48 protein-coding genes (2 of these 48 cut by a window edge) are annotated in these 57,671 nt (G+C 62.7%); 23 read left to right on the forward strand and 25 right to left on the reverse strand.

The window, feature by feature from the left end:
- Nucleotides 1-89 carry the 5' end (the start) of a DUF2252 domain-containing protein gene (locus DUGA2_RS25300; RefSeq protein ID WP_070272189.1) on the reverse strand. The gene continues 1,117 nt to the left of window position 1, outside the view, so only the first 89 of its 1,206 coding nucleotides appear in the window; it begins with the start codon at nt 87-89; its stop codon lies beyond the left edge, outside the window.
- A 9-nt stretch (nt 90-98) separates the two neighbouring features.
- Entirely contained in the window at nt 99-830 is a 732-nt protein-coding gene (locus DUGA2_RS25305) for an ABC transporter substrate-binding protein (RefSeq protein ID WP_070272190.1), read from the reverse strand.
- 355 nt (nt 831-1,185) lie between these two features.
- On the opposite strand from DUGA2_RS25305, the gene DUGA2_RS25310 reads away from it, so the two are divergent.
- On the forward strand, nt 1,186-3,090 hold the full coding sequence (locus DUGA2_RS25310; protein ID WP_229214768.1) for an SPFH domain-containing protein: 1,905 nt from the start codon (nt 1,186-1,188) through the stop codon (nt 3,088-3,090).
- 3 nt (nt 3,091-3,093) lie between these two features.
- On the opposite strand, the gene DUGA2_RS25315 is transcribed toward DUGA2_RS25310, so the two are convergent.
- The gene (locus DUGA2_RS25315; RefSeq protein ID WP_141753383.1) at nt 3,094-3,558 is read right to left on the reverse strand and encodes a hypothetical protein; all 465 of its coding nucleotides are present in this window, start codon (nt 3,556-3,558) and stop codon (nt 3,094-3,096) included.
- A 124-nt stretch (nt 3,559-3,682) separates the two neighbouring features.
- On the opposite strand from DUGA2_RS25315, the gene DUGA2_RS25320 reads away from it, so the two are divergent.
- From DUGA2_RS25320 to DUGA2_RS25355, 9 genes are all read left to right on the forward strand, one after another.
- Entirely contained in the window at nt 3,683-4,243 is a 561-nt protein-coding gene (locus DUGA2_RS25320; protein ID WP_070272193.1) for a type 1 glutamine amidotransferase domain-containing protein, read from the forward strand.
- A gap of 96 nt (nt 4,244-4,339) precedes the next feature.
- Nucleotides 4,340-5,239: a hypothetical protein gene (locus DUGA2_RS25325; protein WP_070272194.1), complete on the forward strand. Its 900-nt coding sequence runs from the start codon at nt 4,340-4,342 to the stop codon at nt 5,237-5,239.
- A 107-nt stretch (nt 5,240-5,346) separates the two neighbouring features.
- Complete coding sequence (gene tssF, locus DUGA2_RS25330) at nt 5,347-7,185, forward strand: type VI secretion system baseplate subunit TssF (RefSeq protein ID WP_070272195.1); 1,839 nt, start codon at nt 5,347-5,349, stop codon at nt 7,183-7,185.
- Nucleotides 7,149-8,105, forward strand: a complete 957-nt coding sequence (tssG, locus tag DUGA2_RS25335; protein ID WP_070272196.1) for a type VI secretion system baseplate subunit TssG — start codon at nt 7,149-7,151, stop codon at nt 8,103-8,105. The genes tssF and tssG overlap by 37 nt, the downstream gene beginning before the upstream one ends.
- A 9-nt stretch (nt 8,106-8,114) precedes the next feature.
- On the forward strand, nt 8,115-11,084 hold the full coding sequence (locus DUGA2_RS25340) for a type VI secretion system Vgr family protein (protein ID WP_229214769.1): 2,970 nt from the start codon (nt 8,115-8,117) through the stop codon (nt 11,082-11,084).
- 39 nt (nt 11,085-11,123) lie between these two features.
- Entirely contained in the window at nt 11,124-13,058 is a 1,935-nt protein-coding gene (locus tag DUGA2_RS25345; RefSeq protein WP_229214770.1) for a phosphatidylserine/phosphatidylglycerophosphate/cardiolipin synthase family protein, read from the forward strand.
- 26 nt (nt 13,059-13,084) lie between these two features.
- A complete protein-coding gene (locus DUGA2_RS25350) occupies nt 13,085-14,089 on the forward strand; it encodes a tetratricopeptide repeat protein (RefSeq protein WP_070272197.1) in 1,005 nt (334 codons plus the stop codon).
- Nucleotides 14,090-14,109: 20 nt separating this feature from the next.
- Nucleotides 14,110-14,388: a PAAR domain-containing protein gene (locus tag DUGA2_RS32925; RefSeq protein WP_071658975.1), complete on the forward strand. Its 279-nt coding sequence runs from the start codon at nt 14,110-14,112 to the stop codon at nt 14,386-14,388.
- A 51-nt stretch (nt 14,389-14,439) separates the two neighbouring features.
- Nucleotides 14,440-15,339 (forward strand): hypothetical protein, encoded by a 900-nt coding sequence (locus DUGA2_RS25355; protein ID WP_168167826.1) that lies wholly within the window; start codon nt 14,440-14,442, stop codon nt 15,337-15,339.
- A 456-nt stretch (nt 15,340-15,795) separates the two neighbouring features.
- Here the strand turns inward: DUGA2_RS25355 and DUGA2_RS32930 are convergent, their stop codons facing one another.
- The 6 genes from DUGA2_RS32930 to dnaA all read right to left on the reverse strand — a co-directional run bounded on the left by DUGA2_RS32930 (nt 15,796) and on the right by dnaA (nt 23,636).
- Nucleotides 15,796-16,536: a hypothetical protein gene (locus tag DUGA2_RS32930; RefSeq protein ID WP_071658976.1), complete on the reverse strand. Its 741-nt coding sequence runs from the start codon at nt 16,534-16,536 to the stop codon at nt 15,796-15,798.
- On the reverse strand, nt 16,536-17,669 hold the full coding sequence (locus tag DUGA2_RS32935) for a DNA cytosine methyltransferase (protein WP_071658977.1): 1,134 nt from the start codon (nt 17,667-17,669) through the stop codon (nt 16,536-16,538). Before DUGA2_RS32935 ends, DUGA2_RS32930 begins: the two co-directional genes overlap by 1 nt.
- Nucleotides 17,670-17,874: 205 nt before the next feature.
- Nucleotides 17,875-18,333 (reverse strand): very short patch repair endonuclease, encoded by a 459-nt coding sequence (locus DUGA2_RS32940; RefSeq protein ID WP_071658978.1) that lies wholly within the window; start codon nt 18,331-18,333, stop codon nt 17,875-17,877.
- Nucleotides 18,334-18,468: 135 nt separating this feature from the next.
- Nucleotides 18,469-20,973 carry a DNA topoisomerase (ATP-hydrolyzing) subunit B gene (gyrB, locus tag DUGA2_RS25360; protein ID WP_070272199.1) on the reverse strand — a complete coding sequence of 835 codons (2,505 nt, stop codon included), beginning with the start codon at nt 20,971-20,973 and terminating at the stop codon, nt 18,469-18,471.
- A gap of 53 nt (nt 20,974-21,026) precedes the next feature.
- Complete coding sequence (gene dnaN, locus DUGA2_RS25365) at nt 21,027-22,133, reverse strand: DNA polymerase III subunit beta (protein WP_008453129.1); 1,107 nt, start codon at nt 22,131-22,133, stop codon at nt 21,027-21,029.
- 105 nt (nt 22,134-22,238) lie between these two features.
- Entirely contained in the window at nt 22,239-23,636 is a 1,398-nt protein-coding gene (dnaA, locus tag DUGA2_RS25370) for a chromosomal replication initiator protein DnaA (protein ID WP_008453127.1), read from the reverse strand.
- 386 nt (nt 23,637-24,022) lie between these two features.
- Here dnaA and rpmH point away from each other — a divergent pair, with 386 nt between their 5' ends.
- From rpmH to DUGA2_RS25400, 7 genes are all read left to right on the forward strand, one after another.
- Nucleotides 24,023-24,157: a 50S ribosomal protein L34 gene (gene rpmH / locus DUGA2_RS32945; protein WP_040378179.1), complete on the forward strand. Its 135-nt coding sequence runs from the start codon at nt 24,023-24,025 to the stop codon at nt 24,155-24,157.
- Nucleotides 24,158-24,193: 36 nt separating this feature from the next.
- Complete coding sequence (rnpA, locus tag DUGA2_RS25375) at nt 24,194-24,634, forward strand: ribonuclease P protein component (RefSeq protein ID WP_071658981.1); 441 nt, start codon at nt 24,194-24,196, stop codon at nt 24,632-24,634.
- Entirely contained in the window at nt 24,631-24,894 is a 264-nt protein-coding gene (yidD, locus tag DUGA2_RS25380; protein ID WP_008453122.1) for a membrane protein insertion efficiency factor YidD, read from the forward strand. The genes rnpA and yidD overlap by 4 nt, the downstream gene beginning before the upstream one ends.
- Before the next feature lie 11 nt (nt 24,895-24,905).
- Nucleotides 24,906-26,606: a membrane protein insertase YidC gene (gene yidC, locus DUGA2_RS25385; protein ID WP_070272201.1), complete on the forward strand. Its 1,701-nt coding sequence runs from the start codon at nt 24,906-24,908 to the stop codon at nt 26,604-26,606.
- A gap of 70 nt (nt 26,607-26,676) precedes the next feature.
- Nucleotides 26,677-28,056, forward strand: coding sequence for a tRNA uridine-5-carboxymethylaminomethyl(34) synthesis GTPase MnmE (gene mnmE, locus DUGA2_RS25390; protein WP_070272202.1), 1,380 nt, complete (start codon nt 26,677-26,679; stop codon nt 28,054-28,056).
- Nucleotides 28,057-28,068: 12 nt separating this feature from the next.
- Nucleotides 28,069-28,734: a glutathione S-transferase family protein gene (locus tag DUGA2_RS25395; RefSeq protein ID WP_070272203.1), complete on the forward strand. Its 666-nt coding sequence runs from the start codon at nt 28,069-28,071 to the stop codon at nt 28,732-28,734.
- A 12-nt stretch (nt 28,735-28,746) separates the two neighbouring features.
- Nucleotides 28,747-29,160, forward strand: a complete 414-nt coding sequence (locus DUGA2_RS25400) for a hypothetical protein (protein WP_070272204.1) — start codon at nt 28,747-28,749, stop codon at nt 29,158-29,160.
- 13 nt (nt 29,161-29,173) lie between these two features.
- Here the strand turns inward: DUGA2_RS25400 and DUGA2_RS25405 are convergent, their stop codons facing one another.
- The 3 genes from DUGA2_RS25405 to gcvA form a co-directional block, all read right to left on the reverse strand.
- Nucleotides 29,174-29,479: a BrnA antitoxin family protein gene (locus DUGA2_RS25405; RefSeq protein WP_070272240.1), complete on the reverse strand. Its 306-nt coding sequence runs from the start codon at nt 29,477-29,479 to the stop codon at nt 29,174-29,176.
- Nucleotides 29,430-29,711 (reverse strand): BrnT family toxin, encoded by a 282-nt coding sequence (locus tag DUGA2_RS32950; RefSeq protein WP_071658979.1) that lies wholly within the window; start codon nt 29,709-29,711, stop codon nt 29,430-29,432. Before DUGA2_RS32950 ends, DUGA2_RS25405 begins: the two co-directional genes overlap by 50 nt.
- Nucleotides 29,712-29,810: 99 nt before the next feature.
- A complete protein-coding gene (gene gcvA, locus DUGA2_RS25410) occupies nt 29,811-30,716 on the reverse strand; it encodes a transcriptional regulator GcvA (protein WP_071658980.1) in 906 nt (301 codons plus the stop codon).
- A gap of 112 nt (nt 30,717-30,828) precedes the next feature.
- On the opposite strand from gcvA, the gene gcvPA reads away from it, so the two are divergent.
- The 5 genes from gcvPA (at nt 30,829) to ygjK (ending at nt 39,989) form a co-directional block, all read left to right on the forward strand.
- Nucleotides 30,829-32,226: an aminomethyl-transferring glycine dehydrogenase subunit GcvPA gene (gene gcvPA, locus DUGA2_RS25415; RefSeq protein WP_070272206.1), complete on the forward strand. Its 1,398-nt coding sequence runs from the start codon at nt 30,829-30,831 to the stop codon at nt 32,224-32,226.
- Complete coding sequence (gcvPB, locus tag DUGA2_RS25420; protein WP_070272207.1) at nt 32,223-33,809, forward strand: aminomethyl-transferring glycine dehydrogenase subunit GcvPB; 1,587 nt, start codon at nt 32,223-32,225, stop codon at nt 33,807-33,809. Before gcvPA ends, gcvPB begins: the two co-directional genes overlap by 4 nt.
- On the forward strand, nt 33,806-34,939 hold the full coding sequence (locus DUGA2_RS25425; protein ID WP_070272208.1) for an ATP-NAD kinase family protein: 1,134 nt from the start codon (nt 33,806-33,808) through the stop codon (nt 34,937-34,939). The genes gcvPB and DUGA2_RS25425 overlap by 4 nt, the downstream gene beginning before the upstream one ends.
- A gap of 53 nt (nt 34,940-34,992) precedes the next feature.
- Nucleotides 34,993-37,503, forward strand: coding sequence for a TonB-dependent receptor (locus DUGA2_RS25430; RefSeq protein WP_083296471.1), 2,511 nt, complete (start codon nt 34,993-34,995; stop codon nt 37,501-37,503).
- Nucleotides 37,504-37,580: 77 nt separating this feature from the next.
- Nucleotides 37,581-39,989 (forward strand): alpha-glucosidase, encoded by a 2,409-nt coding sequence (gene ygjK, locus DUGA2_RS25435; RefSeq protein WP_070272210.1) that lies wholly within the window; start codon nt 37,581-37,583, stop codon nt 39,987-39,989.
- Here ygjK and DUGA2_RS25440 read toward each other — a convergent pair.
- The 4 genes from DUGA2_RS25440 to DUGA2_RS25455 are packed head-to-tail and all read right to left on the reverse strand — an operon-like array spanning nt 39,922 to nt 45,597.
- Nucleotides 39,922-41,373, reverse strand: coding sequence for an amino acid permease (locus DUGA2_RS25440; protein ID WP_070272211.1), 1,452 nt, complete (start codon nt 41,371-41,373; stop codon nt 39,922-39,924). The genes ygjK and DUGA2_RS25440 overlap by 68 nt on opposite strands.
- A 7-nt stretch (nt 41,374-41,380) precedes the next feature.
- Nucleotides 41,381-41,836 carry a beta-galactosidase subunit beta gene (locus DUGA2_RS25445; protein ID WP_070272212.1) on the reverse strand — a complete coding sequence of 152 codons (456 nt, stop codon included), beginning with the start codon at nt 41,834-41,836 and terminating at the stop codon, nt 41,381-41,383.
- Nucleotides 41,833-44,814 (reverse strand): beta-galactosidase subunit alpha, encoded by a 2,982-nt coding sequence (gene ebgA, locus DUGA2_RS25450; RefSeq protein ID WP_070272213.1) that lies wholly within the window; start codon nt 44,812-44,814, stop codon nt 41,833-41,835. The genes DUGA2_RS25445 and ebgA overlap by 4 nt, the downstream gene beginning before the upstream one ends.
- Before the next feature lie 3 nt (nt 44,815-44,817).
- Nucleotides 44,818-45,597 (reverse strand): SDR family NAD(P)-dependent oxidoreductase, encoded by a 780-nt coding sequence (locus tag DUGA2_RS25455; RefSeq protein WP_070272214.1) that lies wholly within the window; start codon nt 45,595-45,597, stop codon nt 44,818-44,820.
- 238 nt (nt 45,598-45,835) lie between these two features.
- Between DUGA2_RS25455 and DUGA2_RS25460 the strand changes: the two genes are divergently transcribed.
- Nucleotides 45,836-47,815, forward strand: coding sequence for a S9 family peptidase (locus DUGA2_RS25460; RefSeq protein ID WP_141753385.1), 1,980 nt, complete (start codon nt 45,836-45,838; stop codon nt 47,813-47,815).
- Between the two features lie 6 nt (nt 47,816-47,821).
- Here the strand turns inward: DUGA2_RS25460 and DUGA2_RS25465 are convergent, their stop codons facing one another.
- From DUGA2_RS25465 to DUGA2_RS25505, 9 genes are all read right to left on the reverse strand, one after another.
- A complete protein-coding gene (locus tag DUGA2_RS25465; protein WP_070272215.1) occupies nt 47,822-48,766 on the reverse strand; it encodes an SMP-30/gluconolactonase/LRE family protein in 945 nt (314 codons plus the stop codon).
- Between the two features lie 4 nt (nt 48,767-48,770).
- Nucleotides 48,771-49,760 (reverse strand): diguanylate cyclase domain-containing protein, encoded by a 990-nt coding sequence (locus DUGA2_RS25470; protein ID WP_070272216.1) that lies wholly within the window; start codon nt 49,758-49,760, stop codon nt 48,771-48,773.
- 71 nt (nt 49,761-49,831) lie between these two features.
- Nucleotides 49,832-51,652 carry a DAHL domain-containing protein gene (locus tag DUGA2_RS34590; RefSeq protein ID WP_141753386.1) on the reverse strand — a complete coding sequence of 607 codons (1,821 nt, stop codon included), beginning with the start codon at nt 51,650-51,652 and terminating at the stop codon, nt 49,832-49,834.
- A complete protein-coding gene (locus DUGA2_RS25480; RefSeq protein WP_083296474.1) occupies nt 51,649-52,623 on the reverse strand; it encodes a cytochrome-c peroxidase in 975 nt (324 codons plus the stop codon). The genes DUGA2_RS34590 and DUGA2_RS25480 overlap by 4 nt, the downstream gene beginning before the upstream one ends.
- Before the next feature lie 19 nt (nt 52,624-52,642).
- Nucleotides 52,643-53,536, reverse strand: coding sequence for a sensor histidine kinase (locus DUGA2_RS25485; RefSeq protein ID WP_070272217.1), 894 nt, complete (start codon nt 53,534-53,536; stop codon nt 52,643-52,645).
- Nucleotide 53,537: 1 nt separating this feature from the next.
- Nucleotides 53,538-55,724: an EAL domain-containing protein gene (locus DUGA2_RS25490; RefSeq protein WP_070272218.1), complete on the reverse strand. Its 2,187-nt coding sequence runs from the start codon at nt 55,722-55,724 to the stop codon at nt 53,538-53,540.
- On the reverse strand, nt 55,721-56,125 hold the full coding sequence (locus DUGA2_RS25495) for a response regulator transcription factor (protein WP_070272219.1): 405 nt from the start codon (nt 56,123-56,125) through the stop codon (nt 55,721-55,723). Before DUGA2_RS25495 ends, DUGA2_RS25490 begins: the two co-directional genes overlap by 4 nt.
- Nucleotides 56,126-56,185: 60 nt before the next feature.
- Entirely contained in the window at nt 56,186-56,800 is a 615-nt protein-coding gene (locus DUGA2_RS25500) for a response regulator transcription factor (protein ID WP_070272220.1), read from the reverse strand.
- Nucleotides 56,797-57,671, reverse strand: partial view of an ATP-binding protein gene (locus DUGA2_RS25505; RefSeq protein WP_070272221.1) — the final stretch only. The gene runs 1,318 nt beyond the window's last position; only the last 875 of its 2,193 coding nucleotides appear in the window; its start codon lies beyond the right edge, outside the window — the gene reads right to left on this strand; the stop codon is at nt 56,797-56,799. Before DUGA2_RS25505 ends, DUGA2_RS25500 begins: the two co-directional genes overlap by 4 nt.

Below are 57,671 nucleotides of genomic sequence, written 5' to 3' on the forward strand. Positions count from 1 at the left end.
GCCATCTTGCGGTACTTCTGGCGCAGCAGGTCCGGCTCGCGGCCGGCGTTGTGGGCTTGCAGGGCGACGATTAGTTCATCAGCGGACATGGTGGACTCCTAACGATAGCGCGCCAGGATCTGGTCGATCACGCCTTCCTTGAGCAAGGCGTCGATCGCGCGGTTGGCGTCGTTGAAGGGGACTTGCGATTTGCGCGAGAACGCGCACTGCGCCTTGAACGAGGAGAATACCAGTTCGGGGCGCAGCTTCAAATGGGGATGGATGCGCTGCAGGTAGAACAGCGTGTTCTCGCCGGCCAGCGTGTATTGCACCTTGCCGGCGATCATCTGCTGGACGTTGAGGTCCATGCTGGCGGCGTCGGTGCGGGAAAATTGCTTGCCCAGCACCTGCTCGACACGCGGATAGCGGTAGCCGGCGACGGTGCCGATCGGCGTGTCCTTGAGATCCTTGAGCGAACGCAGGTGCGGCGCATCGGCGCGCGCGACCACCATTTCGGTATCGGGCAGCAGCGGCATGCTCCAGTCGTAGTCGCCGTCTATCCAGAACGGCAGCACGTAGCACATGGCGTCGGCGCGGCCGCTGCTCAGGGCCGGGGTGACGCCGGCGACGTCGGCGTTGAGATAGACGGCGCGGCGGCCCAGCCGCTGTGCGAGGGCGTCGCCGACATCCTTGATGATGCCGCCGGCGAGCACGCCGTTGCTGAAGCGGACGATGGGCATGGTCTGGTCCAGCGGCGCCAGCATCACCAGCTCGCCCGGTGCGCCCAGCGCCATCGCCAGTGGCAGCGCCGCGAGGGTCAGTGCGAGCAGGGACGGGACGAGCCTGGACATGGGAAGTTTCCGATTCTGGCGTAGACCTTCATTATAGCGCCATGGCCGGGCGGCTATCCGGCTTTGCGCCTGCCGCCGTGATTAGAGCCGCGACTCTAATCACGGCGGCCCGCCTTTACCTTTGGCGGCTTTGTGCAAGAATGAGCAGCACGAACTCATTGAACGGTAATAACAAAAACATCGTGTTCACCCCACTCGTCAGTGCCCTCGCGGCAACCGCAGCAACCTCCCCACACGCCCGCCTGATCTTTGCCAGCCCGCCGCGCTAGCTGCGTCAGACCGCACACGCTACATCTGCATCCACAGCTTTTTCCACAACCGAAAGGTTTGTATGTTTCCCCTGCTTGGCAGTGAAGTGACCGTTGTCGTCTTATTGATTGTGATCGCCGTCTTGATCAAGCTCTCCGGGGCCGTCAAGTACATCCCCAACGACCGTGTCGGGGTCATTGAAAAACTATGGAGCTCGTCCGGTTCGGTACAGAACGGCCTGCTCGCGCTGAACGGCGAGGCTGGGCTGCAGCCTGAATTGCGCCGGGGCGGTTTCCATTTCTTCGCACCGTTCCAGTATCGCGTGCACATCCATTCCATGGTGTCGGTCACGCAGGGCACGATCGCCTACGTGTTCGCCCGCGACGGCCTGGACCTGCCGGCCGGCCAGACGCTGGCGGACAATTCGCGCATCGTCGACTTCCGCAACGTCCGCGACTTCCTGCGCGACGGCGGCCAGAAAGGCCCGCAGCGCATGGTGCTGCGCGAAGGTACCCATATCATCAATCCCGCGCTGTTCGTCGTGATGACGGAAGAGACGACGTACTCGATGTCGCTCGACGCGCTGGAAAAAGCCTACTACCAGCAGATGCGCGGCGTGCTCGACGAGCGCGGCGGCTTCAAGCCGGTGGTCATCAAGGAAGTGACCGGTTCGCATGACTCGGACCAGCTGGCCGTGGTGACGGTGCAGGACGGCCCCGGCCTGCTGACGGGCGAGCTGCTGGCGCCCGACGTCGGCGACAGCCACAACGCCTTCCAGGAGCCGGAGAAATTCCTCGCCGCCGGTGGCCGCCGCGGCCGCCAGGAGCGCGTGCTGGTGGAGGGCACCTACTTCATCAACCGCCTGTTCGCGACGGTGGAGTTCATCAAGAAGACCATCATCCCGGTCGGCTTTGTCGGCGTGGTGGTGTCGTACACGGGCCGTACCGGCGCGGACTTGTCGGGCAACGATTACTCGCACGGCGAGCTGGTGGAAACCGGCTGCCGCGGCGTGTGGCGCGATGCGCTGATGCCGGGCAAGTACGCGTTCAACACCTACGCCGGCAAGATCGAGCTGGTGCCGACCACTAACTTCGTGCTGATGTGGAAGTCCGGCGAGAGCGGCTCCAACTTCGACAAGAACCTGCGCGAGATCACCTTGATCACCAAGGACGCGTTCGAGCCGCAGCTGCCGCTGTCGGTGGTGGTGCACATCGATTATCGCAAGGCGCCGATGGTGGTGCAGCGCTTCGGCAACGTGGCGCAGCTGGTCGAGCAGACGCTCGATCCGATGGTGTCGTCGTACTTTAAAAACGTATCGCAGACCAAGACCTTCATCGACCTGATCCAGTCGCGCAGCGAGTTGCAGAACAATGCGTCGAGCGATATGAAGCAGCGCTTCCAGGCCTACTCGCTGGAATTCCAGGAGGTGTTGATCGGCACGCCGAAACCCCAGCCCGGCGACAACAAGATCGAGGACATCATGGCGCAGCTGCGCGACCGCCAGATCGCCCGCGAGCAGGTGGAAACCTTCGCGCAGAAGCAGATCGCGGCCGACAAGCAGCGCGAGCTGAACGAGGCCGAGCAGCGCGCCGCCAAGCAGAAGGAGCTGACCGGTTCGCTGGTGGATATTTCGATCAAGGAGAACCAGGGTTCGGCCAGCGTGAAGGCGGCCGAGAAACGCCGCCAGGAAATCGAGGCGCTGGCGCAGGCCGACAAGTTCCGCCAGGAGATGGAAGGCGCGGGCCGCGCATCGGCGATCCGCTCGGTGGGCGAGGCGGAGGCGGCGGCGATCCAGGCCAAGTCCGAGGCGATGCAGGGCGAGGGCGCGGACAAGCAGCTGATGCAGACCGTGATGCTGCGCCTGGCCGAAGCGTTTGAAACTGCCAAGGTGCCGCTGGTGCCGCAAGTGCAGATGGGCGGCGGCGACAGCAACGCCTTCGGCACGCTGATGGGCTTGATGAGCGCGATGAAGGCCGGGGAGTTGACCCAGGCTATCGAAAACAAAGGCTGATCGTCAGCCCAGGGCGGCGATGACGGATGCGTCGCTGCCGCCCCGGGCCGTGTAGCGGCCCGCTTCATATCGCTGGCAATAGGAGGTGGCGCTTGCGCTGACGGCGCTGTCCGCCTTCGATGCCAGGCTCACGGTGCAAGTGAAGGGCTCGCCGCAGGCGAGGCGCGGCCCGGTGTGGGGCGCGTTGAAGCGCACGTCCACCGTGGCCAGCGCCAGTTCCTCCCAGTCGACGCCGTGCTTGCGCAAGGCGCGCCGCAGAAATTCCGCGTAGTTGCGCATCACCAGCATTGCTGCCGGAGTGGCTGGCGCGGCAGTGCGATCCGTCAGGCGCAGTTGTACGGCGAGGCCCGCAGCGGCGTCGCGGTACAGCAGCCCCGGCGCCCAGTAGCCGCCGACATCGTTGTTGCGGCTGACGAAGCTGGTCGCCAATCCCGCCGCCGCATGCTTCAATTTTTTATTGAGACTCATCTGTCTATCCCTTGAAATGGCATGCGTATGGTACGCCATTCTCCATGCCGCTATGTTCGTGTGCGCACATGCCTTGGCGCGCAGGTGTGGCACGCTTTCCGTTCACATACATTGAGGAGGCACCATGACCAACCAGGACAATTCCCAATTAAAAGACAAGCACGTCGCGATCCTGATGACGGACGGCGTCGAGCAGGTTGAATACACCGGCCCGCGCAGCTTTCTGGAAGAGCACGGCGCGCAAGTGACGCTGATCTCGACCAAGGCCAAGGGCGAGCAGGTGCAAGGCTTCAATCACGCCGACCCGGCCGGCCGCTTCGACGTGGAGCTGAACGTGCGCGACGCCAAGCCGGGCGACTACGATGCACTGGTGCTGCCGGGCGGCGTATCGAACCCCGACCAGCTGCGCCTGCACAAGGAAGCGATTGGCTTCATCCGCGACTTCGGCGGTTTGGGCAAGCCCATCGCCGCCATCTGCCACGGCCCGTGGACGCTGATCGACGCCGGCCTGGTGGACGGCAAGCGCGTGACCAGCTGGCCCAGCCTGCAGACCGACCTGCGCAACGCCGGCGCGCAATGGAGCGACGAGGAAGTGATAGTCGACGGCCGGCTGATCACCAGCCGCAAGCCGGATGACATCCCCGCCTTCAACAAGGCATTGCAGCAACAGCTGTTGGCGGGCTGAACGGCTTAATTTCCGGTTGGCAAACGGGCGCTACCCTCGCGGCATAGAACGTAGACTGGAATGGAACTCTCTCGCGTCTTAAACCAGGAGCCCATCATGACACATACATTGGCAGCAGTATTTGAAACCCGTGCCGAGGCCAACCGAGCCAAGGACGAATTGGTCCACAGCGGCTATGCCGCCGAGAGCATCACCGTGACCGACTCCGGCAGCGTGGCCGGCACGCCGCGCATCAACGACGACGAGTCCATCCTCAGTTCGATCAAGCAGATGTTCAGCGGCCTGCTGGGGCGCGAGCACGCGGACCGCCATATTTATGCGGAAGCGCTGAATCGCGGCCACGTGGTGCTGACCATACAGACCACCACCATGGAAGCGGCGGACCGCGCGGCGGATATCGTCGAAGATTTCAATCCGATCGATATCGACGAGCATGAGGCCATGTGGCGCGCCAGCGGATGGAGCGGCGCCGGCACGCCGCAGACCAGCCTGGGCGCGCAGCAAAGTGCGCCAGTACAGCACGGCATCCGTCCGCGTGAGGAGGCGGTGGACTTCGCACGCTCCGAGCAGGGCTTGTTGACGCCGGGTTCGATGCAGCGCGGCGATACGGTGTCGCCCGCGATGACCGGCGTGAACGTGCCGATCTCGGAGCAGAGCACGGTGCAGCGCAGCGGCATGCGCATCTACCCGCGCGATACGGGCACGCCCAACCAGGACAGCCTGAACATCCTGCGTGGCGACGAGACCGACGATGACGCCGTTTACTTCCGCACGCATTGGGAAAAGACCATGTCCTACGGCGGCAACACCTATCAGGAGTTCGATCCGGCGTACCGCTATGGCGAATCGATGGCCGGCAATCCCGGCTACAAGGACAAGCCGTGGGAAGAGGTCGAGCCCGAGCTGCGCAGCAATTGGGAAAGCAAGCACGCGCAATCGAGCTGGGAGAAGTTCAAGGATGCGGTGCGCGCGGGGTGGGAGCGGGTGACGAAGTAGGTTGCGTTGCTGAAGATCAAATTGGAGAGTCTGCTGTCGTGACATGATCGGCAACCTGTGCGGTCCACAAATTTCTGTGGGCCGCGCAATTTGCCACGGATGCCACGATGGAAAAACTGCTGCCTTACTTCGAACGCGAATTGAGCATGCTGCGGCGCACCGGCTCCGAGTTTGCAAGTCGCTACCCCAAGCTGGCAGGCAGTTTGCAAATGAGCGGCGAAACCTGCGCCGATCCCCACGTCGAGCGCTTGATCCAGGCTTCGGCTTTTCTCAACGCCCGCGTCGCCAAGCTGCTGGACGACGGCTATTCCACCTTCACCGAAGCGCTGCTGGGCATGTTGTACCCGCATTATCTGCGGCCGATTCCCTCCTGCTCCATCGCCCGCATCGACTACAGCGGCGCCAGGGCCAATGAAGTGAGCAGCGTCACCACGCTGCCGCGCGGCACGGCGATGAAGTCGCTGGGCCGCAGCGCGGTGACATGCCGCTTCCGTACCGTCTACGATGCGACGGTGGCGCCGGTGACGATCAGCGCCGCGTGGTTTGAGCCGTACATCCAGGCGCCATCGACCCTGCCGCTGCCGCCGGAGGCTGGCTCGGCGATCTGCATCGCCATCGAAAGCACCGCCGCCGCGCGGGGATTGGCTGCGCTGGATTTGCCCAAGCTGCGCGTGTTCATCGACGGCGAGGCTTCGTTGCGGGCGACTCTGCGCGATACGCTCTTCATGCGCGCGGCCTGCGCCTGCGTGGAAGCGGATGGCCAGTGGCGCATGCTGGATCGCCTGCCGATCGCACCGGCCGGCTTCGCCGCCGAAGAAGCCTTGTTGCCAGCAGCGCCTTCGGAGCATAGTGCCTACCGGCTGTTGAGCGAGTACTTCGCCTTCCCGGAAAAATTCGATTTTTTCGATATCGACCTGCATGCGCTGCTCGCCGCAAGCCCTGCCGGTTGTTCGCGGCTGACGCTGCGGATCGCCTTGTCCGAGTTGCGGCCCGATGCGCCGTCCGCACGCATCCTGCGCACGCTATCGGAAGACAACCTGGTGCTGGGCTGCACGCCAGTCATCAATTTGTACACGCAGTCGGCCACGCCGATACGCGTCAACCATCGCCGCAGCAGCTATCCGCTGATGCCGGATGAGATGCCCGGCGGCGCCTGCGAGATCTACAGCATCGATACGGTGCAACTGCTGCGCAAGACGGCGCAGGGTAGCTCGATCACCGAATTCTTTCCCTACTATTCGCTGCGGCACGGCGAGGAGGCCGGCCGCAAGGGACACTACTGGCTTGCGCAACGCGACGAGGAGTTGGCCGATGCGGCGGCCGGCCATGAATATTCGCTGACGCTGGTGGACCGCGATTTTTCGCCGTTGAAGCTGGATGAAGGCATGGCTTCGGTACGCCTCACCTGCACCAACCGCAACCTGCCGCACGGCCTGCAATATGGCCGCGCCACCGGCGATCTCAGCACCGAAACGGCAGCCGGCAGCCTGCCGATCCGCATGCTGCGCCGGCCGACGCTGTCGTATCGGCAGGGGAGCGGCGGCGATCAATGGGGACTGATCACGCAGCTGGCGCTCAATCACAGGTCGCTGACGCAGGAGGGCCTGCCGGCGCTGACCGCCATGCTGCGTCTGTACGCGCAGCGGGACACCGCAGTGTCGCAGCGGCAGATCGACGGCATCATGGCGCTGTCGCACCAGCCGGCGACGGCGTGGGTGCGGCAGGCGCGGGGGAGAGCGTATCTGCGCGGGGTGGAGGTGAGGGTGTCGCTGGACGAGGAAGCCTATGCGGGCACCGGCCTGCACGCGTTTGCGCAACTGCTCGATCATCTGCTCGGCTTGCACGTGCATTTGAACAGTTTTACGCGGCTGGTCGTGCTGTCGCATGTCAGCGGAAAGGAGTTGCTGCGATGCCTGCCTCGCAACGGCGCACTGACGCTAGCCTGATCGGCGAATTGCTGGCGGAGCCGGAGGGCTTCGAGTTCTTCCAGGCGGTGCGCCTGGTCGAGCAGTTGCGGCCGCCGCGCCGGCTGCGCTACCGCAACCGGCTGTCGCTGGCGTTCCCGCCGAATCAGATCGAGAACATCAGCGACGACGGGGAGGAGGTGATACGCCTCACGCCGGCTTTCATGGGACTGCTGGGCAGCCATGGCGCGCTGCCGCTGCACTACTCGGAGCGTATCAACCGTTACGAGCGGACCCATAACGACGGCGGCCCGCGTGCGTTCCTGGACATGTTGTCGCACCGGTCGTTGGGCATGTTTTATCTGGCGTGGGCCAAGCATAGGCCGGAATGCATGACGACGCAGGCTGGCGATGATGGTTTTCTCGCGATGCTGCTTGCCCTGTCCGGTGCGCATCCCGACGAATCCGTCGATCGCGAGACTCTGGCGCGTTACGCGATGCAGATCAGAAGCCGCAGCGTGTCGGCGCCGCTGATGGCGGGGATCTACTCGGAATACTTCAACGTGCGCTTTGTAGTGGAGCAGTTGGTTGGCCAGTGGCTGCTGTTGGCAGACGCGGATCAGGCGCAACTGGGCAAGGCTAATGTCGACCTTGGCGCTGGCGTGATGTTGGGTGAGCGCGTCTACGGCTGCGATGCGCGCGTGCGTTTGCGTATCGGCCCGCTGGGGAGGGATGCCTACGAAGACTTTCTGCCTGGCCGCAGCGCCGCAACGCGGCTGGAAGCGATGCTGGGCCTGCACTGCGGCGTGGGCATGACGTATGAGGTGCATCTGATCCAGCGGGCGGACGATGTGCGCGCTCCCGGGTTGGACGGCGGCTGCCGGTTGGGCGTCAACACATGCCTGGTTGGCGGGCCGCAGCGGCAGGACCGCGAAGAGCTGATGTATCTGCTGCATACCTGAGGAGCGATTGTGGAAAGCGATAATGACTTCTTCAGCTTCATGGGCCTGGCCAAGGAGCTTGTCACCAGTAATCGGCCTTTGCGTTTGCGGCTGGATTTGCCGGGCGGCGTCAATGACGACATGCTGCTGCCACAGCGGGTGTTCGGAACGGAGGCCTTGTGCGGCGGGATCGAGTATCGCGTGCTGTGCGTGTCGGCCAATGCCAGCTTGCCGCTGAAGGAAATGATCGCCGTGCCGGCCGCGCTGGAATTCGTTACGGATAGGGGAGACTTGCGCAGCGTCTGCGGCATCGTCACCGAGGCCAGCTCGGGCGACAGCGACGGCGGCCTGGCCAGCTATCAACTGGTGCTGCGCGATGCGCTGTCGATACTGGAAAAGCGCATCAACACCCGCGTGTTCCGCAACATGGACGAGGTGGAGATTGTTCAGCGCATTTTGAATGAGTGGCGGCAGAAGAGTTCCATCCTTGGAGTGTGTTTCAAGCACGAGGTGGACGAGGCCTTCAGCCAGCGCGAGTATCCCAAGCGCGAATTCACCATGCAGCACAACGAATCGGATGCGGCGTTCATCCGGCGCTTGTTGAAGCGGAGGGGGATAGGCTGGTACGTGCGCGCGGAAGGCGGCGAGTATCCGATGCACACGCTGGTGTTGTTCAACAACGCTGACAGCTTGCGCCAGAACGCTGCCGGCACGATTCGGTATCACCGCGACGCGGCGACTGAGGAGCGCGACACGATCACTTCCTGGAGCGCGGTGCGTAGTTTGCAGCCGGGTGTGGTCACGAGGCATAGCTGGGACTATCGCAACTCGCAAGGCCGTGACTTCATGATGGCGGAGGCCAGCAGCGGTGTGGACCAGGGCGTGAGCGGCAACGATCTGGCCGCGAGCCTGGACGATTATCAGATCCTGGCGCCGCATGCGGGCGATGACAATGAAGACCTGTGCCGCCTCGGGAAACTGCGCATGAGCCGGCACGATTACGAGTCGAAATGCTTTCACGGCGAGGGCAGCGTGCGCGATCTGTGCGCGGGGGAGTACTTCACGCTGGCTGAGCATCCGGAGGTGGACGGGCATCCGGTCGAGGAGCGGGATTTTGTCGTGACGGCCCTGCAGGTGAACGCGCAGAACAACCTGCCCAAGGCGTTGGCCGCGCGCGTGGAGCGGTTGTTTTCCCGCAGCCGCTGGATGCAGGGCGCGCAGGAGTTGCAGATGCAGAGGGATGTGGCGGACAAGGTGGCATCGGGGCCGCTGCGCATGCATATCCAGTTCACGGCGGTGCGACGTGGAGTGATCATCGTACCGGCTTACGATCCGCGCACGGACCTGCCGCAGGCGCTGATGCAAAGCGCGATCGTTGTCGGGCCGGAAGGCGAAGAAGTCCACTGCGACCAGATGGGCCGAGTAAAAATCCGCTTCCCCGGCACGCGCGAGGTTGATCACGAACAGGCCTCGAATGCTGGTGCATCGGATACGGAAACCGACTCCGCTTGGGTTCGCGTAGCCTCAAACTGGGCCGGCAACGGCCCCGGCAGCCTGCAACAATGCGGCACCATTGGCTTGCCGCGCATTGGCACGGAAGTGCTGGTCAACTTCCTTGGCGGAGACCCGGACAAGCCAGTCATCGTTGGTCAGTTGTATAACCAGCAAGCGCGGCCGCCAGCGCTCAGCAACGCCGGTGAGCTGCCGGGTAATCGCTACCTCTCCGGCATCAAAAGCCGCGAAATAAAAGGGTCGCGCGCAAATCGGCTTCGTCTGGACGATACCAATGGTCAAATAAGCGCGCAGTTGTCTAGCGATCATGGCGATTCGCAACTCAACCTGGGTTTTATCACGCAGGCGAGATCGAATGGTGCTGGCGGAGCTCGCGGCGAAGGGTGGGAGCTGGCAACCAGTGCTTGGGGCGTCGCTCGCGCCAACAAAGGGATGCTCATTACAACGGAGAGTCGCACGCCTGGAGCGTCTCCGGCCAAGGATATTGGCGAAACTTTGCAGCGACTGAAAGCGGCCCAAAACCAGCATGAGACGCTGGCTAAGCTTGCGCAAGGCTCGGCTGCCCAGGACGGAGAGGAGCAAGCCACAGTAGCTGCTGTGGTCAAGACCCAGAACCGGGATATTCACGGCGGAGAGAAAGGGGATCTTTCGCAGTTAGGTAAACCGCATCTGCTGCTTGCAAGTCCAGCCGGTATCGAAACTTCAACGGGCGGGAGCACACATATTGCCAGTGACCAGCACACGGCACTCACTACAGGGATGGATCTTTCCGTCGCCAGCGGCAGAAGCTTATTTGCCAGTGTTCGACAAGCGTTGCGTGTATTCGTGCACAAGGCAGGAATGCGGCTCGTCGCGGCGGCTGGCGACATCGATGTGCGTGCACTGTCGGACAGCGTCAACATCTTGGCCAAACTCAAAATTACGCAGACGGCTAATAGCATCAACATCAGCGCCAAAGAGGAAGTCGTCATCAACGGTGGTGGGAGCTATGCCAAATTCGGCGCAGGCGGCATTGAGCTTGGCAGCGCAGGAAACTTCGTCTCGCACGCAGCGAAACACAGCTTGATTGGACCTAAGACCATGGATATAGCAAATGCGCAGCCACCGCAACGGACTCTTGAAGGTGCCGGGACGTTTCATCTGAACACTCATCCCGCTGCAGGCGGCCGCGCCAATGCCGGATTGCCTTACAAGCTCTATAAGGATGGCACTGTGGCAGAGCAAGGCAAGTTCGATGACGACGGCAACATGACCTTCAAACACGATTTGGATAAGCAGTCCGATTACCACCTTGAACTCCCTAACGGCAACCGCTTCGCCATCGACCCTAACCCGCACGAAGAACAGCACGAGATAAGTTCCGGAATCGGCTATCACGGCTACGCCAATGCAGGTGGTTCGCTTAATGCCGAGCACGCTTCGCTGGAACAAAGCAGGCTACTGTCTAACCCGGCGGTGAGCGACGATGATGAATTGCCCGAGAGATGATCTTGCCCTTCTGATTTAAAGGACCGTACTGTGAATACCATGAGTATCAACGAACACCTTTACCTACAGACGCTATCTTATCGGCACAATGCTCCTCCCAGCCAATGTCTTGCACCATGCTGGTTTGTTCGCGTGCCGAACCCGGTCTACTACCCACGCTATCGCTGCTCTATTGAGCCCTTGATCTGCGGAGAAGAAGTGTTTGAACGAATCGCGAAGGATCTCGAAAGCGCGCGGCAGAGCGTGGACATCATTACATGGGGCTTCGACCCAGGTATGGTGCTTGTCCGTGGATCCACGGCGGAAGAGGGAACGCGCTATGGAGACTTACTAAAAGAAATTGCGACGAGAAAGAAAAATCCGGTCAGAGTCCGTCTGCTCGTCTGGCACGATGACGTAATGTCCCAGGAGCTGATGAAGAACATTCCTGGCTATTACGGAAAGAGGCTTCCGAGCATTAATTGTATTTTGACCGGCTACTATAGCGAGTCGCATCAAGCCTACAGCGCTGAGTGGTTTTCGCAGGTGTGCGCAGGCGAAATACCGAATATTCAATTTCATGTACGCGATGTTCCGACCAAGTTCCTTGACCAGTCGCTATCAGGAGAGTCCGCACCATCGAACATCATGGCTCATTTGGGTAAAGTCTATGCCGCCCATCATCAGAAAATGCTGCTAGTTGACTACGAACGCCCCAAACTGGCAAGGGGCTATGTCATGGGACACAATTCCCTTACTGATTTTTGGGATACAAAAGAGCATAAATTTAGAGACAAACGTCGGGAGCGCGTTTACTCTATGGATCATGTGGAGCTACAGAAAAGCGCTTGGAAGCATGGGCGGCAGTTCGACAGTTTTAACTCCGGCATGACCGACGATCAACAACGGGAAAAAGAGCGATCTGTGCAGTCTTACATTGACGCACACAGCCACGTCGCTCAACCTTATCAGGATGTCTCCTGCCGTGTGCGTGGACCAATTCTTTATGATCTCAATCATAACTTCTGCCAAGCATGGCAAGAGTCCAAGCGCCCCAGCTCTTTGTTCTGTGACCTCGGCTGGCTCATGTGGCTTCCGCAGCTAACTCCTGTCAAGCTTGCTTGTAAAGTCGGCGACTTGCTGCAAGACGAAATGGATCCTGATTTTATCGCCCGACGCAAACGCCTGTCTTTAGACGCCTTCGATCTTCCGTATGGACATCACAACCTGCAGCTAGTTCGTACCCAACCGCTGCACGCGGAAAAGTCTATAAAAGAGTGCTACGCAAACCTCACCAGGCAGATGCTTCATTACATTTTTATTCAGAACCAGTACATCCAATACGAACCTTGGGCGGAGTTCCTGATCGAATGTGTTGGGCGCCTTCGGGCTGCGGGTTATCTCACCCCGATTTATGTATTCATGTTGACGTCTACGCCAGAAAGAGGCGGCATGGATCGACCAACATACGATGTGGCCAGCAAAGTTGGGATGAGCAGTAGCATGCGGTTTGAACATGAAGAGGCCGTCGAAAAGGCTCGAAAATCCAAGACAAGTCTACCTATAACCCCGAGTGATCTGGCTAGACGTGGAATCAACGTTTTCATGGGGTCCCTTTGGACGTGTGCTGATACTGAAGGTAAATTGCGCGCTACAGATTATGAGGAAATCTACATCCACGCCAAAGTGGCGATCGTGGATGACGCGGCGTTCACGATTGGGTCCGCCAACCTGAACTTGCGAAGCATGGCCTTAGACAGTGAGCTCAATGTATTAAGCGAAGCAAAGGATGTAGCGTATCAATTACGTGTCGACCTCTTCAGTCAATGTGTTCCGGAAGCCGGCCCCCAACAATTTGGTGATATGGAAAATACCTTCAAACAATGGGAAAAATTTTCATCTCAAAATCTAAAGAACAAAGCTGCAGGTATTAAGTTGGTGGGGCAGTTGCTGCCATTCCATGTCGACAGAAAACCTGGCATGCCGGTTGTCTAGCTATGGACAACTTACGAAGACGTTGGATGGTGATCCTCGTGCTAATTGTCGCATTGCCGGCAGGAGCATCTTTCATTGGTGGATATTTTCAGGAGAGAGCCTTGCATGCGCTGCCTGTTGGATTCAAGAAGTTTAAATTGGCTGATCCGCCTCCTGCATGTGATCGTTGGAAGCAACATATGCCTTCGATACGTGACCCTGGAGCCTATCGCCTTTATATTGAAGCCCGTAAAGTTTACCGTAGCAAGATTGAATGGCAACTTACACACGAGGAAGCTTCTCGGATACTCAAAGATGTCAGTCAAGCCGCCGACTTGGGAGACTGGGGGGCACGAGCCTTGTTGGCTCATTTTTACCTCTACGGATTCGGCGTTTTAGACTCAAACCATGTGCTTGATGCCTTACCCGAAAAAGGTGTCGAAATTGCCCGGATGGCTGCTGAGGCTGGGCAGCCTTGGGGAATATTCGATCTCGGCGTCGCATATGAAAATGGCTACGGAGGTGTGCCATACGACCATGACCTTGCGTGGGCTTATTATCTTAGAGCGGCGCAACTCGGGAGCCCCGACGCACAAATGGCGTTGGCAACTGCATATGGTGACGCTGGTAGGAAAGCTGATGCTGAAGCTATGATCCGATGTGCGTACCAGCAAGGGCACGGCGCTGCTGCTTATGATCTGGCAATTACGGCGGAGGTCGAAAAGCGCTTTCAAGATGCGATTAGGTTGTACCAAGAAGGAGTGAAATTTGGAAGCAAGGAATGTGCGGCGGCCTTGGAGCTGCTTTTTTTGCACGGATACAACCCTGGCGCTACAGATGACGAAAAAAGTGAGATGAAGCGGCTTGGGATTGAGACTGATGTAGAGCGGATGTTCCGATACAAGGCCATTTACGATGCATTTGTTGTCAACCCTGATATGAGGCTTGGAAAATTAGATGAGGTATTGCCTCTTCCTCCTGGTGAGTTGCCTGGTTGGAGCGGTCCTGAAGATGCGACGGAGCCTGAGCCGAGTGGTCCGCCAACTTACTAAAACATAGTAGAGGCACAATCATGTCCTTGAGGATCATCACAGTTGGCGACTCGACAGATCATGGCGGTAAGGTCATCAGCGGCTCACCTACACATGACATAGGAGGCAAGGCAATCGCGCGCCTTCATGACAAAGTCTACTGCCCGCAGTTTTACCCCGGAGGTGCGCCGCATGGTGTAAATAAAATCATTACCGCGCACGAAACACTCGCTGTTGGAGATATCCCAGTCGCCGTCGAGGGGTGCAAGACGGAATGTGGCTGTACTCTCATTGGCACCGCAAATGCAACAGTCCAATGAATCCAAAAAACGGGGAGGTTAGCCAAAATAAAAGTAAGGAAGCAAGCGTGGATGGACCACAATGAAATACGGTTGGAGCAATTTTGGTGCTTTGAATATCGTAACCTGACTGGACGCCACATCAAGGCCGTACGATTTTGGGGGCGTTGCAAACGAGGCCCGTTCGACGCGGAAGTGAATGAGCCTACCTACCCATGTTACTGTCCTAATTCGGTTGCTCGAGTAAATGCAGCTGAAGTTTCACTTCCCATACTTGGATTGAAAGGACGCAACATGCAACATCTAAATGACGTGGCAATAATTCGAAAAGAATTTCGAAAATGGTCACGCTGGAATATTCTCTCTTCGGTGTTTTATAGACCAAGTTGGAGTTATCTTGCTGATCTATATTTTGGACTTATAGTCTTTGCTGTGCTCGGAATCGGTTCAATATATGCTAACGACTGGACCTTGTTCCTGGCCATTGTACTTCCATTGGGGTTGATGATCATGCGCTTTCCCCCCGCTCTGCATAGCATTTATCCGCTTGAACAGTGTGAAGATGATGTCCAGCAGGCATACCGCAAAGATTTTCAACTTTTTCGTTTTCAGATGTTTGCGCAAGGACTGCGTGCGAGAAACATAGATGTCCCCAAGGTTTTAAAGCTTAGTAAACTTCTTAAACTAGAATCGGAGTTGCGCCAAGCCCATCCGCCAGTTATTTCCCGGGGCCTGTTTTCGCTTCCTGTGACATTATTCGTTGGGATTTTAGCTGCTGGTGCCGGCATTGAGAAGTATTGGGCGCAAGGATATACCGTTATCGCCCTGGCAGTAATAGCTGTATTAATTTACTTTGTAGGATTGTTTCTAAGCTTAATCCCACCGGCTACTTATTACGAGAAGGAGCTAGAGCTATTTCTAGCCTGGTATTGTGAGGAAAGCATGCTTCTTGGGGAGAGCTCTACTGTCTAAGATCATATACTGTCTATCCGAGCCGTTCTGGGGCAGTCCCGAGGCGGAGCGGCCGAGTAGCTAGCTGGAATCGGCATGAGGAAAACTTAAGGACACCGTGAGGTAATCGAAATTCGGGCGAATCACCTGTGTCATTGCCGCCAAGCTTGGGCTCTTATCAACCTCGCATCTCGCTTTCCAGCGTTGAAGCTATGTGCGCGATAGAGTTTCAGCGCTGCCATATTGCGTTTTACATCGTCCGCGCTGAATAAACTAAAATCACCCGTAGCCGGCGTAAACCGCTGCGGATGCTGGGGCATAAAAGCTCGGGCCACATGGCCCGAGTGGCGATCAGGGCAAAAAGAAGCCCCAGGTTCCACCGGATCATGCGTAGGTTGTGGCCGTTTGTAGTCCTGTAATCACCCAATGAAATCTATGCGACTTCCGGCCGGTTCTGGTCAATTAATATCAGTATTGCTAAGACTGCAGCGTAGCGATGGCAGGATGGTTGGGATATGCTCTTGCAAAATCTCTCGCTATCTTTCTTACGCCTTCCGCCCAATTTGGCCCTGAGACTACTCGATCTGTTCCTGTAAAAGTATCTAAATGGGCCTTAGTTATATGGGGGTTGTTGAGCGTTGCTCCTCTCTCTGCAATATAACGCGACCGAAGTCGAAGAATATCTAGCATCTTTGTTGGTGATATTCGGGGACTTCCATTGACATCCATATCCAGTGCCGCTGCATATTCTTCAGACGTCCACTGCTGTTTATGTAGCTGCTTTGCGTTATGTAAAGTGTAAGAATCCTGCGCTCCACATACATCATGAAGATCCTCTAGTACTAATCGCTTCGCCGCGCGAATTGCCAATCTAAAATCAATCAGAATTTTAGCCTCGATTGCAGCAATCCATGGCTCCATGTCAAGAGGTGTGAGACATAGACAGTGTTTAAGTTCAGGGCGCCTTGCTTCTTTGGAATAAAAACCGATCACGAAGAACATACTACGCCATTTCCGTATATGTTCCATCCCAACATCTCTAGCTGTTGAAACTGTAGTGTTAGTTGATGATTTGACTTCGACTTCAAACTGGCAAAGCCTGCCATCCACGTCAATCTTCAACAATGCGTCTACACCCGCACGTTGATGAGCTGGGTCCCAGTCAAGATTGAACATCCGAACAAGTTCTCTTTCACGCTCATCATCTTGTACTGGCATTACTCCCCCAACAACGCAATTGCAACCTGCCGTGCAACGGCATAGGCAACTGGAGGGCAAACACTATTTCCTATTTGGCCCAACGCTTGATAAACAGCACCACTAAATCGCCATTCTGCAGGGAATCCCTGTAGTAGCGCGCAGTCATCAACGGACATTCTGAAATGCCCGTTTTCCGCTGTGTAAGCGGCCGCCATGGAACGGGTTGGTTGGACTCCGTTGGGCCAAACCTGCATTTCGTTCCATACATTCATCGAGGCTTTACTGTTTACTACTCCGGTTGTATTTCTAGGGCCGGTAAATCCGGAACGTAAAGTTGGTGCAACCTCATCGAAACCGATATCGGGAAGTCCGAGGCTGCTACGTGTGGTATTACGTGGGAGCATTGGACCAAATAATGTCTCAACATCGCCGTGAGTCGGGGCTGGTTGCACCCATCTAGCAGCATCACGAGCAGCACGAAAACCTACGAAGAAAACACGTTTGCGGGCTTGTGGCACCCCAAAATCATGAGCCGACAGTTTAAACTTAAAAATAGTGTAGTTTTCTTCGAGCGGCGCTTGAATATTCTCGGTAACAAACGACTCAAATTTTTTATCAAGTAGGCCTGGAACATTTTCGGCAATGAATGCGCGAGGGCGCGTTTGCTGAACACAGCGCACGAAGTCCGGCCACATATTGCGAGGATCGTCTGCACCCGCTTGTTTACCCGCGACAGAAAAAGGCTGGCATGGAGGGCCGCCGTGAACAATATCTACCCCTCTAAATGGAGTAAAACGAGCAGCCCTAACATCCCCTTCGACAATGCCCGATCTTACCTCCCAGTCAGGGCGGTTAGCGCGCAAGGTCTCTCCGCAGATATCGAGAATCTCAAACGACGCTCGATGACCAAAGCCTGCGCGCTCAAAGCCGAGGTCCAAGCCGCCTCCGCCTGAAAACAGTGATAGCGTGGTAAGTCCGTTGTCCTCCAGTTGAGGCATAAGATCGTTTGGATCTAAGCGCTCGGTAAGGTCGACTCCTGGCACTGGAGTGTTTTCATTGTAATCACGTAGCAATGCTTGCTTGCGTGCTTTTGACCGGAGTGAGGTTTCGCGATAGCGGTCCCGTTGCTCGTCTGTGAGATCGTATGGCATATTTTCTTTAAGAACTGGAGGTGCGTTAGGGTTAGAGTCGCCGCAATTTTACCCAGTATACAGGAGTCGAAGCTAAATTTTCTTTTGTTAGGCTTGGCAAATGCGTATTGTTTTACGGTCGATGCCAAACTATCGCCGTATAGTTATCAGAATTTTGTGTTGGGCAAGAAAGATTGCCTGTGATGATGTTTATAATGAAAAACTGTCAACTGAATAATTGTACTGATGTGGAAGGATGGGAGGGTTTTGGAATTTCATTTCTGATAAGGTTGACGAGGGAGGCGAGGAAGTCAGTGGAGTCGCGAAGTTCACATTCCCATACCACGATAACCTTCCAACCTAAGTCATCTAGCTCTGCAGTATTGCACTTATCTCGCTCAACATTTCGGTCAAGTTTAGCCTTCCAAAAGGCCTCATGCGATTGAGGGTTACGGGCAAATTTACATCCCGGATGCTGATGCCAAAAGCATCCATTCACAAAAATCACGGTATTGTATCTCGGGAGAACTATGTCTGGCCGTCCAGGAAGATCTTTACGGTGTAATCTAAAGCGGAACCCTGCAGCGTGTAGGGCTTTCCGAAGCATCAATTCAGGCTTTGTGTTTATGCTCCTAATTGCGGCCATGTTCCGACTTCTTCGTTCTGGACTGATAGAGTCCGTCATGCGCCCTCCCCGTTATGCTTTGACAAGTATCTGGTGTAAGAAATATTACTCCTCCTTGGCGCGCTCCTAAGATTCGCAAACCATAAGAAAAAAGCCAACTCGGAGAGTTGGCTTTTGAGGTGGAATGGTATTTAATTAAACGTCGATGTTACCAGCCCGCAGAGCATTGTTCTCAATGAACGCCCGACGTGGTTCCACATCATCCCCCATCAACGTAGTGAAGATCTGATCCGCTGCAATCGCGTCCTCAATCTGCACCTTCAGCAAACGGCGAACGGTCGGATCCATGGTGGTCTCCCACAGCTGATCCGGATTCATCTCACCCAGACCTTTGTAGCGCTGCTTGGACACCACACGTTCCGCCTCATCACGCAGCCACTGCATCGCCTGGTGGAAGTCCACTACGGCCGATTCCTTGGTACGCTCGCCTTCACCGCGACGCACATACGCGCCTTCGCCGATCAAACCCTTGAACGTCGCTGCCGCGCTGGCCAGCACGTTGTAGTCCGCACCCTGCACGAAGTCCGCATCGATCGAGCTGACCTTGATGTTACCGTGATGCATACGCTCAATGCGCAGCGCGTGCTTCTCGGACAGCTCGTCCGAAATCACCGTGATCTTTACCGCGATATCGCTGATCTCCGCCATCATCGCGCGGGCCGATGCCTCAGCCTGCTCTTGCGTGCTCAGATCCAGCGTCACACCAGTCATGATGGCCGTCAGCGCCGCGCGGTCGATCACGCGCGTCAGGCGCGTCATGATGACGTTGGCCAGGTTGAATTGACGCACCAGCTCGCCCAGCGGTTCGCCGACGATAGGATCGGCGCCTTCACGCGGGATCAGCACGGCGGTGTTCAGCGCCACGTTCATCATGTAGCTCGCTTCTTCCGCGTCATCCTTCAGATAACGCTCGTCGCGGCCGGCCTTGACCTTGTACAGCGGCGGTTGCGCGATGTAGATGTGGCCGCGCTCGACCAGCTGCGGCATCTGGCGATAGAACAAGGTCAGCAGCAGCGTGCGGATGTGGGCGCCGTCGACGTCCGCATCGGTCATGATGATGATGCGGTGGTAGCGCAGCTTCTCGACGTTGAATTCATCCGGGCCGATCGAGGTGCCCAGCGTGGCGATCAGCGTGGTGATCTGTTCCGACGACAGCATCTTCTCGAAGCGCGCCTTCTCCACGTTCAGCACCTTGCCGCGCAGCGGCAGGATAGCCTGGAACTTGCGGTCGCGGCCCTGCTTGGCGGAGCCGCCTGCGGAGTCACCCTCGACGATGTACAGTTCGCACAGCGCCGGATCTTTTTCCTGGCAGTCGGCCAGCTTGGCCGACAGGCCCAGGCCGTCCATCACGCCCTTGCGGCGGGTCAGGTCGCGGGCCTTGCGGGCCGCTTCGCGCGCGCGCGCCGCTTCGACGATCTTGCCGCAGATGATCTTGGCGTCGTTCGGTTTTTCCTGCAGGTAGTCCGACAGCGTCTTGGCGACGATCTCTTCCACCGGGCCGCGCACTTCGGACGACACCAGCTTGTCCTTGGTCTGCGACGAGAACTTCGGCTCAGGCACCTTGACCGACAGCACGCAGGTCAGGCCTTCGCGCATGTCGTCGCCGGAGATTTCCACCTTGGCCTTCTTGGCGAATTCCTGCTCGTCGATGTACTTGTTGATGACGCGGGTCATCGCGGCGCGCAGGCCGGTCAGGTGGGTGCCGCCGTCGCGCTGCGGGATGTTGTTGGTGAAGCACAGCACCTGTTCGTTGTAGGCGTCGTTCCACTGCATCGACACGTCCACCGAGATGTTGGTGCCCTGGTCCGACAGGCGTTCGCCGGTGGCCTGGAACACGGTCGGGTGCAGCACGGTCTTGGCTTTGTTGATGTACTCGACGAAGCCGCGGGTACCGCCTTCGAACGCGAAGATTTCTTCCTTGCCGGTGCGCTGGTCGGTCAGCTTGATGTTGACGCCGTTATTCAGGAACGACAGTTCGCGGATGCGCTTGGCCAGGATCTCGTAGTGGAATTCGACGTGAGTGAAGATTTCCTCGTCGGCCCAGAAGTGCACGTCGGTGCCGCGCTTGTCGGTTTCGCCGATGACCTTGATCGGCGAGACGGCGAAGCCATCCTTCTCTTCCAGCTCGCGGTTCTGCGGCACGCCACGGACGAACTCCATGTAGTGCACCTTGCCGTCGCGGCGGATGGTCAGCTTCAGCAGCTTCGACAGCGCGTTCACGCACGATACGCCCACGCCGTGCAGGCCGCCCGACACCTTGTACGAGTTCTGGTCGAACTTGCCGCCGGCGTGCAGCTCGGTCATGACGATCTCGGCGGCGGAGCGCTTCGGATCGTGCTTGTCGTCCATCTTCAGGCCGGTCGGCACGCCGCGGCCGTTGTCGGTGATCGAGATCGAGTTGTCCGAGTGGATGGTGACGTGGATTTCCGTGCAGTGGCCGGCCAGCGATTCATCGATGGAGTTGTCCAGCACCTCGAACACCAGGTGGTGCAGGCCGGTACCGTCCGAGGTGTCGCCGATGTACATGCCGGGTCGTTTGCGGACTGCTTCCAGACCTTCGAGGATCTGGATCGATGAGGCGCCGTATTCTTCGGTTTTGGCCGGTACTGGTACTGGATTCTCTTCTGGGATGGCGGACATGTGCTGCTTTCTCTGTTATCGATTACTGGTGTTCTGACGGCTGTAGCAAAAACTTAGATGCGCATCGGCATGACGACGTACTTGAAGTCGGCATTGTCCGGGATCGAGATCAGCGCGGACGAGTTCGAATCGCCCAGCGCGACGTTGACCTGGTCGCACTTCAGGTTGTTCAACACGTCGAGCAGGTAGGTGACGTTGAAGCCGATGTCGACGCTGTCGCCGCCGTAGTCGATTTCCAGCTCTTCGACCGCTTCTTCCTGGTCCGCATTGGTCGAGCTGATCTTCATGCTTCCCGGGGTGATGATGCAGCGTACGCCCTTGAACTTGTCGCTGGTCATGATGGCGGCGCGTTGCAGCGAACGCAGCAGCTCATCGCGGCCGATCGTGAACTCGTTCTTGTAGCCCTTCGGGATCACGCGCGTGTAGTCGGGGAACTTGCCTTCGACCAGTTTCGAGATCAGCTCGATGTCGGCGAAGGTCAGCTTGACCTGGTTGGCGGCGATGTCCAGCTGCACGGTCTCGTCGTTCTCTTCCAGCAGGCGCTGCAGTTCGATGATGGTCTTGCGCGGGATGATCACTTCCTGGCGCTCGAACGATTGCTCGGTCTCGACCTGGCAGAACGCCAGGCGGTGGCCGTCGGTGGCCACGGCGATCACGTTCTTGCCGTCCAGGACCAGCAGCAGGCCGTTCAGGTAGTAGCGGATGTCCTGCTGGGCCATCGAGAAGTGCACCATGTTGAACAGGTGCTTCAGCGTTTTCTGCGGCAAGGTGACGGAGGCGCTGTAGCTGTCGGCCTGCTGCACGGTCGGGAATTCTTCGGCGGCCAGCGTCTGCAGCGCGAAGCGCGATTTGCCGGTCTGTACCGTCAGGCGCTTGTTCAGCAGCGTCATCGTCACGTCGCCCGATTCAGGCAGCGCGCGCAGGATGTCGAGCAGCTTGCGCGCGGCCACGGTGGTGCCGGTCACTTCGCTGCCGGAACCGATCTCGGCGTTGGTGGTGATCTGGACTTCCGTGTCGGTCGACAGGAAGGATACGCTCTCGCCCTCTTTGCGGATGAGGATATTGGCCAGAATCGGCATAGTGTGCCGACGCTCGACAATACCGCTCACGATCTGCAGTGGCCGGAGAAGGGTATCTCGGGTGGTTTTGACCAATTGCATAGATTATCCTCAATAGTAAAGATTAAACGATATTTTTATAACAATGTTGCCTTGCGAGCAGACGTGCTTTTTTGCCTAGATCATAAGGCCAAACCTGGTGTCAGGCTAGCCCTTCAGCGTTTGCTCCAGCACGTGCAGCTCGTGGTTGCATTCCGGGTTCTTGGTGCGGTCCAGCGCGATCTTGCGCACGGCGTGCAGCACGGTCGTGTGGTCGCGGCCGCCGAACAGTTCGCCGATCTCCGGCAAGCTCTTCTGCGTCAACTCCTTGGCCAGGTACATCGCGATCTGGCGCGGCCGCGCGATGTTGGCCGGGCGACGCTTGGAGTACATGTCGGCCACCTTGATGTTGAAGAAGTCCGCCACCGTCTTCTGGATGTTTTCCACCGAGATCTGGCGGTTCTGCACCGACAGCAAATCCTTCAGCGCTTCCTTCACGATGTCGATCGTGATGTCCTTGCCGTGGAAGCGCGAGTACGCCAGGATCTTGCGCAGCGCGCCTTCCAGCTCGCGCACGTTGGAGCGCAGGTGCTTGGCCACGAAGAAGGCGACGTCGTCCGAGAACGTGACCCCTTCCTGCTTGGCTTTCTTGAGCAGAATCGCCACGCGCATTTCCAGCTCCGGCGGCTCGATCGCCACCGTCAGGCCGGAATCGAAGCGCGAGATCAGGCGATCGTCCATGCCGGTGATTTCCTTCGGATAGGTATCCGAGGTGATGATGATCTGCTTCTTCGCCGCGATCAGCGCTTCGAACGCGTAGAAGAACTCTTCCTGCGTGCGGCTCTTGCCGCCGAAGAATTGAATATCATCGATCAGCAGCATGTCGAGCGAATGATAGTAGTGCTTGAAATCGTCGAAGCCCTTGCGCTGGTAAGCCGTCACCACGTCGCGCACGTACTGCTCGGCGTGGATGTAGCGGATCTTGGCGCCCGGCTGGTCGGCCATCACCTGGTTGCCGATCGCGTGGATCAAGTGGGTCTTACCCAGGCCGACGCCGCCGTAGAAGAACAGCGGGTTGTACGACACGCCCGGGTTGTTGGCCACCTGGATCGCGGCGGCGCGCGCCAGCTGGTTGGCCTTACCGGTGACGAAGCTGTCGAAGGTCAGGTCGGTGTTGATGCGGCTCTGTTCGCGGCGCGGCGCGGCCGAAGCCGGCAGCTCGGGCACCGACGGCACAGGGTCGGAGTTGCGCGCGTGGCCGTTCGGGTTGCCGTCGTTGTAGTCGGGTGCCGGCACCACGGTGGCGGCCTTTTTCGGCAGCGCCAGGCGCGGGTCGAGCACGAACTGCACCTCGGTCGGCGCTTCCCAGTACTGGCAGGCCAGTGCCGTGATGCGGCTGGCGAACTGGGACTTGACCCAGTCCAGCTTGAACCGGTTGGGCGCGGCCACACGCAACTTGCCCGCCTCGTAATCGAGGGGGATGAGCGGTTTTATCCACGCGCTGAATTGTTGCGGCGTCAGCTCCAGCTCCAGCTGGGCGGAGCAGGTCTGCCAGAAATTTTCCATGAATCTTTATCTATTCTTTACTGCTGATGAGGGTGTCGGCGACCTTGGGTGCGCCACACGTAACGCGCTATTCTACTCTCGACCGCCAAAGTTATCCACAGGCACGACGCTTATTTTCGTACTTTTGACGGCCCCCGGATGGCGGCCAGAGACCATCAGTTGTTGACAAGCGGGACCGAAATGCTGATAATTCAGGGTTCCCCGCCCGTATTCCTAGTTTATTCACATGAACGTCAATATGGAGTAAGCGTGGATTTAGCGGGCGATGAGATGGACCCAGCTTGTGCCGGCAACGGTGGCATAGGTGCGCGAAGTGTCATTGGCACCAAAAACTGACGGGGCCACAACCCGATTTTGCATTTTTTTCTGCTTTTAGCGAGACCAACATGAAACGTACTTACCAACCTTCCGTTGTACGCCGTAAGCGTACCCACGGCTTCCGCGCACGTATGGCTACCCGTGGTGGCCGTCAAGTGCTCAACGCACGTCGCGCCAAAGGCCGCAAGCGTCTGGCTGTATAAGCCAACTGCTTGTTAGCTGATCGCGTGGAAAGCTGTATTTCAAGCGGCTCGACAGGCGAAGGTTCACACGACTTCGCGCGCGTTCGGCGTATCGTTAAAACGGATGAATTTTCATCCGTTTTTCGTTTGCGCCCTACCCAAAAAAGCGCGCACTTCGTGCTCTACACCCGTCTGAATGAATTGCCGCATGCGCGGCTGGGCGTCGTGGTGGCGAAGCGGTTCGCGCCGCGCGCCGTCACGCGCAACACGATCAAGCGCGTTACCCGCGAACTGTTCCGCCAGACCAGCCTGCCGGCGATCGATTGCCTGATCCGCCTGGCCAAGCCGGTCAACAGCAAGGACGGGCCTGCCACCACTGCGAAGCTGAAAGCGGCTTTGCGGGTGGAATTGGCACGCCTGTTCGCCCAGGCCAAGACGGCCAAGCCGCCCAAACCGGCCTTGCCTTCGGCGCCGCCGCCTCCACCTGAGGCATCATGAAAAAACTGCTACGCTTCCTGGTGCGCTTTTATCAGCTGGCCCTGAGCCCGCTGATGGCGCCGAGCTGCCGGTTTTATCCGAGCTGCTCGAACTATGCGCTGGAAGCGTTGCAGGTGCATGGCGCCGCCAGGGGCAGCCTGCTGGCGGCCAAGCGCATTTGCCGCTGCCATCCGTGGAATCCGGGCGGGCATGATCCCGTTCCCCCGGCGGACGGCAAAACGAATACTTCTACGACCGCTTGCGGTTGCAACCACTCCTGACAAATAGCCTAATGGATATCAATAAACGTACCATCCTGTGGATCGTGTTTGCCGTGTCGCTGGTAGTTCTTTGGAACAACTGGATGGTCTCGACAGGCAAGCCTTCCATGTTTGCTCCAGCGCCGGCTCAAACCGCCAAGGCCCCGGAAGCGAAGAAATCCGAACTGCCGGCCGCCTCCGTGACCGCGGCAGCAACGGGCGCTGCGGCACTGCCTGGCGCCCCCGCCGCGGCCGAGCCGTTCAAGAGTGAGCGCATCACCGTCACCACCGATCTGTTCCGTGTCGATGTCGACACCCTGGGCGGCACCATCAAGCGCCTGGAACTGCTGAAGTTCAAGGACGGCGTGGACGTCAACAAGAACCAGGTGCTGTTCGACGTCGATGCCGGCACCGGCAAGATCTACCTGGCCCAAACCGGCCTCGTCGGCGCCCCCGGCCTGCCGAACCACCAGACCGGCTTCGTCGCCAAGCCTGGCCCGCGCATGCTCAACGACGCCAACCAGGTGCAACTGGTGCTGGAAGCGGAATCGGCCGGCGTCAAGCTGACCAAGACCTTCACCTTCAAGCGCGGCGACTACGTGATCGACGTGCGCCACGACATCAGCAACGTCGGCACCGCGCCGGTCAAGCCTGAGCTGTACCTGCAGCTGGTCCACGACGGCAACAAGCCGGCCGGCGACTCTTACTTCAACAGCAGCTACACCGGCCCGACGCTGTACACCGACGCCGACAAGTACCACAAGCTGAAGTTCGAAACGCTGGAAAAAGAAGCCGCCGAAGCCGCCAAGACCGGCAAGGACGCCGTGCAGGATCACCCGACCAAGGCCGACAACGGCTGGATCGCGATCTCGCAGCACTTCTTCGTCTCCGCCTTCGTCCCGCAGGACAAGCTGGGCCGCACCATCTTCACCAAGAAAGTGACGACCAACCAGTACGCCATCGGCACCATCCAGCCGCTGGGCACGCTGGCGCCGGGCGCTACCGTGACCAACGAGGCCAAGCTGTACTCCGGCCCGCAGGAATCGAAGCTGCTGGAAAAAGTCACGCCTGGCCTGGACCTGGTCAAGGACTACGGCTTCCTGACCATCATCGCCAAACCTATCTTCTGGGTCATGGACCAAATCCACCAGGTGCTGGGCAACTGGGGCTGGACCATCATCGCCTTCACCATCCTGATCAAGCTGGCGTTCTTCCCGCTGTCGGCCGCCGGTTATCGCAGCATGGCCAAGGTCAAGCTGGTCACGCCGAAGATGCAGGCGATCCGCGAGCGCTACAAAGGCGACCCGGCCAAGATGAACCAGGCCACCATGGAGCTGTACAAAACCGAGAAGATCAACCCGCTGGGCGGCTGCCTGCCTATCCTGGTGCAGATGCCGGTCTTCATCGCGCTGTACTGGGTGCTGCAAGCGTCGGTCGAAATCCGCGGCGCACCGTGGATCGGCTGGATCACCAACCTGGCCGCGCCGGATCCTTGGTTCATCCTGCCGGTGCTGTACGCGATCTCGATGTACATCACCACCAAGCTGAACCCGGCGCCTGCCGATCCGATGCAAGCGAAGATGATGTTATTCATGCCGCTGGCGTTCTCGGTCATGTTCTTCTTCTTCCCGTCCGGCCTGGTGCTGTACTGGGTCGTGAACAACGTGCTGTCGATCGGTCAGCAGTACGTGATCTCCAAGAAGTTCGCTGCGCCTGAAGCCGCGAAGTCCTGATCTCCGGATAAATGCTGTTGCAGAAAAGCCCGTGTTAATCGCGGGCTTTTTTTTACTTTACAATTCCCCTATGAATATCGACTCTTCCCCCATCGCCGCCATCGCCACCGCACCGGGGCGCGGCGGCATCGGCGTGGTACGCGCCTCCGGCAAGAACCTCAAGCCGCTGATCGCCGCGCTGTTCGGCGCCACCGCATTGCAGCCGCGCCACGCCACCTACATTCCGTTCAAGCAGGCCGACGGCGCCCTGATCGACCAGGGCATCGCCATCTGGTTCAAGGGCCCGCACTCGTACACCGGGGAAGACGTGCTGGAACTGCAGGGCCACGGCGGCCCGATTGTGCTGCAGCTGCTGCTGGCGCGCGTGCTGGAAGCGGGCGCCGAGACGGGCTTGCGGCTGGCCGAGCCGGGCGAGTTCACGCGCCGCGCCTACCTCAACGACAAGCTCGACCTGGCGCAGGCCGAAGCTGTGGCCGATCTGATCGACGCCTCCACCGAAGCGGCGGCCAAGTCGGCGTCGCAATCGCTGTCGGGCGCCTTCTCGAAGACGGTCAACACGCTGGTGGACGGCGTGACCGGCCTGCGCATGCTGGTCGAAGCCACGCTGGACTTCCCGGAAGAGGAAATCGACTTCCTGGAAAAATCCGACGCGCGCGGCCAGCTGGCCGGCATCGTCGCCGCGCTGGAGCAGGTGTTCAAGCAGGCGTCGCAAGGCGCGCTGCTGCGCGAGGGCTTGAACGTGGTGCTGGTCGGCCAGCCCAACGTCGGCAAGTCCTCGCTGCTGAACGCGCTGGCGGGCACGGACGTAGCCATCGTCACGCCGATCGCCGGCACCACACGCGACAAAGTCACCGAGACCATCCAGATTGAAGGTATACCTCTAAACATCATCGACACCGCCGGCATCCGCGCCATCGACGACGGCGTCGACGTGGTCGAGCGCATCGGCATCGAGCGCACCTGGGGCGAGGTCGGCAAGGCCGACGTCATCCTGCACCTGCTGGACGCCGACCACGGCCCGTCGCGCGCGGACGAGGGCATCGTCGCCGCCTTCCCGCCCGGCGTGCCGGTGCTGCGCATCTGGAACAAGATCGATCTGTCGGGCCACAAGCCGGGCGTCGATCCGATGGAGGATGCGACGCATGTGTATCTGTCGGCGCACGAGCACATCGGCATTGATTTGCTGCGCGCCGAGCTGCTGCGCATCGCCGGTTGGCAGCAGACGGGCGAGTCGCTGTACCTGGCGCGCGAACGCCATCTGATCGCGCTGAAGAACGCTGGCGCCCATCTGGAGCGCGCCGGCGAGCACGCGGCGCAGAACGACCAGTCGCTGGACCTGTTCGCGGAAGAGCTGCGGCTGGCGCAGGTGCAGCTGTCGAGCATCACCGGCGCGTTCTCGTCGGACGATTTGCTGGGTGTGATCTTCTCGCGTTTCTGCATCGGAAAATAAAAAGGAAACCCCATGATCCTCTACCACAGCATCGCCGCACGTTCCTTCCGTCCGCTGTGGATGCTGGAGGAACTGGGGCTGCCATACGAACTGCGCATGCTGGCTTTCCCGCCGCGCGTGCACGACAAGTCCTATCTCGACATCAATCCCTGCGGCACCGTGCCGGCCTTCTTCGACGGCGACATGCGGATGACGGAATCGGCGGCGATCTGCCAGTACCTGGCCGAGCGCCATCCGGCGGCCAGGCTGAATGTCGCGCTGGACGAGGCGGACTACGGCGCGTGGCTGAACTACCTGCATTTCGGCGAAGCCACGCTGACCTTCCCGCAAACACTGGTGCTGCGCTACAGCCGCTTCGAGTCACCGGAGCGCTTGCAGCCTCAGGTGGTGGAGGATTATTCGCGCTGGTTCTTGTCGCGCCTGAAGACGCTGACGCCGCGCCTGGAGAAGAATGAGTTCCTGTGCGCCGACCGCTTCACGGCGGCCGACGTCTCGGTCGGCTACGCGCTGCTGCTGGCTGAACAGCTGGGATTGCATACGTCCTTCACTCCAGCCTTCGCCGCCTACTGGCAGCGTTTGCGGCAGCGTCCCGCCTTCCTGCGCGCGCAGGCCGCCGAGCTGGTCGCCGCGTCGGCGCAAGGCGTTTCGCTGCTGCCCGCCACCCAACTGCCAACCTGAAGCCAGTTATTAATGAAAACCATTTATACCGTTTTAATGGCGGCGGCGCTGGCATTGCCGCTGTCGGCCTCCGCGCTTGTCCCCTGCATGGAACCCTGTTCGGAAGAGGCATGCTTTTACAGAAGCGATCTGGTTGTCGAGGGCGTTATCGTTGCAATCAAGTACGTCAATGAGGAACGGCTTCCCCGGCTGTTCACACCGGGATTTCCGATGCCGGATCCCATATATCAAACTTACGTCAGCGAGTTCGTCATTGAGCCTGACAAGGTTTTAAAAGGAACGCTTCCAAAAGGACGAATTGTTGTGGGAAAAGAGTCCTGTATCGAGGCGCCGAAGTTGAATGACTTGCGCGCTGTACGTATCCGCGCATACCTGCACGCCGGCGGCGACTCGTCGACTTGGCTGATACGATTTATACGGTTGTGAGCTGGAGGAAAGATCAGGGCGAATTGGTTTTAAGCCAGTCGCGCAAAGCGTCATTCATCCGGGCCTGCCAACCGTCTCCAGTGGACTTGAATGCTGCGATAATGTCGGCATCGTAACGCATCGTCAATGATTGCTGGGAGCTGCCCTGCTTGGACTTGCTATTGCGGATAGCCTGCTCGGCCGCGATGGCAAATTCCTTTTTCGTCACGATGCGTTCGCCTATCATCGGCGTCGCGTTCTCAAAGAAATCCTCGGCTAGTTCGGGAGCGTCATCCGGATCGACCCACTTGCCGCGCGTAGCGTTTGATTTCACGTTCATTTGCATACCTCATCGAAATGATGCGGCGTGCTGCGCCGCGTGGTGTCCAGATCACCACTACCCATCTGCCATCCAACAGCCCAAACGTGATCGTTCGCGGCTCACCGTAATTGGCTCGATTGTCAGCCTGATTCACTACTGGGCCGTTGAAAACCTCCACCGCACGCGAAAAATCAAGGCCGCGCTCAGCAAGGGTCTTGTTGCGCTTCAGGAGGTCGAATTCGATCTGCACGATTTATTGTAGTCACGCTAAATTGACCGGTCAACCGGATAGGTGGGGATGTAGCGTTGCTTACAATATGCCTGCTGATATTGACGACCTTGAAGCCTCTCAATGATTCGCTTCCTGCTCCCGCGCCTCATCCCGCAGAAAATCCGAGAACCACGCCAACGCCTCCTGCTCCGTGCGGGTAGGGCGCCAGCACATGTAGTAGGCGCCTTGCGTGGACAGCGTCTGGCTGAATGGGCTGACCAGGGTGCCGCGTCGCAGGTCGTCGCGGATCAGCGCCATGCGGCCCAGCGCGATGCCCTGGCCGTTCAGCGCCGCCTGCATCAGCGCATTGCTGTCATCGATCAGCGGCCCGCGCAGCGCCAGCGACGGCGCCAAACCCGCCTGCTCGAACCAGCGCTCCCAATCGTCGCAACTATCCTCGTGCAGCAGCGTGTAATGCGCCAGATCGGACGGCTCCAGCAACGGCGGGCCATCCTTCAGCATCGCCGGCGAACACACCGGCAGCAGCTCGGTCCCGAACAGGCGCTCGCACTCCACCCCCGGCCACTTGCCATCCCCCCAGCGTATCGCCAGGTCGATACTGTCGCGACCCAGGTCGGTGTGCATCACCGTGTGCACCAGCCGCACTTCAAGCTGGCTGTGCGCCGCCAGAAAGCGGTCCAACCGATGCACCAGCCAGCGCGAGCTGAAGGCCGGCGTCACCGCCACCGTCAGCCGCTTGCGCGCCCGGCCTTCGGTCTGCGCCAATTGCGCCAGCACGCGGTCGATGCGGCCGAAGGCGTCGACCAGGCTGCGTTGCAAAATCGCCCCCTCGGCGGTCAGCGTGATGGCCCGCGTCATGCGCTTGAACAGCTTGATCTGCAGCGCATCCTCCAGCGTCTTGATCTGGTGGCTGACCGCCGCCTGCGAGATGCACAACTCATCGGCCGCACGCGTAAAACTCATGTGCCGGGCCGTGACCTCGAACGTTTTCAACTGCCTTAAAAGACTGGAAGAATGAGCCAAAAGTGTTCTCCACGCATGAATTTATCTAATGTATCACATGCATACTGATCATTTGTCAATGTTATTTCGCTCCTACAAGATGGGGTATCCGACCTCGATAACAGGAAATGACATGGAACCAGGCAAACCCACCACACACCCCTACATCCCCAACTCGGTTCCTGCCGTGCGCGAAGCCATGCTGCACGCCGTGGGCGCCGCCAGCGTCGAAGAATTCTTTGCCGATATCCCCGCCGCCCTGCGCATGCAGGCGCCGCTGGCGATCGCCGCGCCTCACCTGTCCGAAGCGCGCCTCAAGCGCCACGTCGACGGCCTGCTGCGCAAGAACAGCCACTGCGCCGGTCAACTGAGCTTCCTGGGCGGCGGCTGCTACCAGCACCACGTGCCGGCCGTCTGCGACGAGATCAACGGCCGCAGCGAGTTCGCCACCGCCTACGCCGGCGAGCCGTATGACGACCATGGCCGCTTCCAGGCGCTGTTCGAATACTGCAGCATGATGGGTGCGCTGCTGGAGATGGACGTGGTCAACGTGCCGGTGTACGACGGCATGCAGGCCGCCGCCACCGCCGTGCGCATGGCGGGCCGCCACACCGGCCGCCGCCGCGTCGTCGTGGCCGGCCACGTCAACCCTGACAAGCTGTCGATGATGACCACCTACGGTCGCGCCGATCTCGATTTCATCACCGCGCCCTTCGATCCGAACACCGGCCTGCTCGACCTGGCCACCGTGACGCGCCTGCTCGACAAAGACACCGCCGCACTGTACGTGGACATCCCATCCTTCCTCGGCACCATCGACGACGGCGCCGCACTGGCCGCCGCCGCGCACGCGGTGGGCGCGCTGTTCGTGGTCGGCGTCGATCCCGTCTCGCTGGGCGTGCTGGCGCCGCCGGCCAACTACGGCGCCGACATCGTCTGCGGCGACATCCAGCCGCTGGGCATGCACATGAACTACGGCGGCGGCCAGGGCGGCTTTATCGCCAGCCACGACGATCCCGCCATCGTCATGCAATATCCATCGCGGCTGTTCGGCATCGTGCCGACCAGCGTGCCGGGCGAGTACGGTTTCGGCGACGTGGCCTACAGCCGCACCTCCTTCGACAAGCGCGAGAACGGCAATGAGTTCGTCGGCACAGCCGCCGCGCTGTGGGGCATCACCGCCGGCGTGTACATGGCGCTGATGGGCCCACAAGGCATGACCGAACTGGCCGCCGGCATCGCCCAGCGCACCGCCTACGCCCGCCAGCGCATGGCGCGCGTGCCCGGCGTGCGCGTCGCGCATACCGGCAGCTGCCACTTCCGCGAGTTCGTCGTCAACTTCGACGGCACCGGCTTGCCGGTGGCCGCCATCAACGCCGCCTTGTTGCAGCAGGGCGTATTCGGCGGCCATGACCTGAGCGCCGCCTTCCCCGCGCTGGGCCAGTCGGCCCTGTACGCCTTTTCCGAAGTCCACACGCAGGAAGACATCGACCTGCTGTGCGCAACGCTAGAGAAAGTCCTCAACCAATGACCGCCATGGAAAACATCGCCACCCACCGCAAACAGCAGATGCGCCGCTACCATCAGGCGCGCTGGGACGAACCCGTGATCTTCGAATTGAGCCAGCCCGGCGAACGCGGCATCCTGGTGCCGGAGGTGGAGCCGGACATCGTGCTCGCCGCCGGCCAGCCGCTGGCCGGGCTGCCCGCCACGATGCTGCGCCAGCGCGCTCCGGCGCTGCCGGAGATGTCGCAGAACCGCGTGCTGCGCCACTATCTGCGCCTGTCGCAGGAAACGCTGGGCGCGGACCTGAACGTCGACGTCGGCCAGGGCACCTGCACCATGAAGTACAACCCCAAGATCAACGACCAGTTGGCCCGCCAGCCCGGCATGGCGGAGCTGCACCCGCGCCAGCCCGACAGCACCGTGCAGGGCATGCTGGAAGTGATCGCGAAGCTGGAAGGCGTGCTGTGCGAAGTGTCCGGCATGGATGCCGTATCGTTGCAGCCGCGTGGCGGCTCGCAGGCCATCTTCGCCAACATGGCGATGGTGCGCGCCTGGCACGAAAGCCGTGGCGACGCAGCGCAGCGCGATGAAGTCATCACCACCATCTTCTCGCACCCGTCGGACGCGGCCTGCGCCAAGCTGGCAGGCTACAAGGTCATCACGCTCTACCCGGACGCCAACGGCTACCCGGACCTGGCGGCGCTGAAGGCCGCCGTATCGCCGCGCACCGCCGCGCTGGTCATCACCAATCCGGAGGACACCGGCATCTTCAACAGCCGCATCCGCGAATTCGTCGACGTGGTGCACGCGGCCGGTGGGCTGTGCGTGTACGACCAGGCCAACGCCAACGGCCTGCTGGGCATCGCCCGCGCACGCGAGGCGGGCTTCGACCTGTGCCACTTCAACCTGCACAAGACCTTCGCCACGCCGCACGCCTGCGGCGGCCCGGCGGTGGGCGCGGTGTGCTGCACGGCTGCGCTGGCGCCGTTCCTGCCAGGCCCGCTGGTGCGGCATACGGACGGCCACTACCACCTGGTGAACGGCGCCGCACAGTCGATCGGCAAGATCAGCAGCTTCACTGGCACCGCCTCCATCATGCTGCGCGCCTACGCGTGGATCATGAACCTGGGCGCCGACGGCTTGCGCACCGTATCCGAGATCGCGGTCCTCAACAACAACTACATGATGCACGAGCTGTTGAAGATCGACGGCATGACGGCGCCTTACGCGCCGGGCAAGCGCCGCATCGAGCAGGTGCGCTATAGCTGGCAGGGCCTGACCGAGGCCACCGGCGTGACGTCGGAAGAAATCGGTCTGCGCGCCGCCGACTTCGGCGTGCACTACTGGACCAGCCACCATCCCTACGTGGTGCCGGAGCCGGCCACCATCGAGCCGACCGAATCCTATTCGCGCGCCGACCTCGATGAATTCATCGGCGTGATGCGGCACATCGCCGGCGAGGCGCGCAGCAATCCGGAGCTGGTCAAGACCGCGCCGCACAACTGCCCGGTGCACCGCGTGCAGGGCGAGATGCTGGACGATCCGGAACGCTGGTCCATCACCTGGCGCGCCTACCAACGCAAGCTGGGGGAGCGCGGGCTGGCATGAAGATAGGACTGGTGGTCAATCCCTGGGCCGGCATCGGCGGCCCGGCCGGCCTCAAAGGTTCGGACGGCGCAGACAGCGTGCAGGCCGCGCTGGCGGCGGGCAGCCTGCCGCAGGTATCCGCACGCCTGGCCGCCATGTTCGACGCCTGCGGCGAGGCTGCGCAAGCGGCCAACTGGTACACCGCCGACGGCGAGATGGGCCTGCATGCGTTGCTGGCGGCAGGCCTGCAGGCTTGCGCGGTGGTGCCGGTGGCCTCGCCGTCGCAGGCGGCCGATACCCGCCGCGCCGCCTGCATCCTGGCCGGCATGGGGATGGACCTGTTGCTGTTCGCCGGCGGCGACGGCACCGCGCGCGATGTGCTGGACGGCCTGCGCGACGCCGGCGCGATGGGCAGCCTGCCGGTGCTAGGCGTGCCGGCCGGCGTGAAGATGCAGTCGGCGGTATTTGCCAACCATCCGCTGGCGGCGGCGCTGCTGCTGCGCCAGTTGCTGCAGAACGGCCTGGCCGTGTGCTGCGACGCCGAGGTGATGGACCTGGACGAGGACGCGCTGCGCCGCAACCAGATCGTGCCGCGCCTGTACGGCTACCTGCAACTGCCGCTGGCGCCGACGCTGACGCAGGGCGGCAAGGCGCGTCATGTCAGCGGCAGCGGCGCACAGCGCATGGCCATCGCCCGCAGCTTCGCGGAATCGATGGAGGTGCGCTCGCTGTACCTGATCGGTCCCGGCTCCACCACGCAAGCCTTGCTGGCGCTGCTGGGCGTGGACGGCACCCTGCTGGGTGTGGACGCGGTGCAGGGCGACGGCACGCTGCTGGCACGCGACGCCTCGCGCCGCACGCTGGAGGATCTGGCAGACGGCTGGCAGGAACCGCTGCACCTGGTGCTGTCGCCGATAGGAGGGCAGGGGCTGGTGCTGGGACGCGGCAACCAGCAGATTTCACCGCGCCTGCTGCGCGCAGCAGGACCGCGAGGGCTGCATGTGCTGGCGCCGCCCGGCAAGCTGATGTCGCTGCACGGCGGCGTGCTGCGCATCGATAGCGGCGACGCGGAACTCGATGCGGAATTCAATGGGTATTTGTCGGTGACGACCGGCTACCGGGAACAGACGATGTGGCCTGTCTCGGTGTAGTGGCAGCAAATACACGGCAGTAAAAAATAACGATAACTATCTGGAGATTCCAAATGAGACAAAAAACCGGGTTGACCCTTTCGGTCGCCACACTGGCCCAGCTGGCGGCCATGCACGGCGCGCAGGCGCAAACGGCGCCCGAAACGGCGGGCGTCACGGACAAGGGGGCGCCCATACCGGAGGTGGTCGTCACCGGCACCACCGCCAGGAACCGCACCAAGCTTGAATCCTCGGTCGCCATCACAACGGTGGACCTGGCCAAGCTGGAAAAGCTGGCGCCGCACAGTCTTGCCGATTCGCTGCAACAGGTGCCAGGCCTGTGGGTCGAGGCGTCCGGCGGCGAAGTGTCGAACAACGTCTCGCCGCGCGGCTTGAGCGGCGGCGCGGCGTTCCAGTTCATCAGCCTTCAGGAAGACGGCCTGCCGGTGATCTACGACGGCGAACTGGTGGATGTGTTGATGCGCGAGGACGTCACCATCAAGCGCTTCGAAGCGATTCGCGGCGGCACCTCGGCCATCCTGTCCACCAACGGCCCGGCGGCCATCGTCAACTTCATCAGCCAGAAGGGCACGCAGAAACCGCAGGGCGAGGCCAAAGTCACCATCGGCGACTACGGCATGGTGCGCACGGAGGGCGTTTATTCGGGACCGATCAACGACGACTGGACCTACGCCGTCGGCGGCTACTACCGTGAAGGCAAGGGCGTGCGCCCGATCGGCATCACCGCCGACCACGGCGGCCAGCTGCGCCTGAACGTGACGCGCAAGCTTGAGCGCGGGGAGTTGAACCTGTCGGCCAAGTACGTCAACGACCATAACACCTTCTACCTGCCGATCCCGCTGACCAATCCGGGCAGCCCGACCGGCGTGCCGGGCGTGAATCCGCATTACGGCTCGCTGGACGGCCCGGATGTCGCGCACATCACCAACCAGACCACCAACGGCGCCGTGACCACTGACCTCAATACCGGCTTTCATGTGCTGGCCAAGGTCGTCGGCGCGGACTTGCAGCATGAGCTGGGCGGCGACTGGTCGTTCCGTAACAACGCACGCTACACCCGCTACGACGTCGCGCCGCATTCGGTGTTCAATGGGCCGAACAGCTATCTGGTCCGCGCCAGCAACCGGCTCGATCCCGCTCAGTCCAGCGACGTCGCCGAGCTGCTGAAGCGCTTCGGCGGCACCGCCAAACTGGCGTATGCCGGCACCGGGCAGCTGATCAACGATCCATCCACGCTGAACGGCAACGGCTTCACCACCGATGCCGTGGCCGAAACGCGTTTCCGCTCGCTGGGCCACTTCGTCGACAAGCTGTCGGTGACGAAGGAGAATGACAAGAACAGCTTCACCGCCGGCATCCTGTTCGCGTCGCAGAAGCTGTATGACGACTCCGACTACGGCGCCCGCATCATCACCGACGTGCGCGATCAACCGAGCCGGCTCGATATCGTCGCCGTCGATGCCAATAACAAGATCCTCGGCTACCTGTCGGACAAGGGCGTTCTGCGCAACGGTTATTTCTACGAGCGCCACAAAGGCGATATGAAGTCGCTGTCCTACTTCGTCAACGATGAATGGAAGGTCAGCAGCAAGCTGCGTCTCGACGCCGGCGTGCGCTACGAGATCGCCCGCTACGACGTGCAGGACGAGGGCGTGCTGGCCGCAGGCGACGACCTGCCGGGCAACAGCCTGACCGGCGGTGCGGTGATACCCGGCTCCCTCAACCCGGACGGCAGCGACAAGGACAACATCATCGCCAACAACTACATGCGCCGCGCAGGCACGGGCGTGTGGACGCGTAAGCAGAAGACCATCAAGGAAGCGTCGTACACGGCGGGCTTCAACTACGCCTTCAACGACCATGTGGCGACGTATGGACGTTACGCCAGCGGCACCAACATGCCCACGCTGTACAGCACCGACAGCTTCGTCGATGGCGCCAGCCGGCTCAGTTTCACCGAGGCGGGCGTGCGTTACATCTCGCCGTTCTGGACCACGTCGGCCACGCTGTTCCACACCAAGTTCGCCAACCTGTCCTTCGGCGAAACCAACCAGGCCACCGGCGACTTCCGCCAGGTGTTCGTCAAGACGCTGTCTACCGGCGTTGAGCTGGAGGGCATCATCAATCCGTGGAAGCAGTTCTCGCTGGAGTACGTGGCAACGCTGCAGAAGGCCACCATCAACGGCATCGATCCGAACGCCGAGGAAGCCAAGCAAAACGGCAACCAGGTGATGCGCACGCCGAACACGCAGGTACGCCTGATCCCGACGGTGCATTTCGACTTCGGCGATGTGTTCCTGGTGTACAGCCATGTCGGCAAGCGCTTCGCCGACTTTGAAAACGCGCTGGCGCTGCCTGCCTATCATGTGATCGACATGGGCGCGGAGATCAAGATCGACAAGAAGTGGAAGTTGAACGTGAAGGTGAATAACGTCACCAACTCGATCGGCCTGACCGAGGGTAATCCACGCAGCGGCTTCAATCAAAGCTCGAACGGCAGTCTGTTCTACGCGCGGCCTATCCTGGGGCGCAATGCCACGGTGGCGCTGTCTTATCGCTTCTGATGCATCCGGGGCCGTGCGCGTTCAGCGTCCGGCCCCGTCGTGTTACCCTCCCTGACAACTCGTTTTTATTCCCGCCTATGTCCTCATCCGTTCGCAACTTGCTGCTGATTGCGGCATGCACCGCTGCCTGGGCCGCGCAAGCGCAGTCCCCCTCCATCAATCGCCACGGCACGCCGACCGCCGTGCGTGATTTCGACGCCGAGCAAAACCAGCGTTTCAATCCGATGTTCGACGCCGGCAGTTGGCATGGGTACCTGCTGCCCGACACGCCGACTTTGGCCGGAGCCTTCAGCGGACCGATGGTGGTGGCCGAGGAATACAGCCTTTACATCGCCTCTGCGCTGGAGCGGCTGGACCTGGTCGACCGCCGCACCGGCCGTAGCTTCAAACCGGAGCAGGCGCGATGGACCAGCGCGGCGCGGCCGGGCGTATTGAGCCAGCGGCTGGTGTGGCCTGGGTTACAGCTGGACGTGGATCTGCATTTCGTCAGCTCCACCAGCGCGCTGGTGCGCTACCGTTTGCGGAATACGTCCGGCAAACCGCTGTCGCTGCGCGCGCACTGGCAGGGCGACCTGATGGCGCAATGGGGCAAGGACGGAACAGTGGCCGCGCGCCAGCCGGCATGGAAGCCGCAATTGGCGCTGGATGGCGGCGGTATCAGCATCACCTTCGGCAAGGTGCGCGACGCCGGCAATGTGATGACCAGCGGCCGCTCGCGCTACCGCATCGAACGCAGCGTGCGCGCGCAGGATAGCGTGGACAGCCAGCACTACGACAGCAGTGCCGACCTGCCAACGCTGGCCGCCGCCCGCCAACAGACCATTTACAGCGCCTATAGCTACCAGCTGGACGATGCCGCCACCGGAATCGGCGCCACCGCGACCGACGCCGCCACAGGCGCAGCCTCGTTGCTGGCCAGCCCGGCGCGCCTGGAGCAGGCCATCGCCGCGAACGAACGTCGCTGGGCCGCATGGCTGGCCAGGCTGCCCGCCGCCACTTCCGCATCCACCTCCGCGCTCGGCACCAAGGCGCTGGAAACCCTGATCGGCAACTGGCGCGCGCCGCGCGGCGCCTTCCGCCACGATGCGATGGTGCCGTCCACCACGGCCCGCTGGTTCAACGGCGCCTGGACCTGGGACACCTGGAAGCAAGCCTACGCACTGGCCGCCATCGACCCGGCGCTGGCCGCCAACACCGTACGCTCGCTGTTCGACTACCAGATTCAGTCCAACGACACCGTTCGCCCGCAAGACGAAGGCATGGTGCCCGACAACGTCTTCTACAACATGGACGCCCAGCGCGGCGGCGACGGCGACAACTGGAATGAACGCGACACCAAGCCCCCACTGGCCGCATGGACCGTGTGGGAAATCTACCGCCACTCCCACGACCGCGCCTGGCTGCAAGAGATGCAACCCAAGCTGGCGGCCTATCACCGCTGGTGGTATCGCAACCGCGACCACGACCACAACGGCCTGACAGAATACGGCGCCACCGTACACCCGCTGCACAACGACGATGCCGGCCAACTGCGCTTCCGCGTCAAACCGCTGTCGCCCGCACCGCTCGACGGCTGCGGCGCGGAGCAGGAAGGTCTGCGCGACTGCCTGGGCCTGGCCGCCTACAGCCGCATCGTCGACACCGGCCAGTACGCCGCAATCGAACTGCCCGTGCAGCAGGCGGCAGGCTATGAATCCGGCATGGACAACGCCGCCCGCTTCGGCTTCATCGAACCGGCCGCCCTGCAGCGCTACGCCGACAAGACGCACGGCGGCAACCTGGCTGCCGCACGGCGCGACTGGCAAGTGCGCGTGGTGGAAAACCGCGACAGCCAGGGCAAGCTGCTGGGCTACTCCATCGATCAGGAATCGGTAGACCTGAACGCCTTCCTCTACCGCGAAAAGCTGATCCTGGCCGACATCGCGCAGGAGCTGGGCGACCAGGCCGCCGCGCGCACCTGGCGCGAGCAAGCGGCGCAGCTGCGTGAGCTGATCAACGCCAGCTTCTTCGACCCCGCCACTGGCTTCTATTACGACCGACAGCTGGGCGGCAAGCTGCTGACCATGCGCGGACGCGGCCCCGAAGGCTGGACCGCGCTATGGGCCGGCGTCGCGGAACAACGGCAGGCCGACGCCGTGATCGCCAAAATGCTGGACCCCGCCGAATTCGGCACCCCCGTCCCGATGCCGACGGCCGCCGTCTCGAATCCATCCTACGACCCGGAGATCTACTGGCGCGGCAGGGTGTGGCTGGATCAGGTCTACTTCGGCGCGGCCGGCCTGCGCAACTACGGCCGCGCCGCCGAAGCGGATGCCATGGCGGAACGCTTTGCCGCCGGTGCGCAAGGCCTGCGAGGCGATGCGCCGATCCGGGAAAATTACAACCCCATCACCGGCCGCATGCAAGGCGCCACGAACTTCAGCTGGAGCGCCGCGCACCTGCTGATTCTGGCGCGAGAGGCTCAAGCAAAGCCGCCCCGGAAGTAGCCAGACCGCGCTCGTATTGCCGGTACTTCCACATAGCCCATCCCAAGAACAGGACCACGCCGCCCACGTTGTAGCCCAGCGTGAGCAGCAGGTTCTGGCCCGCCGGGAAAATCGCGGCGATGAAGGCGACGCCGAAGAAGGCCAGCAGCACGCTGGTAATCGCCAGGCCCACACGGCGCGATCCCATGCGGAAGTCGCGTGGCAGATGGTCCAACCGCAGCCGCAGATGGAAGTAGGCGGCCATGATGATCAGCGGCGGCAGCAGCGCGGTGGCCGCGGTCATGTTGATGACCACATTGAGCAGCTGGTTCACGTTGGACGATCCCAGCGCCGGTATCACCACCAGCGGCACCACCACGCAGAACTGTATCCACGCTGCGCGCTCCGGCATGTCGTGGCGGTTCAGCGCGATGGCGCGTTCGCCGAAGATACCTTTCGGGATCTCGGAGAACAGCGCCTTGACCGGTGCCGCCGTCCACACCATCAGCGTGCCGAAGGAACCGAGCAGCATCACCGCGCCCACCAGGCGGTTCAGCAGCAGGGGCGATACGGCGTGATGCGCGCCGAGGGCGCCGAACACCTGGAACACGCCCGACGTGTAGCTCAATTTGGACGCCGGAACATACAGGTTGAGCACCAGCGCCGACACAGAATACAGCGCGCCGATCAGCAGGCCGGCGAAGACGATGGTGCGCACAAACGTCCTGGCGCCGCCGCGCACATCGTTCAGGAACACGCCGACCGATTCGGCGCCGCCGGCGGCGAACAGTATCCACGCCATCGCGCCCATGAAGGACCAGCTGAACACCGGCGTCATCGCCGCCGCCGTGACGGGCGTTGCGGGCGCTACGCCGCCTATCCAGTCGGCCAGGCTCAATCCCACGAAGCCGAACGCCATCACCAGCACCAGCGAGCTGCCTATGGACGTCACGCGCCCCACCCACGCCGCGCCCTTGGTCGACACCCAGGTGGCGAAGGCGAACAGCAGTATCGACAGCACCACCGTGGTCAGCGACGAGAACTGGTATTCGTAGCCCAGCCACGCGTAGGACGAATACACCAGGATGTTGGGCAGCACCGACGTGAAGTAGAACAGGTTGACGAACCAGTAGCAGTAGGCGCCGACGAAGGCCCACTTGTCGCCCATCGACGAGCGTATCCACTGGTAGATGCCGGACTTGGCGTCCTTGTTCAAGCTGACGAATTCCGCGATGATCAGCACATAGGGGATGAAGAAGGTCGCCGTGGCGAACAGGAAGGACGGCACGGCCACCATGCCGATGGCGATATTGCTGTTGACGACATTGCGGATGTTGAAGATCGCTGCCACTGCCATCGATAACAGCATGAAGCGGCCGATTTGCGTGTTGCTGGGGTTAGCCATGGACAGCTCACTTATTGTGGAAAGTCGCACCTTCTATCGTCACCATCAGCACCATCTTGCGCAGATGCTCCGAGCCCTGCGGCTGGTAGGCGTAATCGTTGTCGAACACCAGCAGCTGACCGGCGCTGGCGGTATGCCGGGCGGTGGCTTCGCCGCTGAAGGTTTCGCGGTCGGTCTCGTCGCTGTAGGGCGACAGCCGGGCCAGCGACTGCTTGGCCGCGTACGCGATGCTCTCGCTGCCGGACAGGTAGTAGTGGATCTCGACGTAGCGCCGGTTGCCGGTGAAGCAGTGCGCGGAGGCCACCTTGCCATCCACCAGCCGATAGACCAGCGAGTCGCCAATGGAGTGGCACACGCCCGGCTTCAGCAAGGGCAGGTTGGCGATGGCTTCCGCGCAGCGCCGCCATTTTTTCGCCGTGTGGTAGCGCTGGCGGAACTCGTCCACGCTGTTCAGGATGATCACAGGCGGTCCTCCTTCTTCATCGGCGACAGCTCCACGCTGTAGCTGAAGGCTTCCAGATAGACGCGGTAGGAGTCGAGCACCTCGGAGCCCCACGAGTTGGAGCCAAGCCCGCTCATCTTGTGATCGAGGTTGACGGTCCAGCAGTCGTCCTCTTGCAGCTCATTGTCGTGCCGCGCCGCCGCGATCTGCGCGGCGCTGTACGGCCACACGCTGAAGTGGATGCCTTGCGGCGCTTCGATGCGCAAGCCCTTGCCGCCGCTGTCCCGCATCGCCGCCCTGGTCACGTCCTGGCGGTTGCCATTGTCCTGCGGTTTGGGGTAATGCTCGAACATGGCGGCCGCGCTGCTGCGATAGCGGTCGACGATGCTGCATGCCTGGCTGTCCGGGTAGTTCTCGCCGGGGCCGCGGCCGAAGTATTCGACCTGGTCCAACCGTTGATGCAGGCCGAGCGTCATGCCGATCTTGGGGATCATGTCGCGGAAGTGGCCGTACGGCGTACCGGACAGGGTGAGCTGCAGCCGGCCGGCGCCGTCGATGCGGTAGTGGTAGCGGCAGCGCATGCCGTAGCCCAGTATCGGCGGCGCGATCTGGCAGTCGACGATGATCTCCACCAACGCGCCGTCGCGCCGCACCTCCATGCCGCGCAGGTGTTCCTGCATGATGTCCAGGTGCTGCGGCAGCCACAAGGCCTCGTTTTCCTGCTTGTGGTTGTCGATGCAGGGTTTGTAGAACGTCAGCTGCGGCGGGCGAACGAGCAGCGGCAGGCCTTGCGCCGTCCATTCCTTGAGTTTTCCGGTGAGCTTGCAGAACACCATGTGGAAGTCATGGCCTTCGATGCGGTAGTCGAGGCGATGTTCGGTCAGCTCGGGTGGCGGCGGTGGCGCTGCGGCGACCGCCGGCTGCGCGGGCGTGGATGGCAGTGCGAACTGGTACACCGCCAGCTCATGCTGCGCCGCGCTGTAGGCGGTGGCATGGTCGCGGATCACGCGCACGTTCAGGTGGCGCAGGCCGCTGCCGGCCGGCGGCTCAGGGATACGGATTTCCTGCCGCTGGCCTGGCGGCAGCGGCGACAGCGGCACGCGCTGCAAGCGCAGCGCCTCGCCATCCGCCTTGGTTTCGACCAGCAGCGTGATGCAATCGAGGCTGCTGAACCAGTAGCGGTTCTCCACTTCCAGCCTGCCTGCCTCGGCGTCGATGGCGCGCACCTTCACCGGTGCGATCACCTGCTTGTATTCGCGCAGGCCGGGGCCGGGGCGCTGGTCGGGATAGATCAGGCCATCGCAGCAGAAATTGCCGCTGTTCGGATAGTCGCCGTAGTCGCCGCCGAAGGCGTAGAACGGCCGTCCGGGCACGTCCGGCTGCAGGATGGCGTGGTCGCACCACTCCCACAGGTAGTGGCCCTGGATGTGCGGATGGCGGTCCATCACGGCCTGGTATTCGCTCAGGCCTCCCGGCCCGTTGCCCATCGCGTGCGCGTACTCGCACAGGATACGCGGCTTGTCCATCGGGTACTCGCCGAAGGCGTTCATCATCTGCACGCGGGAGTACATGGTGCTGACCACGTCGCAGACTTCGGCGTCGCGGTCCTCTTCGTAGTGGATCAGGCGCGTGGGATCGATCTGGCGGCAGCGCGCGGCCATCGCGCGGATATTGCAGCCGTAGCCGGACTCGTTCCCCAGCGACCAGATGATGATGGACGGGTGGTTCTTCTGCGCGTGCACATGGCGTTCGATGCGGTCGACGAAGGCAGCTTCCCAGGCCGGATCGTCGGTGATCTGACTGAGGTTGCCGACGTTGACGAAGCCGTGCGTTTCCACATCCGTCTCGGCCATCACGAACAGGCCGTACTGGTCGCACAGTTCGTAGAAGCGCGGGTCGTTGGGGTAGTGCGCGGTGCGCACCGAGTTGATGTTGTGCTGTTTCATTAGCACGATGTCCTGCTCCACACGCGCCATCGTCACGGCGCGGCCGCGCAGGTGGTCGTTGTCGTGCCGGTTCACGCCGTGAAGTTTAAGATAGCGGCCGTTCACGTACATCAGGCCATCCTGCACGCTCACTTCGCGGAAGCCCACGCGCAGCGGCACCACTTCCAGCAGCGTGCCCGCGTCGTCGAACAGGCTGATCTCCAGGCGGTACAGATAAGGGTCTTCGGCGTTCCACTGGCGCGGCGCGGGCACGTCCACCTCCCAGGACGGCGCTTGGCCGCCGCCTTGCAGCAGCAGGCGCGCGCCGTCGTACAAGGCCCAGTCCACGCGCCAGCCATCTCCGCCCGACACGCTGAGCGCACAGGATAGGCGCGCATCGCGGCAGGCGTCGTCGAAGCGGGTTTGCACGCAGACGTCCTGTATGTGGATGGCTCCCTTGCCGATCAGGTAGACATCGCGGAATATGCCGGCGGTCCACCACATGTCCTGGTCTTCGAGGTAGCTGGAATCGGCCCATTGCAGCACGCGCACGCTGAGCAGGTTCTCGCCCTCGGCCAACAGCGCGGTGATGTCGAATTCCGCCGCCAGCCGGCTGCCCTTGCTCATGCCGGCGTAGCTGCCGTTGACGTAGATTTCGAAGTAGGTCTCGACGCCGTCGAAGCGCAGGATCGTGCGCTGGCCGCGCCACTCCGGGCCCAGCGTCCAGCGGCACTGGTAGGCGCCGGTGGGATTGGACGACGGCACATAGGGCGGATCGACCGGGAAGGGCATGCCGTCGTCGGTGTACTGCAAGTGGCCGTGGCCCTGCATCTGCCACATGCCGGGTACTTCGATCCGGCCCCAGTGCGCCATGTACTCGCTGTAGAACTGCGGCGGCACTTCCAGCGGATGGCCGAAATAGGCAAAGCGCCACGCGCCGCTCAGGGACATGAAGCGGCGGCTGCGCTCACGCTCGAAGCTGCGCGCGGCATCGGCGTCGTCGTAGGCGAAGAAGTAGGCGTGCGGAGGCAGCCGGTGCTCCTCCAGCAGCTGGGGGTTCTCCCACTTGTTCACGGTTTATGCCGATCCGGCCAGGCCGCCGCCATCCACCACCAGCGCATCGCCGGTGACGAAGGAGGCGCGATCCGATGCGAGGAACAGCACCGCCTGCGCGATCTCGCGCGGCTGGCCCACGCGCATCAGCGGACGGCCGGCGCCGGCCGCCACCAGCGCGGTTTCTTCAAGCCCCAGCTGCTGCGCTTCGTTGCGCAGCATGGGCGTGTCGGTGTCGCCGGGGCAGACGCAGTTGACGCGGATGTTCTGCGGGCCGTGATCCACCGCCATCGCTTTGGTCAGGATCACCACCGCGCCCTTGGAGGCGCAGTAGGACACGGCGTCCTTGCCGCCCACCAGGCCCCAGCCGGAGGCGGTGTTGATGATGCTGCCGCTGCCCTGCTGCTGCATGACGGGCACCGCGTATTTGCACATCAGGAAAATCGATTTGACGTTGACCGCCATGACCTGGTCCCATTCCTGCTCGGTGGTGTCGATCACGTTGGCGCGGCGGGTGATGCCGGCGTTGTTGAACAGGACGTCGAGCCGGCCGTAGCGCGACACGGCCGCCGCCACCGCCGCCGCGCAATCGGCGGCCACGGCGACGTCGGTGCGGATGAAGGAGGCGCGCGCGCCGGTGGCAACGATGGCCGCCACGGCCAGCTCGCCGGCCGCGCCGTCGCGATCGGCGATCAGCACCGTGGCGCCTTCGCGCGCGAACAATTCCGCCGTGGCGCGGCCGATGCCGGACGCGCCCCCCGTGATCAACGCCACCTTGCCTGCCAGTTCGCCTTGCTGATGCATGTGCTGTCTCCATTTTATGGGTTATGCGCTATGTTGCCCTCATTATGTCCGCGTTGACAAATGAATACTCTGCATGACATGCATAAAATTAAGTAATAGGTCGCGCAGCGCCGCGCCGAAGGCCAACCATGCATGGAGTTGATGGATGGCGAAGCGGAATTGATTATTCTTGTGATAAATGTTGCTTTGTTGGATACTCTGGCGGCTGTCTTTGATTCTTACTCTTAAAGGAGACCCCATGTCAAAAACACTGCCTGTCATGCGTTTGTTGTTGCTGTCCGTCCTGAGCGCCTACGGCACCGTCGCCATGGCCGACGATGCCGTGCTGGCGCCGCCTGCCGCGCTGGTGATGGAGAACGTGCCGCCGGTGCCTGCCGCGCTGGCCAGCCAGCTGACCAGATACACCGAGTTCAAGCCGACCGGATTCACCGATTGGCATCCGACCAAGCAGGAAATGCTGGTGGTGCGGCGCTACAAGAACACGCCGCAGATCTACCGCGTGGCCAAGCCTGGCGCGCCGCTGGAACTGCTGACCGACTATGCGGAACCGGTGCGTGGCGCCAGCTTCCAGCCCAAGCATGGCAAGTACTTCGTATTCATCAAGGACAGCGGCGGCAATGAAGTATTCCGCGCCTACCGCCGCGACGTGGCCGGCGGCGACGCCGTGCCGTTCACCCCGGACGGCCAGCGCGTGCAGGACATGGCCTGGAGCAGCAGCGGCAAGCAGGTGCTCTACACCACGGTGCCGGTCGGCCGCACCGGATCGGCCGACAAGATCAATTCCACCATCGCCATCGTCGATCCGCTGAAGCCGGACAGTGCGCGCACGCTGACCGAGCTGCCTGGCGGCGGCTGGGGCGGCTTCAAGTTCTCGCCGGACGACAAGCAACTGGTCTACAGCGAATTTGTGTCGGCCAACGAAAGCTATCTGTGGCTGATGGACCTGGCGACCGGCAAGACGCGCCGCATCACCGGCAAGAACGGCGACGAGCCGGTGGCCTATTCCTCCACGCTGTTCAGCAAGGATGGCAAGGGCTTGTACCTTGTCACCGACGCCGGCAGCGAATTCCAGCGCCTGGCGTATCTCGACCTGAAGACCATGAAGTCCACCGTGCTCACCGCGGATATCCCATGGGACATCGACGGCGTCGCCCTGTCCGAGGACAATAAGCTGCTCGCGTTTGTCGCCAACGAAGACGGCACCAGCGTGCTGCGTGTGATGCGCACCGCCGACCGCAAACTGCTGCCCGCGTTCAAGCTGCCGAAGGGTACCATCGCCAATTTCGAGTGGCACAAGGACAGCCGCCACTTGGCGGTGGCGCTGACTTCGGCCACCAGCCCGTCGGAAGTGTACGCGGTCGACGTCAAGACCAACGCCGTCACGCGCTGGACCGAGCATGAGAAGCTCGACATCGACAACAGCAAGTTCGCCGAGCCGACCATCGCCCGCTGGACTTCGTTCGACGGCAAGTCGATCTCCGGCTTCGTGTACCGCGCGCCGGCCGGCAAATTCCCGGGCAAGCGGCCGGTGTTGATCAACATCCATGGCGGACCGGAGGGCCAGTTCCAGCCAGGCTTCATGGGGCGCAGCAATTACTTCACGGACGAGATGGGGTTGGCCGTGATCTACCCCAACGTGCGCGGCTCCAGCGGCTACGGCAAGACCTTCCTCAAACTGGACAACGGCATGAAGCGCGAGGATTCGGTCAAGGACATCGGCGCGCTGCTGGACTGGATCGCCACCCAGCCGGACCTGGATGCGTCGCGCGTGGCGGTGATGGGCGGCAGCTATGGCGGCTACATGTCGCTGGCGGTGTCGACCAACTACGCCGACCGCATCAAGGCCTCGGTCGACATCGTCGGCATCTCCAACTTCGTCACCTTCCTGGAAAAAACCGAAACCTACCGCCGCGACCTGCGCCGCGTGGAGTACGGCGACGAGCGCGATCCGGAAATGCGCAAGTTCATGGAGAAGATCGCGCCGCTGAACAATGCGGCCAAGATCAAGCAGCCGCTATTTGTGGTGCAGGGCAAGAACGATCCGCGCGTGCCTTACCAGGAAGCCGACCAGATCGTCGCCACCGTCAAGCAGAACGGCACGCCGGTCTGGTACATGATGGCCAACGACGAAGGCCACGGCTTCAACAAGAAGGCCAACGCCGATTACCAGTTCTACTCCACCATCAACTTCCTGAACCAGCACCTGCTGGCGAAGTAAGCTGCCTCAGTACGGCGAGCCGGTGACGTCCAGGTCCAGTTTCCAGAGGGCGCCGGCGCCGGTGATGTAGAGTGTCTTGCCGCTAACGCCGCCGAAAGCGGCGTTAGTCACATTGGCGTCCACCTTGATGGTGGCGATCTGCTTGCCCTTGGGCGTGAACACGCGCAGGCGCTTGTCGGTGTGCTCGGTGACGTAGATGTTGCCGTGGCAATCGACCGCCATGCCGTCCGGGATGCCCAGCGGGGACACCAGGTCGCGTCCCTGCTGCGGCTGTCCGTCGACGATGGCGTAGGCGCGCAGCACGCCTTGGTCGCCCACCATGCCGTTCACATACAGCACATCGCCTTTGGGCGACAGCGATACGCCGTTGGGGTTGATCAGCGTATCGTCCACCACCGTCACGCTGCCATCCACGGCCACGCGGTAGACGCGGGTCTGGTCCTGGCCGCCCGGCGCGGCGTCGCGCTGGAAGGCCGGGTCGCTGAAGTACAGCGTGCCGTCCCTGGCCATCGCCATGTCGTTGGGCGAGTTGAAGACATTGCCCTGGTACTTGCCCGCCACTTCGCTGCGCTTGCCGTCCAGCGTGTAGCGCGACACGCTCTTGTACTTGTGGGTGGCGGCCAGCAGCTTGCCGTCGTTGTCCACCGCCAGGCCGTTGCTGCCGCTGTCCTCGATCACCGTGCTGACCCGGCCCGCCGCGTCAAGCTTGCGGATGCGCGAAGGGAAGCCGGGGCCGAAGGTGAAGTCGGAAAAATACAGCGCGTCCTTGATCCAGACCGGGCCTTCGTACAGGCCGGGTTCCTTGCGGTCCGGATTGGCGGCGGCGATGCGCTGCGCCACCAGTTCGCCGGCGGGCGCCTTGCCGCTGCAGGCGGCGGCTTGCGACGATGGCGCCGCCGCCATGGTGGCGAGGGCGGCGGCGATACTCAGTACGGCGGTGCTTATCTTCATGGGTTCAGGCGGCATTCTCGGTGGGGCGGTGGATGATCACGCAGTCGCGGCCGGCGTGCTTGGCGGCGTACAGGCAGCTGTCGGCGGCGGCCAGCATGGCGGCGGCGTCGTTCAGGGTGTTCTTGTCGTAGGTGGCCACGCCTATGCTCATCGTCACGTGCGGACGGGTGGCGGCCGGCGCGTGCGTGATCGACAGCGCGGCGATGCGGGCGCGGATCGCTTCGGCATGCAGGGCCGCCTGCTCCGGGCCGGTGTCCGGCAGCACGGCGGCGAATTCCTCGCCGCCGTAGCGGGCGGCCAGGTCGGCCGGGCGTTGCAGCATGGCGGCGAAGGCTTCCGCCACCAGCGTCAGGCAGGCGTCGCCCTGCTGGTGGCCGAAGTGGTCGTTGTAGGCCTTGAAGGAATCGATGTCCATCAACAGCAGCGACAGCTGGCCGTTGTTGCGCTGGGCGCGGCGCAGTTCGCGGTCCAGCGCGACGTCGAAGTGGCGGCGGTTGGCGATGCCGGTCAGGCCGTCCACATACGATTGCGCGCGCAGCGCCTCGGCCTGGCCGCGCAACTGGCGCTCGCGGCCGACGGTGGTGCTGATGTCGCTCACCTCGATCAGGCAGTAGCGCTCCTTGCCTTCGGTGAAGGGCGTCACCGACACCGCCTGTTCGACGCGTTCGCCGCCCCAGGTGCCGGTCGGGTACAGCGGGAAGGGCGAACGGTTCAGCGCCGGCGACAACTGCTGCGGCAGCTTGCTCTGCATGGCGCTCTGCACCGCCTGCTCCAGGCGCTGGCCGCGCAGCTCGGGGAATAGTTCGAACAGTTCGCAGCCCTGCACGCGGTGGGCGGACAGGCCGGAGTGGCTGGCCAGCCACTGGTTCCACATGACGACGCGGCCGTTGGCGTCGAGCACCATCAGGCCCAGGTTGGCCAGCCCGAGCACGCGCCCGGACAGATGGGCGTGGCTGCCGGCGGCAGGCGGGGTGACGATCGTGTTTTCTTGCATGCGCTGTTTCCCTGGCGTGACCATGTATCGTGCCACGATTATAAGCGCAGCCGCGCCGCCGCCAGGGGTTTCTATGCCTCCGCCATGCGGTGGCTGATCGGCAGCGTCACGCGGAAGGTGCTGCCCTGGCCGGGCGCGCTCTGCACCTCGATGCGGCCGCAATGGTTTTGCACGATGCCGTAGGACAGCGACAGCCCCAGCCCCGTGCCCTTGCCGATGGGCTGGGTGGTGAAGAAGGGATCGAAGATGCGCGGCAGCACGTCGCCGGGGATGCCGCGGCCGGTGTCGGCGACCTCCACCCATACCTCGCCGCCCTGGCCGCCGGTGCGCACGGTGATGCGGCCGCGCTGCGGGCCGATGGACTGGGCGGCGTTCTGCAGCAGGTTCAGGAACACCTGGTTCAGCTGCGACGGCAGGCATTCGATTTCCAGGATAGGCGAGAACTCGGTATGCACGTCGGCCACCTGCGCCAGGTCGCTGCCGATCAGGCTCAGCGTCGATTGCAGCCCCAGGTGCAGGTCGCTCCATTGCCAGTCCTGCTCCGACTCCACGTGCGAAAACTGTTTCAGGTCCTGTACGATCTTGCCGACCCGGTCCATGCCGCCACGCGACTCGGCCACCAGCGCCGGGATGTCTTCCTTCAGGTAGGCCAGATCGACCCGGCTGCGGGCGTGCGTCAGGTGGGCGGCGGCCTCGCGCGGGGCCATGGCGAGCTCGGCCTCTTCGTAGGCGCTGAGCAGATCGAACAGATTGTCCAGGTAGTGCTCCAGCATGCCGAAATTCGACGCCAGGAAGGACAGCGGATTGTTGATCTCGTGCGCCACGCCGGCCGCCAGCTGGCCGATCGAGGCCAGCTTTTCCGACTGCACCAGCCGGCTTTGCAAGGCCTTGCGCTCGTTCATTTCCTGCTGCAGGCGGCCGTTCGCCTGCAGCAGTTCGACGGTGCGTTCCTGGACCCGGGCTTCGAGGTGGTCGTTGGCGGTCTTCAGTTCGGCGTTGACGCGGTTGATCGTGGCATGGCTGCGCACCAGCCGCAGCGCCGTGTAGCCCAGCAGGCCGACCAGCAAAGTCGCCAGCAGCGACAGCCAGATCCGGTAATTGTGCAGCTGCTGCACCGCCAGTTGCTGCCGCGCGCCCAGCAGCGTGCTGATGGCGTCGATGCGCGCGCCGGTGGGGGCGGCCGAGATGCCGGCCAGCAGGCGGGCGACGGTCGCTTCTTCGGCGATCACGGTGCGCACATGGGCGGACAGGATGTCGACCCGCTCCCGCAGCGCGGGGGAAACGCGGGCGCCGGCGGCGGCCATGTCGGCCATTTCGATTTCGATCTCCATGACGCCGCGCTCGGACGGCGCGGCGCTGTAGACCAGCGTGGCCAGCAGCACCCGGTTGGCGGCGGCTTCCACGTGTCCCATGGCCTCCAGCCGGTGGTCGCGATTCTGGTTGGCCAACGCGCCGATGTCGTCGACCGCGGTCGGCAGGAAGCCCAGCGAATTGTTCAGCACCGAGTTGTGCGATTTGAACGTTTCCATCAGCGCCATCTTCTCGTGCAGGGCTTGCCGGTAGGCGGCCAGGGCGGCGCTGACCGGCGCCGACGGCGCGTCCAGTTGCAGATGCAGCGCCTCCAGCGCTTGCAGCGGACTGACCAGCGGGTCGTAACTGTGGTTCAGGCCGACGCGCGACTTCAGCGCATCGAGTTCCCACTGCGCGTCGAGCTGGCGGATCTGGCGCAGCAGCGCGACGTTGGCGAAGTAGTCGTTGTTGTCGTAGCCGAGGCTGCGCGCATAGAGCACGCCCAGCAGGCCCGCCAGCAGCAGGCACAGCAGCGGGAGCGGCAGCATCAGCCGCCGCAGCCGCCGCCGCAGCCGTATCAGGCACAGGTGGGAGGCGTTCATGGCTGCTCCGTCGGCACGCTGTTCAGCGTATTCAGAAAAAGGATGATGGCGGCCTTGTCCTGCTTGCTGCCGTTGCGGCCCAGCTGGAACTTGAACATGACGTCGATCGCCTGCTCCAGCGTGGCGGCCGAGCCGTCGTGGAAGTAGGGGCCGGTGCGCGCGACGTTGCGCAGGCTGGGCACCTTGAAGACGTGCAGGTCGTCGGTGTTGTGCGTGACCATGTAGCGGCCCAGGTCGGCGTCGTTGACGCCGCCGCGGCTGGCGAAATAGTCGCCCATGACGCCGAATTTCTGGAACATATTGCCGCCGACGTTGACGCCCTGGTGGCACGACACGCAGCCGTACTGCTTGAACTTGGCGTAGCCGGCCTTTTCCGCATCGCTGATGGCGTTGGGGTTGCCGCGCAGGTACTGGTCGAAGCGCGCGTTCGGCGTGATCAGCGTGCGTTCGTAGCTGGCGATGGCGTTGCGCACATTGGCCACCGTCAGGCCGTCGCGGTAGGCGGCGGAGAAGCCGCTGCGGTAGCCGGCGTCGCCCGTCAGCTTGCCCATGATTTCCTTCCAGGACGATCCCATCTCGACCGGATTGCTGATCACCATGTCGATCTGCGCCTCCAGCGTGTCGGCGCGGCCGTTCCAGAACTGCCGGAAGTTCAGCGCGGCGTTGAGCACGCTGGGGGTGTTGACCGCGCCCAGCCTGCCCTGGAAGCCGCCCGAACGTTTCCGCACATCGCCGCCGCCGAGCGCGATGTTGTGGCAGCTGGCGCAGGAGACGGCGTTGTTGGTCGAGAGCCGGGCGTCGTTGAACAGGCGCTTGCCCAGCGCGGCCTTGGCGGGGTCCTGGTGCAGCGACAGCGGCACCGGCTTGATCGGTTCGTCCAGCGGCGCGGCGGCGGCGGCGAGGGCGGCGGCGAGGGCGGCGGCGGCCAGGCACAGCGGGCCCAGGCGGCGGTGGGTCGGGGACAGGCGCATGATGTTTTCCTGTGGCGGTTCAGGCGGCCCGTTGGCGGCCGCTGGCGTCGCGCCGCTGGGGCAGTACGACGCGGAAGGAGGTGCCCCGGCCAAGCTCGGAGCTGACCTCGATGCGACCGCCATGCTTGTGCACGATGTCGCGCACCAAGGCCAGGCCGAGGCCGGTGCCGTGGCCGGCCGGCTTGGTGGTGAAGAAGGGTTCGAACAGGCGCTCCAGGTGGTCGGGGGCGATGCCGCTGCCGGTGTCGCTGACGCTGAACCAGACGGCGTCGTCGCCGGCGCCGGTGCGCAGGGTGATGCGGCCGCGCCCCGGGCCCAGCGCGTGGGCGGCGTTGACGACCAGGTTCATCACCACCTGGTTCAGCTGCGAGGGCAGGCAGTACACCGGCGGCAGCGTGCCGTAGTCGCGGACGATGTCGGCGCGGTGGCTGAGCTCGCTGCGCAGCATATGCAGCGTGGCGTCCATGCCGCGGTGCAGGTCGACCGCCTGCCATTGCTGGGCGTCGTCGCCGCTGTGCGAGTATTCCTTCAAGTCCTGGACGATCTGGCGCACGCGCAGCATGCCGTCCAGCGATTCCTGCACCAGTGCCGGCAGGTCGCCGGCGTCCTGCCGCGCCGGCAGCCGCGCCAGCAGCGGCTGCAACTGCTCTTGCAGCATTTCCAGGTTGGAGCAGACGTAGCCGACCGGGTTGTTGATCTCGTGGGCGAGGCTGGCGGCGATCTGGCCCAGGCTGGCCATCTTGCCGGCCTGGGCCAGCTGGCGGCGGCTCAGGTCGAGCTGATGCTGCAAGGTGTGCAGCTGCTCGTCGTAGCGGGCGTAGCTGGCGCCGATGGCGGCGGTCAGCGCGCTGGCGTCGGGCTCGGCGGCGCCGGGGCCGAACAGGCTGAGCTGGCGAGACAGCAGCGCGTGCATGTCAGCATGCTCCGCTGGCCGACAGCGTAGCCGCAGCCGTTGCCGGCGCCGCCGCGCCCTCCGGCTCGGCCAGGCCGTGCAGCTGCCAGTAGTGGCGGAAGGCGGCGCGGATGTTGTCGCGCAGCGTGCGGTTGTCCCAGGGCTTGGTGTAGAAGCGGTACAGGGCGCCGCGGTTGATCGATTCCATGATGGTCTTCAGGTCGGTGTAGCCGGACAGGATGATGCGGAAGGTGTCCGGGTACATATGCTTGATCTTGTCGAGCAGGTCGGTGCCGCTCATCTCCTCCATGCGCTGGTCGCACAGGATCAGCTGCACCTGGTGCTCGGCCAGCAGCTTGAAGGCCTGGGCCGCGCCGTTGGCGGTCAGCACCCGGTAGCCGTCCTGGCGCAGCAGGCGCTGCAGGGCGGTCAGCACGTGCGGCTCGTCGTCGATCAGCAGCAGCGTGCGCTCGGGCGCGTTGCCGGCGTCGGCCGGCAGTTGCAGGCGGATGTCGTCGCACAGCATCTGCTCCATCTGCGCCGCCGGCAGCGGCCGGCTGAAGTAATAGCCCTGGATCTGGTCGCAGCGATGGCGGCCCAGGTAGGCCAGCTGGGCCGCCGTCTCCACCCCTTCGGCCACCACGTCCAGCTTCAGGCTGTGGGCCATGGCGACGATGGCGTCGACCACGGCGGCGTCGTCCGGGCTGCTGGTCACTTCGCGGATGAAGGCGATGTCGATCTTCAGCGTGTCGACCGGGAAGCGCTTCAGGTAGGCCAGGCTGGAGTAGCCGGTGCCGAAGTCGTCGATGGCGATGCGCACGCCCATGGCGCGCAGCTCGGCCAGCGTGGCGGCGGTGCGGCCGATGTCGTCCATCAGCGCGCTTTCGGTCACTTCCAGCGACAGCAGGGCGGCATCGATGCCGTGGCGGGCGATGGCGGCGGCCACCGTCTGTTCCAGCTTGGCGTCGGCGAACTGACGGCTGGCGACGTTGACGGCGATCGGCAGCGGGCCGTTGGCTAGCTGGGCCCAGGCGGCGATCTGGCGGCAAGCCTCGTCGATGGCCCAGGCGCCGACCTGCACGATCAGGCCGCTGCGCTCGAGCAGCGGAATGAACTCGCCCGGCGACACCCGGCCATGGCCGGGCCGGTTCCAGCGCAGCAGCGCTTCGGCGCCGACGATGCGGCCGCTGCTGATCTGTACCTTGGGCTGGTAGTGCAGTTCGAACTCGCCGCGCACGCAGGCTTCGCGCAGCGCGTGTTCGAGCTGGTAGCGGCTTTGCGCCTGCTGGTTCATGGCGCTGGTGAAGTAGCAGCAGCGGTCGCGTCCCTCCTGCTTGGCCTGGTGCAGCGCGATGTCGGCATAGCGTATCAGCGTGGCGACGTCCTCGGCGTCGCCGGGACAGGCGGCGATGCCGATGCTGACCGTCAGCGTGGTCGGGCCGGCCGGCAGCTCGAAGGGCTGGTGCAGCATGGTGCGGATCTGGTCGGCGAACGCGCTGGCCTGCTGCACCTGCTCCAGGGCCGGCAGCAGCAGGGCGAACTCGTCGTTGCCCAGGCGGCCGATGGCGGTCTGCGGCGGCGCCAGCGCCTTCAGGCGCTGGCCGAACTGGTGCAGCAGGATGTCGCCGGCGGCGTGGCCCAGGGTGTCGTTGACGGCGGTGAAGCCGTCGAGGTCGACCAGCAGCAGCGCGCTGGCGCCGGGCCAGGCCGCCACCAGCTGGCGCTCCAGCGTTTCGGCGAACAGCTGGCGGTTCGGCAGGCCGGTCAGGCTGTCGTGGCTGGCCATGCGGCGGCCGTAGTCGCGGCTGCCGGTGTAGAGCAGCCGCACCTCCAGCAGATTGCGGATGCGCGACAGCAGCTCGCTGTAGTCGCAGGGCTTGCTGATGAAGTCCCTGGCGCCGGCCTCCAGCGCGCGCAGCTTGTAGTCCGGCTCGGCCGACATCACCAGCACCGGCAGGTATTGCTCGGTCTCGATCTGGCGCAGGCTGTCGAGCACCTGGAAGCCGTCCATGTCCGGCATGTTCAGGTCGAGCACGATCAGGTCGTAGCGGTGCTGGCGGTACAGCGCGGCCACGGCCGGGGCGTCGCTGGTGGCGCTGACCGCGGTGTAGCCGGCGCCGGCCAGCAGGTGTTCGAGCAAGATGATGTTGAGGGGCTGGTCGTCGACGATCAGGATCTTGGCGCCGTGCAGCGGGGTGGTCTGGTTCATGGACGTGAGCCTCCGGTGGCGGACGCCACAGCCCTGCCGCAGGCGGCGGCGATGGCGTCCAATAACAGTTGATCGTTGACGGGTTTGCTGAGATAGGCCAGCGGCTGGTGCTGCAGTGCGAGCGCCTGTTCGGCCGGGGTCTGGTGGCCGGTGATCAGGATGACGCCGACGTCGGGCGCCTGCTGCGCCAGCCGGACTTGCACCTCCAGGCCGGACAGGCCCGGCATGTGCACGTCCAGCACCACGCAGCAGGGATGGCCGTCGTCGAGCGCGGCCAGGAACTCGGCGCCGCCGGCGTAGGCGCGGGCGTTGACGCCGGCGGCGCGCATCAGGCGCAGCAGCGCCCGGCGTATCGCGTCGTCGTCGTCCACTACGGCTATCCAGGGCGTTGAGGTATCCATGGATGCACGATATCGCGGCGGCGCGAACGCGGCTATTGGACCTTGGGCCAATACGGCCGGCTAGTGTTGTTGCCGCGCCCGGTCGACCAGGCGCACCAGCGCGGTCAGCGAGCGCACTTGCATTTTCGCCATCACGCGCGCGCGGTGCACCTTGACGGTTTTTTCCACCGTGCCCAGCTGGGCCGCCACCTGCTTGTTCAGCAAGCCTTCGACCACCAGGTTGAGCACCTCGGTTTCGCGCGGGGTCAGCGTGGCCAGCCGCGCGCGGATCTCGCCCAGCTCGGCGTCGCCGCTGTGCGCGGCCCGTTGCTGGGCCAGCGCCGCGTGGATGGCGGCGATCAGGCGCTCGCCGTCGACCGGCTTGGTCAGGAAATCGGCGGCGCCCAGCTTGATCGCGCGCACGCCGGTGTCGATGTCGCCGTGGCCGGTCAGGAAGATGATGGGCAGCGTGCTGGCGCGCTGGCCCAGCGCCTGCTGCAGCGCCAGTCCGCCCATGTCGGGCATGGACAGGTCCAGCACCAGGCAGCCGTCGGCCTGCTGCGGCGCCATGTCGTCGAGGAAGGCCTGGGCGCCGGCGTAGGTGTGCACCGCGAAGCCGGCCGCGCCGAGCAGGCGCGACAGCGCTTTCAGCACGGCCGGCTGGTCGTCGACCAGGAACACGCGGCCGGCGCTCACGGCGCGCTCCCGCCGGCGCCGGCTGCCATCTGCGCCAGCGGCAGGCGCAGGTGGAAGCTGGCGCCGCGCTCCGGATTGTTCTGCGCCCACAGCGTGCCGTGGTGGGCGGCGGCGATGCTGCGGCAGATCGACAGGCCCAGCCCCATGCCGCGCGCCTTGGTGGTGTAGAAGGGGTCGAAGATGCGGGGCAGTATGTCCGGCGCGATGCCGGCGCCGTGGTCGATCACGCTGAACTGCACGGCGGCGTCGACGCGGGCCACGCGCAGCACGATCACGCCGCCGGCCGGCTGGGCGTCGCAGGCGTTCATCAACAGGTTGATCAGCACCTGCTGCAGCTGCACCGGATCGGCGTCGACCGCCAGGCCGTCCTCGCCCAGCTCGGCGCGCACGGCCAGGCCGTGGTTGATCAGGTCGTTGCGCACCAGGCGGACCACGCCGATCACCAGCGCGTTGGCGTCGAGCCGCTGCGGCGGCGTGTCCTGCTTGCTGAACAGGCGGCGCAGGCGCTGGATGATGTCGCCGGCGCGCTTGTCCTCGTCGACGATGTCGGCCAGGATCTCGGCCAGCTCGGCCAGGTCCGGCGCCGGCTGGGCCAGGAAGCGCTGGGCCGCCTGGGCGTTGCTGAGGATGGCCGTCAGCGGCTGGTTCAGTTCGTGCGCCAGCGCGCCCGACAGCTCGCCCAGCATCGCCACCCGCGACAGGTGGGTCACTTCCTTCTGTTTTTGCAGCACGTCCAGTTCGGCCTGCTTGCGCGGGGTGATGTCGAGCGAGACGCCGCGCACCCGCAGCGGCCGGTCTTGGGCGTCGTGCTCGACGCTGCCGTGCGAGCCTATCCAGCGCTGCCCGCCGCCCGCCAGCAGCACGCGGTATT

The sequence above is a fragment of the Duganella sp. HH101 genome (assembly GCF_001758795.1).
GTDB classification, from domain to species: Bacteria; Pseudomonadota; Gammaproteobacteria; order Burkholderiales; family Burkholderiaceae_D; genus Rugamonas; species Rugamonas rivuli.

What these genes read in the sequence shown, in the direction of transcription:
- DUGA2_RS25305 (WP_070272190.1), bottom strand. Translation starts at nt 830, where the DNA reads ATGTCCAGGCTCGTCCCGTCCCTGCTCGCACTGACCCTCGCGGCGCTG.
- DUGA2_RS25315 (WP_141753383.1), bottom strand. Translation starts at nt 3,558, where the DNA reads ATGAGTCTCAATAAAAAATTGAAGCATGCGGCGGCGGGATTGGCGACC.
- DUGA2_RS25320 (WP_070272193.1), top strand. Translation starts at nt 3,683, where the DNA reads ATGACCAACCAGGACAATTCCCAATTAAAAGACAAGCACGTCGCGATC.
- DUGA2_RS25325 (WP_070272194.1), top strand. Translation starts at nt 4,340, where the DNA reads ATGACACATACATTGGCAGCAGTATTTGAAACCCGTGCCGAGGCCAAC.
- tssF (WP_070272195.1), top strand. Translation starts at nt 5,347, where the DNA reads ATGGAAAAACTGCTGCCTTACTTCGAACGCGAATTGAGCATGCTGCGG.
- tssG (WP_070272196.1), top strand. Translation starts at nt 7,149, where the DNA reads ATGCCTGCCTCGCAACGGCGCACTGACGCTAGCCTGATCGGCGAATTG.
- DUGA2_RS25345 (WP_229214770.1), top strand. Translation starts at nt 11,124, where the DNA reads ATGAGTATCAACGAACACCTTTACCTACAGACGCTATCTTATCGGCAC.
- DUGA2_RS25350 (WP_070272197.1), top strand. Translation starts at nt 13,085, where the DNA reads ATGGTGATCCTCGTGCTAATTGTCGCATTGCCGGCAGGAGCATCTTTC.
- DUGA2_RS32925 (WP_071658975.1), top strand. Translation starts at nt 14,110, where the DNA reads ATGTCCTTGAGGATCATCACAGTTGGCGACTCGACAGATCATGGCGGT.
- DUGA2_RS25355 (WP_168167826.1), top strand. Translation starts at nt 14,440, where the DNA reads ATGGACCACAATGAAATACGGTTGGAGCAATTTTGGTGCTTTGAATAT.
- DUGA2_RS32930 (WP_071658976.1), bottom strand. Translation starts at nt 16,536, where the DNA reads ATGCCAGTACAAGATGATGAGCGTGAAAGAGAACTTGTTCGGATGTTC.
- DUGA2_RS32935 (WP_071658977.1), bottom strand. Translation starts at nt 17,669, where the DNA reads ATGCCATACGATCTCACAGACGAGCAACGGGACCGCTATCGCGAAACC.
- DUGA2_RS32940 (WP_071658978.1), bottom strand. Translation starts at nt 18,333, where the DNA reads ATGACGGACTCTATCAGTCCAGAACGAAGAAGTCGGAACATGGCCGCA.
- gyrB (WP_070272199.1), bottom strand. Translation starts at nt 20,973, where the DNA reads ATGTCCGCCATCCCAGAAGAGAATCCAGTACCAGTACCGGCCAAAACC.
- dnaN (WP_008453129.1), bottom strand. Translation starts at nt 22,133, where the DNA reads ATGCAATTGGTCAAAACCACCCGAGATACCCTTCTCCGGCCACTGCAG.
- dnaA (WP_008453127.1), bottom strand. Translation starts at nt 23,636, where the DNA reads ATGGAAAATTTCTGGCAGACCTGCTCCGCCCAGCTGGAGCTGGAGCTG.
- rpmH (WP_040378179.1), top strand. Translation starts at nt 24,023, where the DNA reads ATGAAACGTACTTACCAACCTTCCGTTGTACGCCGTAAGCGTACCCAC.
- yidD (WP_008453122.1), top strand. Translation starts at nt 24,631, where the DNA reads ATGAAAAAACTGCTACGCTTCCTGGTGCGCTTTTATCAGCTGGCCCTG.
- yidC (WP_070272201.1), top strand. Translation starts at nt 24,906, where the DNA reads ATGGATATCAATAAACGTACCATCCTGTGGATCGTGTTTGCCGTGTCG.
- mnmE (WP_070272202.1), top strand. Translation starts at nt 26,677, where the DNA reads ATGAATATCGACTCTTCCCCCATCGCCGCCATCGCCACCGCACCGGGG.
- DUGA2_RS25395 (WP_070272203.1), top strand. Translation starts at nt 28,069, where the DNA reads ATGATCCTCTACCACAGCATCGCCGCACGTTCCTTCCGTCCGCTGTGG.
- DUGA2_RS25400 (WP_070272204.1), top strand. Translation starts at nt 28,747, where the DNA reads ATGAAAACCATTTATACCGTTTTAATGGCGGCGGCGCTGGCATTGCCG.
- DUGA2_RS25405 (WP_070272240.1), bottom strand. Translation starts at nt 29,479, where the DNA reads ATGAACGTGAAATCAAACGCTACGCGCGGCAAGTGGGTCGATCCGGAT.
- gcvPA (WP_070272206.1), top strand. Translation starts at nt 30,829, where the DNA reads ATGGAACCAGGCAAACCCACCACACACCCCTACATCCCCAACTCGGTT.
- gcvPB (WP_070272207.1), top strand. Translation starts at nt 32,223, where the DNA reads ATGACCGCCATGGAAAACATCGCCACCCACCGCAAACAGCAGATGCGC.
- DUGA2_RS25425 (WP_070272208.1), top strand. Translation starts at nt 33,806, where the DNA reads ATGAAGATAGGACTGGTGGTCAATCCCTGGGCCGGCATCGGCGGCCCG.
- DUGA2_RS25430 (WP_083296471.1), top strand. Translation starts at nt 34,993, where the DNA reads ATGAGACAAAAAACCGGGTTGACCCTTTCGGTCGCCACACTGGCCCAG.
- ygjK (WP_070272210.1), top strand. Translation starts at nt 37,581, where the DNA reads ATGTCCTCATCCGTTCGCAACTTGCTGCTGATTGCGGCATGCACCGCT.
- DUGA2_RS25440 (WP_070272211.1), bottom strand. Translation starts at nt 41,373, where the DNA reads ATGGCTAACCCCAGCAACACGCAAATCGGCCGCTTCATGCTGTTATCG.
- DUGA2_RS25455 (WP_070272214.1), bottom strand. Translation starts at nt 45,597, where the DNA reads ATGCATCAGCAAGGCGAACTGGCAGGCAAGGTGGCGTTGATCACGGGG.
- DUGA2_RS25460 (WP_141753385.1), top strand. Translation starts at nt 45,836, where the DNA reads ATGTCAAAAACACTGCCTGTCATGCGTTTGTTGTTGCTGTCCGTCCTG.
- DUGA2_RS25465 (WP_070272215.1), bottom strand. Translation starts at nt 48,766, where the DNA reads ATGAAGATAAGCACCGCCGTACTGAGTATCGCCGCCGCCCTCGCCACC.
- DUGA2_RS25470 (WP_070272216.1), bottom strand. Translation starts at nt 49,760, where the DNA reads ATGCAAGAAAACACGATCGTCACCCCGCCTGCCGCCGGCAGCCACGCC.
- DUGA2_RS34590 (WP_141753386.1), bottom strand. Translation starts at nt 51,652, where the DNA reads ATGAACGCCTCCCACCTGTGCCTGATACGGCTGCGGCGGCGGCTGCGG.
- DUGA2_RS25480 (WP_083296474.1), bottom strand. Translation starts at nt 52,623, where the DNA reads ATGCGCCTGTCCCCGACCCACCGCCGCCTGGGCCCGCTGTGCCTGGCC.
- DUGA2_RS25485 (WP_070272217.1), bottom strand. Translation starts at nt 53,536, where the DNA reads ATGCACGCGCTGCTGTCTCGCCAGCTCAGCCTGTTCGGCCCCGGCGCC.
- DUGA2_RS25490 (WP_070272218.1), bottom strand. Translation starts at nt 55,724, where the DNA reads ATGAACCAGACCACCCCGCTGCACGGCGCCAAGATCCTGATCGTCGAC.
- DUGA2_RS25495 (WP_070272219.1), bottom strand. Translation starts at nt 56,125, where the DNA reads ATGGATACCTCAACGCCCTGGATAGCCGTAGTGGACGACGACGACGCG.